57 protein-coding genes and 2 pseudogenes (2 of these 59 running past the window's edge) are annotated in these 56310 nt (G+C 70.7%); 25 read left to right on the forward strand and 34 right to left on the reverse strand.

Annotation, left to right across the window (positions count from 1 at the left end):
• The 3 genes from xseA to ACFHW1_RS02790 all read left to right on the forward strand — a co-directional run.
• Positions 1 to 743: the 3' portion of an exodeoxyribonuclease VII large subunit gene (gene xseA, locus ACFHW1_RS02780; protein WP_416552185.1), read on the forward strand. Its footprint begins 487 nt before the window's first position; only the last 743 of its 1230 coding nucleotides appear in the window; its start codon lies off the left edge, out of view; its stop codon occupies positions 741 to 743.
• A 93-nt stretch (positions 744 to 836) separates the two neighbouring features.
• Complete coding sequence (locus tag ACFHW1_RS02785; RefSeq protein WP_416552367.1) at positions 837 to 1040, forward strand: exodeoxyribonuclease VII small subunit; 204 nt, start codon at positions 837 to 839, stop codon at positions 1038 to 1040.
• A gap of 435 nt (positions 1041 to 1475) precedes the next feature.
• The gene (locus ACFHW1_RS02790; RefSeq protein WP_416568508.1) at positions 1476 to 3458 is read left to right on the forward strand and encodes a carbohydrate-binding protein; all 1983 of its coding nucleotides are present in this window, start codon (positions 1476 to 1478) and stop codon (positions 3456 to 3458) included.
• Positions 3459 to 3556: 98 nt separating this feature from the next.
• Here the strand turns inward: ACFHW1_RS02790 and ACFHW1_RS02795 are convergent, their stop codons facing one another.
• Entirely contained in the window at positions 3557 to 4252 is a 696-nt protein-coding gene (locus tag ACFHW1_RS02795; RefSeq protein WP_416568509.1) for a GntR family transcriptional regulator, read from the reverse strand.
• Positions 4253 to 4335: 83 nt separating this feature from the next.
• Positions 4336 to 4890, reverse strand: a complete 555-nt coding sequence (locus tag ACFHW1_RS02800) for a DUF4245 domain-containing protein (RefSeq protein WP_416614738.1) — start codon at positions 4888 to 4890, stop codon at positions 4336 to 4338.
• A 157-nt stretch (positions 4891 to 5047) separates the two neighbouring features.
• On the opposite strand from ACFHW1_RS02800, the gene glpX reads away from it, so the two are divergent.
• Positions 5048 to 6082 (forward strand): class II fructose-bisphosphatase, encoded by a 1035-nt coding sequence (glpX, locus tag ACFHW1_RS02805; RefSeq protein WP_416614739.1) that lies wholly within the window; start codon positions 5048 to 5050, stop codon positions 6080 to 6082.
• Positions 6083 to 6094: 12 nt separating this feature from the next.
• On the opposite strand, the gene ACFHW1_RS02810 is transcribed toward glpX, so the two are convergent.
• The 5 genes from ACFHW1_RS02810 to ACFHW1_RS02830 form a co-directional block, all read right to left on the reverse strand.
• Positions 6095 to 6733 (reverse strand): rhomboid family intramembrane serine protease, encoded by a 639-nt coding sequence (locus tag ACFHW1_RS02810; RefSeq protein ID WP_370461577.1) that lies wholly within the window; start codon positions 6731 to 6733, stop codon positions 6095 to 6097.
• Between the two features lie 154 nt (positions 6734 to 6887).
• A complete protein-coding gene (locus ACFHW1_RS02815; protein ID WP_281553339.1) occupies positions 6888 to 7568 on the reverse strand; it encodes a lytic transglycosylase domain-containing protein in 681 nt (226 codons plus the stop codon).
• A gap of 380 nt (positions 7569 to 7948) precedes the next feature.
• The gene (locus ACFHW1_RS02820) at positions 7949 to 9391 is read right to left on the reverse strand and encodes a PhoH family protein (protein WP_416552181.1); all 1443 of its coding nucleotides are present in this window, start codon (positions 9389 to 9391) and stop codon (positions 7949 to 7951) included.
• A gap of 444 nt (positions 9392 to 9835) precedes the next feature.
• Positions 9836 to 10249, reverse strand: coding sequence for a hypothetical protein (locus ACFHW1_RS02825; RefSeq protein WP_416552180.1), 414 nt, complete (start codon positions 10247 to 10249; stop codon positions 9836 to 9838).
• 22 nt (positions 10250 to 10271) lie between these two features.
• Positions 10272 to 10616 (reverse strand): hypothetical protein, encoded by a 345-nt coding sequence (locus ACFHW1_RS02830; protein WP_416552179.1) that lies wholly within the window; start codon positions 10614 to 10616, stop codon positions 10272 to 10274.
• Between the two features lie 264 nt (positions 10617 to 10880).
• Between ACFHW1_RS02830 and ACFHW1_RS02835 the strand changes: the two genes are divergently transcribed.
• The 3 genes from ACFHW1_RS02835 to otsB all read left to right on the forward strand — a co-directional run bounded on the left by ACFHW1_RS02835 (position 10881) and on the right by otsB (position 12799).
• Complete coding sequence (locus ACFHW1_RS02835) at positions 10881 to 11321, forward strand: XRE family transcriptional regulator (RefSeq protein ID WP_416614741.1); 441 nt, start codon at positions 10881 to 10883, stop codon at positions 11319 to 11321.
• A 174-nt stretch (positions 11322 to 11495) separates the two neighbouring features.
• Positions 11496 to 11870, forward strand: coding sequence for a hypothetical protein (locus ACFHW1_RS02840; RefSeq protein WP_278167102.1), 375 nt, complete (start codon positions 11496 to 11498; stop codon positions 11868 to 11870).
• Positions 11871 to 11974: 104 nt separating this feature from the next.
• Positions 11975 to 12799, forward strand: coding sequence for a trehalose-phosphatase (otsB, locus tag ACFHW1_RS02845; protein ID WP_416552178.1), 825 nt, complete (start codon positions 11975 to 11977; stop codon positions 12797 to 12799).
• Between the two features lie 35 nt (positions 12800 to 12834).
• On the opposite strand, the gene ACFHW1_RS02850 is transcribed toward otsB, so the two are convergent.
• The 4 genes from ACFHW1_RS02850 to ACFHW1_RS02865 are packed head-to-tail and all read right to left on the reverse strand — an operon-like array spanning position 12835 to position 17050.
• The gene (locus ACFHW1_RS02850) at positions 12835 to 13605 is read right to left on the reverse strand and encodes an isoprenyl transferase (RefSeq protein ID WP_416552177.1); all 771 of its coding nucleotides are present in this window, start codon (positions 13603 to 13605) and stop codon (positions 12835 to 12837) included.
• Between the two features lie 10 nt (positions 13606 to 13615).
• Positions 13616 to 14788: a geranylgeranyl reductase family protein gene (locus ACFHW1_RS02855; RefSeq protein WP_416552176.1), complete on the reverse strand. Its 1173-nt coding sequence runs from the start codon at positions 14786 to 14788 to the stop codon at positions 13616 to 13618.
• 22 nt (positions 14789 to 14810) lie between these two features.
• On the reverse strand, positions 14811 to 15182 hold the full coding sequence (locus ACFHW1_RS02860; protein WP_416552175.1) for a hypothetical protein: 372 nt from the start codon (positions 15180 to 15182) through the stop codon (positions 14811 to 14813).
• Between the two features lie 20 nt (positions 15183 to 15202).
• Positions 15203 to 17050: a phosphoenolpyruvate carboxykinase (GTP) gene (locus ACFHW1_RS02865; protein WP_416552174.1), complete on the reverse strand. Its 1848-nt coding sequence runs from the start codon at positions 17048 to 17050 to the stop codon at positions 15203 to 15205.
• A gap of 351 nt (positions 17051 to 17401) precedes the next feature.
• Here ACFHW1_RS02865 and ACFHW1_RS02870 point away from each other — a divergent pair, with 351 nt between their 5' ends.
• From ACFHW1_RS02870 to ACFHW1_RS02880, 3 genes are all read left to right on the forward strand, one after another.
• Positions 17402 to 17938: a GtrA family protein gene (locus tag ACFHW1_RS02870; protein ID WP_416552173.1), complete on the forward strand. Its 537-nt coding sequence runs from the start codon at positions 17402 to 17404 to the stop codon at positions 17936 to 17938.
• Positions 17939 to 18005: 67 nt separating this feature from the next.
• A complete protein-coding gene (locus ACFHW1_RS02875; RefSeq protein WP_416552172.1) occupies positions 18006 to 18695 on the forward strand; it encodes a GtrA family protein in 690 nt (229 codons plus the stop codon).
• Positions 18696 to 18704: 9 nt separating this feature from the next.
• Positions 18705 to 19202 carry a MaoC/PaaZ C-terminal domain-containing protein gene (locus ACFHW1_RS02880; RefSeq protein WP_278167091.1) on the forward strand — a complete coding sequence of 166 codons (498 nt, stop codon included), beginning with the start codon at positions 18705 to 18707 and terminating at the stop codon, positions 19200 to 19202.
• Positions 19203 to 19257: 55 nt separating this feature from the next.
• Here ACFHW1_RS02880 and ACFHW1_RS02885 read toward each other — a convergent pair whose 3' ends face one another.
• Together ACFHW1_RS02885 and ACFHW1_RS02890 are read right to left on the reverse strand one after the other, a co-directional pair.
• A complete protein-coding gene (locus tag ACFHW1_RS02885; protein ID WP_282233953.1) occupies positions 19258 to 19854 on the reverse strand; it encodes a PH domain-containing protein in 597 nt (198 codons plus the stop codon).
• Positions 19855 to 19949: 95 nt separating this feature from the next.
• Positions 19950 to 20852 (reverse strand): biotin--[acetyl-CoA-carboxylase] ligase, encoded by a 903-nt coding sequence (locus ACFHW1_RS02890; protein ID WP_416552171.1) that lies wholly within the window; start codon positions 20850 to 20852, stop codon positions 19950 to 19952.
• A gap of 579 nt (positions 20853 to 21431) precedes the next feature.
• Between ACFHW1_RS02890 and ACFHW1_RS02895 the strand changes: the two genes are divergently transcribed.
• Positions 21432 to 22487: a hypothetical protein gene (locus ACFHW1_RS02895; protein WP_416552170.1), complete on the forward strand. Its 1056-nt coding sequence runs from the start codon at positions 21432 to 21434 to the stop codon at positions 22485 to 22487.
• 104 nt (positions 22488 to 22591) lie between these two features.
• On the opposite strand, the gene ACFHW1_RS02900 is transcribed toward ACFHW1_RS02895, so the two are convergent.
• Entirely contained in the window at positions 22592 to 23140 is a 549-nt protein-coding gene (locus ACFHW1_RS02900) for a hypothetical protein (RefSeq protein WP_416552169.1), read from the reverse strand.
• A gap of 154 nt (positions 23141 to 23294) precedes the next feature.
• Between ACFHW1_RS02900 and ACFHW1_RS02905 the strand changes: the two genes are divergently transcribed.
• A complete protein-coding gene (locus ACFHW1_RS02905) occupies positions 23295 to 24887 on the forward strand; it encodes an acyl-CoA carboxylase subunit beta (protein ID WP_416552365.1) in 1593 nt (530 codons plus the stop codon).
• 25 nt (positions 24888 to 24912) lie between these two features.
• On the opposite strand, the gene ACFHW1_RS02910 is transcribed toward ACFHW1_RS02905, so the two are convergent.
• The 3 genes from ACFHW1_RS02910 to ACFHW1_RS02920 all read right to left on the reverse strand — a co-directional run bounded on the left by ACFHW1_RS02910 (position 24913) and on the right by ACFHW1_RS02920 (position 28187).
• Entirely contained in the window at positions 24913 to 25665 is a 753-nt protein-coding gene (locus tag ACFHW1_RS02910; protein WP_416552168.1) for a M50 family metallopeptidase, read from the reverse strand.
• A 15-nt stretch (positions 25666 to 25680) separates the two neighbouring features.
• Positions 25681 to 25926, reverse strand: coding sequence for a hypothetical protein (locus tag ACFHW1_RS02915; RefSeq protein WP_416552167.1), 246 nt, complete (start codon positions 25924 to 25926; stop codon positions 25681 to 25683).
• Positions 25927 to 25997: 71 nt separating this feature from the next.
• Positions 25998 to 28187, reverse strand: a complete 2190-nt coding sequence (locus tag ACFHW1_RS02920) for a protein kinase domain-containing protein (RefSeq protein ID WP_416552166.1) — start codon at positions 28185 to 28187, stop codon at positions 25998 to 26000.
• A 173-nt stretch (positions 28188 to 28360) separates the two neighbouring features.
• Between ACFHW1_RS02920 and ACFHW1_RS02925 the strand changes: the two genes are divergently transcribed.
• From ACFHW1_RS02925 to ACFHW1_RS02935, 3 genes are read left to right on the forward strand one after another with little or no spacing between them, the layout of a single operon-like run.
• Positions 28361 to 28582, forward strand: coding sequence for an acyl-CoA carboxylase subunit epsilon (locus ACFHW1_RS02925; RefSeq protein ID WP_416552165.1), 222 nt, complete (start codon positions 28361 to 28363; stop codon positions 28580 to 28582).
• A gap of 40 nt (positions 28583 to 28622) precedes the next feature.
• Positions 28623 to 29267: a Maf family protein gene (locus tag ACFHW1_RS02930; RefSeq protein ID WP_416552164.1), complete on the forward strand. Its 645-nt coding sequence runs from the start codon at positions 28623 to 28625 to the stop codon at positions 29265 to 29267.
• Between the two features lie 18 nt (positions 29268 to 29285).
• Positions 29286 to 29939, forward strand: coding sequence for an O-methyltransferase (locus ACFHW1_RS02935; RefSeq protein ID WP_416552163.1), 654 nt, complete (start codon positions 29286 to 29288; stop codon positions 29937 to 29939).
• Between the two features lie 100 nt (positions 29940 to 30039).
• Here ACFHW1_RS02935 and ACFHW1_RS02940 read toward each other — a convergent pair whose 3' ends face one another.
• The 3 genes from ACFHW1_RS02940 to ACFHW1_RS02950 form a co-directional block, all read right to left on the reverse strand.
• Positions 30040 to 30804, reverse strand: coding sequence for an ABC transporter permease (locus tag ACFHW1_RS02940; RefSeq protein WP_416614743.1), 765 nt, complete (start codon positions 30802 to 30804; stop codon positions 30040 to 30042).
• Between the two features lie 30 nt (positions 30805 to 30834).
• Complete coding sequence (locus ACFHW1_RS02945) at positions 30835 to 31794, reverse strand: ATP-binding cassette domain-containing protein (protein WP_416552161.1); 960 nt, start codon at positions 31792 to 31794, stop codon at positions 30835 to 30837.
• A gap of 123 nt (positions 31795 to 31917) precedes the next feature.
• Entirely contained in the window at positions 31918 to 32565 is a 648-nt protein-coding gene (locus ACFHW1_RS02950; protein WP_416552160.1) for a PadR family transcriptional regulator, read from the reverse strand.
• A 107-nt stretch (positions 32566 to 32672) separates the two neighbouring features.
• Between ACFHW1_RS02950 and ACFHW1_RS02955 the strand changes: the two genes are divergently transcribed.
• Positions 32673 to 34421 carry an acetyl/propionyl/methylcrotonyl-CoA carboxylase subunit alpha gene (locus ACFHW1_RS02955; RefSeq protein ID WP_416614745.1) on the forward strand — a complete coding sequence of 583 codons (1749 nt, stop codon included), beginning with the start codon at positions 32673 to 32675 and terminating at the stop codon, positions 34419 to 34421.
• A 39-nt stretch (positions 34422 to 34460) separates the two neighbouring features.
• The gene (locus ACFHW1_RS02960; RefSeq protein ID WP_416552158.1) at positions 34461 to 35897 is read left to right on the forward strand and encodes a GuaB1 family IMP dehydrogenase-related protein; all 1437 of its coding nucleotides are present in this window, start codon (positions 34461 to 34463) and stop codon (positions 35895 to 35897) included.
• A gap of 53 nt (positions 35898 to 35950) precedes the next feature.
• On the opposite strand, the gene ACFHW1_RS02965 is transcribed toward ACFHW1_RS02960, so the two are convergent.
• The 7 genes and pseudogenes from ACFHW1_RS02965 to ACFHW1_RS02995 form a co-directional block, all read right to left on the reverse strand.
• Positions 35951 to 36133 (reverse strand): hypothetical protein, encoded by a 183-nt coding sequence (locus ACFHW1_RS02965; protein ID WP_416552157.1) that lies wholly within the window; start codon positions 36131 to 36133, stop codon positions 35951 to 35953.
• A 101-nt stretch (positions 36134 to 36234) separates the two neighbouring features.
• Positions 36235 to 36900 carry an RNA-guided endonuclease InsQ/TnpB family protein gene (locus ACFHW1_RS02970; RefSeq protein WP_416552156.1) on the reverse strand — a complete coding sequence of 222 codons (666 nt, stop codon included), beginning with the start codon at positions 36898 to 36900 and terminating at the stop codon, positions 36235 to 36237.
• Between the two features lie 80 nt (positions 36901 to 36980).
• Positions 36981 to 37571: a DUF4276 family protein gene (locus ACFHW1_RS02975; RefSeq protein ID WP_416552155.1), complete on the reverse strand. Its 591-nt coding sequence runs from the start codon at positions 37569 to 37571 to the stop codon at positions 36981 to 36983.
• A gap of 16 nt (positions 37572 to 37587) precedes the next feature.
• Positions 37588 to 38259 (reverse strand): AAA family ATPase, encoded by a 672-nt coding sequence (locus ACFHW1_RS02980; RefSeq protein WP_416552154.1) that lies wholly within the window; start codon positions 38257 to 38259, stop codon positions 37588 to 37590.
• 169 nt (positions 38260 to 38428) lie between these two features.
• Complete coding sequence (locus ACFHW1_RS02985) at positions 38429 to 38590, reverse strand: hypothetical protein (RefSeq protein ID WP_416552378.1); 162 nt, start codon at positions 38588 to 38590, stop codon at positions 38429 to 38431.
• Between the two features lie 34 nt (positions 38591 to 38624).
• A pseudogene (locus tag ACFHW1_RS02990) lies at positions 38625 to 38771 on the reverse strand (DUF2813 domain-containing protein); the annotation flags it as partial.
• 355 nt (positions 38772 to 39126) lie between these two features.
• A complete protein-coding gene (locus tag ACFHW1_RS02995) occupies positions 39127 to 40143 on the reverse strand; it encodes an SDR family oxidoreductase (protein WP_416552153.1) in 1017 nt (338 codons plus the stop codon).
• A 637-nt stretch (positions 40144 to 40780) separates the two neighbouring features.
• Between ACFHW1_RS02995 and ACFHW1_RS03000 the strand changes: the two genes are divergently transcribed.
• The gene (locus ACFHW1_RS03000) at positions 40781 to 42541 is read left to right on the forward strand and encodes a S8 family serine peptidase (RefSeq protein WP_416552152.1); all 1761 of its coding nucleotides are present in this window, start codon (positions 40781 to 40783) and stop codon (positions 42539 to 42541) included.
• 15 nt (positions 42542 to 42556) lie between these two features.
• Here ACFHW1_RS03000 and ACFHW1_RS03005 read toward each other — a convergent pair.
• A pseudogene (locus tag ACFHW1_RS03005) lies at positions 42557 to 42952 on the reverse strand (TerC family protein); the annotation flags it as partial.
• Positions 42953 to 43077: 125 nt separating this feature from the next.
• Between ACFHW1_RS03005 and ACFHW1_RS03010 the strand changes: the two are divergent.
• Complete coding sequence (locus ACFHW1_RS03010; RefSeq protein ID WP_416552151.1) at positions 43078 to 43791, forward strand: aspartate/glutamate racemase family protein; 714 nt, start codon at positions 43078 to 43080, stop codon at positions 43789 to 43791.
• 74 nt (positions 43792 to 43865) lie between these two features.
• Here ACFHW1_RS03010 and htpG read toward each other — a convergent pair whose 3' ends face one another.
• Genes htpG through ACFHW1_RS03035 form a run of 5 tightly spaced genes read right to left on the reverse strand, consistent with a single transcriptional unit; the run spans position 43866 to position 48975 of the window.
• Complete coding sequence (htpG, locus tag ACFHW1_RS03015; RefSeq protein WP_416552364.1) at positions 43866 to 45719, reverse strand: molecular chaperone HtpG; 1854 nt, start codon at positions 45717 to 45719, stop codon at positions 43866 to 43868.
• Between the two features lie 34 nt (positions 45720 to 45753).
• Positions 45754 to 46953, reverse strand: a complete 1200-nt coding sequence (locus ACFHW1_RS03020; RefSeq protein ID WP_416552150.1) for an ABC transporter ATP-binding protein — start codon at positions 46951 to 46953, stop codon at positions 45754 to 45756.
• On the reverse strand, positions 46950 to 47780 hold the full coding sequence (locus tag ACFHW1_RS03025; protein ID WP_416552149.1) for an ABC transporter permease: 831 nt from the start codon (positions 47778 to 47780) through the stop codon (positions 46950 to 46952). Before ACFHW1_RS03025 ends, ACFHW1_RS03020 begins: the two co-directional genes overlap by 4 nt.
• Positions 47777 to 48583, reverse strand: a complete 807-nt coding sequence (gene modA, locus ACFHW1_RS03030; protein ID WP_416568518.1) for a molybdate ABC transporter substrate-binding protein — start codon at positions 48581 to 48583, stop codon at positions 47777 to 47779. Before modA ends, ACFHW1_RS03025 begins: the two co-directional genes overlap by 4 nt.
• Complete coding sequence (locus ACFHW1_RS03035; RefSeq protein ID WP_416568519.1) at positions 48583 to 48975, reverse strand: TOBE domain-containing protein; 393 nt, start codon at positions 48973 to 48975, stop codon at positions 48583 to 48585. The genes modA and ACFHW1_RS03035 overlap by 1 nt, the downstream gene beginning before the upstream one ends.
• Positions 48976 to 49126: 151 nt before the next feature.
• On the opposite strand from ACFHW1_RS03035, the gene ACFHW1_RS03040 reads away from it, so the two are divergent.
• The gene (locus ACFHW1_RS03040; RefSeq protein ID WP_416552146.1) at positions 49127 to 51019 is read left to right on the forward strand and encodes an ABC transporter ATP-binding protein; all 1893 of its coding nucleotides are present in this window, start codon (positions 49127 to 49129) and stop codon (positions 51017 to 51019) included.
• Positions 51020 to 51127: 108 nt separating this feature from the next.
• Positions 51128 to 51280 carry a hypothetical protein gene (locus tag ACFHW1_RS03045; RefSeq protein ID WP_416552145.1) on the forward strand — a complete coding sequence of 51 codons (153 nt, stop codon included), beginning with the start codon at positions 51128 to 51130 and terminating at the stop codon, positions 51278 to 51280.
• 4 nt (positions 51281 to 51284) lie between these two features.
• Here ACFHW1_RS03045 and ACFHW1_RS03050 read toward each other — a convergent pair whose 3' ends face one another.
• A complete protein-coding gene (locus tag ACFHW1_RS03050) occupies positions 51285 to 52091 on the reverse strand; it encodes an AfsR/SARP family transcriptional regulator (RefSeq protein WP_416552144.1) in 807 nt (268 codons plus the stop codon).
• Between the two features lie 337 nt (positions 52092 to 52428).
• Between ACFHW1_RS03050 and ACFHW1_RS03055 the strand changes: the two genes are divergently transcribed.
• The 4 genes in view from ACFHW1_RS03055 to ACFHW1_RS03070 are tightly spaced (at most 13 nt apart) and all read left to right on the forward strand, a layout consistent with a single transcriptional unit that may run on beyond the window.
• On the forward strand, positions 52429 to 52764 hold the full coding sequence (locus ACFHW1_RS03055; RefSeq protein ID WP_282233836.1) for a TcmI family type II polyketide cyclase: 336 nt from the start codon (positions 52429 to 52431) through the stop codon (positions 52762 to 52764).
• Positions 52761 to 54554, forward strand: coding sequence for an acetyl-CoA carboxylase carboxyltransferase subunit alpha (locus ACFHW1_RS03060; RefSeq protein ID WP_416568521.1), 1794 nt, complete (start codon positions 52761 to 52763; stop codon positions 54552 to 54554). Before ACFHW1_RS03055 ends, ACFHW1_RS03060 begins: the two co-directional genes overlap by 4 nt.
• The gene (gene accB, locus ACFHW1_RS03065; protein ID WP_416552142.1) at positions 54551 to 55051 is read left to right on the forward strand and encodes an acetyl-CoA carboxylase biotin carboxyl carrier protein; all 501 of its coding nucleotides are present in this window, start codon (positions 54551 to 54553) and stop codon (positions 55049 to 55051) included. The genes ACFHW1_RS03060 and accB overlap by 4 nt, the downstream gene beginning before the upstream one ends.
• Before the next feature lie 13 nt (positions 55052 to 55064).
• Positions 55065 to 56310, forward strand: partial view of an acetyl-CoA carboxylase biotin carboxylase subunit gene (locus ACFHW1_RS03070; RefSeq protein WP_416552363.1) — the 5' portion only. 125 nt of this gene lie beyond the right edge of the window; 1246 of the gene's 1371 nt are visible here — the first part of the coding sequence; the start codon lies at positions 55065 to 55067; its stop codon lies off the right edge, out of view.

A 56310-nucleotide genomic window follows, 5' to 3' on the forward strand; every position in this document is an offset into this window, starting at 1 on the left:
ACGTGCTGACCAACGCCCGCCGACGCTGGCCGGCGGTCGACTTCCGGGTGGTCAACGTGGCGGTGCAGGGGTCCGGCGCGGTGCCGCAGATGCTCGACGCGCTGGCGGTGCTCGACGCCGATCCGTCGATCGACGTGATCGTCATCGCCCGGGGCGGCGGCAGCGTCGAGGATCTGCTGCCGTTCTCCGACGAGGCGCTGTGCCGGGCGGTGTTCGGCTGCCGTACCCCGGTGGTCAGCGCCGTCGGTCACGAGACCGACGCGCCGCTGCTCGACTACGTGGCCGACGTACGGGCGTCCACGCCGACCGACGCGGGCAAACGGCTGGTGCCCGATCTGGCCGAGGAGCTGCGGCTGATCGCTCTGGCCCGGCACCGGCTGGACCGGGCGGTGACCGGCCTGATCGACCGGGAGACGCACCGGCTGGAGATGGTCCGGTCCCGGCCGGTGCTGGCCCGCCCGCAGGCGCTGCTGGACGGGCGGGCCGACGAGGTCGACGTGTTGCGAGACCGGGCCACCCGCTGCCTGGCGCACCGGCTGTCCGCCGGCACCGCCGAGCTGGGGCACACCCTGGCCCGGCTGCGCGCGCTGTCACCGGCCGCGACCCTCGACCGGGGGTACGCGATCGTGCAGGACGCCGTCGGCGCGGTGGTCCGCTCCCCCGACGACGTCGCCGCCGGCGATCCGCTGCGGCTGCGACTGGCCGGCGGTGAGCTGCCGGCCGTCGCCGCCAGACCCGAGTGAGTGAGGCATCAGGTGACCACGAAGAAGGCAGCTGACCGCGGCACGGCGACCGCGTCAACGAAGGTTCCGGCGACCGAGCCGGCGGGCGGGCCGCTGGCGGCGGACTCGCTGAGCTACGAGCAGGCCCGCGCCGAGCTGGCCTCGGTGGTGGAGCGACTGGAGTCCGGCGGCACCACCTTGGAGGAGTCACTGGCGCTGTGGGAGCGCGGCGAACAGTTGGCGGCCGCCTGTCAGCGCTGGCTGGACGGGGCCCGTCAGCGACTCGACGCCGCCCGCGGCGCCCGAGCCACCGGCTGAGGGTGCCCCAAGACGGCATTTAGCCACAATCCGGCTAGGATCTTGCAAGTTGATGGACGTCGACCTATCCTTCGGGGAAAGCGCTTTCCGAAGTTAGGGCAAGGTGTGCTGCAGCACACCGGCGGCGGGGACGTGAGGACGGTCCGGGTGACCTCGCGCCCTCAGCGCTGACGGCCACGCGTCCGGGGCCCGATGAGCCGCCGACTCGTCCACATCACCAAGAACACCGCACCTGGGTCGAGGCGTCCCCGCCCCGGCTGCCGCCATCGATGGCCGATGGCCGTCATCTGACGGCCGGGCAACGGTCACATCGGCGCCACCGGCGGGTTGACCACGGGCTGCGACCAGTGCCGTACCGGTTGCGCCGGACGGCACGCGTCCTCCAGCAGTCGAGACGATCCATCAGCAACTCCAAGACGAAGGCGAGACGAGACTATGAGACGACCAGTCGGACTGCGACTTCTCGCAGGACTGGCCATCACAGCCGTAGCCGGAACGGTCGGCGTGGCCCTGGCGATTCCCCAGGCCTCGGCGGCGACCGGCAGCGCCACCGGGTTCGCCACTCGTAACGGTGGGACCACCGGCGGGGCGGGCGGCCAGACGGTGCGGGTCAGCTCCGGCACCGGCATCCACTCCGCGCTGTGCAACCGTTCCAGCAGCAGCACCCCGATCATCATCGAGGTCCAGGGGACGATCAACCACGGCAACACCAGCAAGGTGTCGGGCGACAGCTGCAACACCGCCGACGACAAGATCGAGCTCAAGCAGATCAGCAACGTCTCGATCATCGGGGTGGGCAGCGGCGCGGTCTTCGACCAGCTCGGCATCCACATCCGCGAGGCGAGCAACATCATCATCCAGAACGTCACCGTCCGCAACGTGAAGAAGTCGGGCTCGCCGACCTCAAACGGTGGTGACGCCATCGGCATGGAGGCCGACGTCCGCAACGTCTGGGTCGACCACGTGACGCTGGAAGCCTCGGGCGGCGAGTCGGAGGGCTACGACGGCCTGTTCGACATGAAGAACAACACGCAGTACGTCACCCTGTCGTACAGCATCCTGCGCAACTCCGGCCGCGGTGGTCTGATCGGCTCCAGCGAGAGCGACACGTCCAACGGATACGTGACGTTCCACCACAACGTGTACGAAAACATCGACTCCCGTACTCCGCTGCTGCGTGGTGGCATCGCACACATCTACAACAACCACTACACGGACATCGAGAAGTCCGGCATCAACTCGCGAGCCGGCGGACGCGCCAAGGTGGAGAACAACTACTTCCAGGACTCGAACGACGTCCTGGGCACGTTCTACACCAGCGAGGCCGGCTACTGGCAGGTCAGCGGCAACATCTACGACAACATCGACTGGTCCAGCCGCAGCGGCGACAACCAGCCGGCCGGCCCCAACCCCACCTCGAACACGAGCGTGAGCATCCCGTACTCCTACACACTCGACGGAGCCAGCTGCGTGCCGAACATGCTCCGGCAGATCTCCGGCGCCAACAAGGGCAACCGCGTCTCGGACGGCAGCTGCTCGCCGACCTCGCCGCCGCCGTCGAACCCGCCGAGCCCCACGCCGACCGTGCCTCCGACGCCCGGCCCGGACGGACGCTACGAGGCGGAGTACTCGCCGGCCTCGTGTGACGGTGAGATCGAGTCGGAGCACTCCGGCTACTCCGGCAGCGGGTACTGCAACACGGAGAACACCTCGGGTGCGGCGTCGCAGTTCCTGGTCAGCTCCAGTGGCGGCACGACGAACCTGACTATCCGGCACGCCAACGGTGGCTCGGGCAACCGGCCGGCGAACCTGGTCGTCAACGGCTCGACCGTGCAACAAGGGGTCGCGTTCAACCCGACCGGCGGGTGGACCAGCTACTCGAACGTCTCGGTCTCCGTTGGGCTCAACAGCGGCACCAATACGATTCGGCTGGTGGCCGCCACCGGTGAGGGCCTGAGCAACATCGACTACCTGCAGGTCTCCGGTGGCACCGGCCCCAGCCCGACCCCGAGCCCGACGGCGCCGCAGCCGACCTCGACCCCGACCCAGCCCGGTGGCACCAACCTGAGCATCGGCGCCGGATCGGACGGCTCGAGCAAGGGCAGCGGCACCAGTTACGGCGACGTACGGGACGGCGACATGGGCACCTACTGGTCGCCGAGCGGCACCACCGGTCGAATCTCGATCAAGTGGGACGCTGACACCACCGTCTCCTCGGTCAACATCCGGGAGGCGTCGGGTGCCGCAGGTGCCATCGGTTCGTGGCGGCTGTACGACCACGAGACCGGTGCCACCCTCGCCTCCGGCAGCGGTGCCGGCGTGATCAACTTCTCCTCGACCACGCTGCGCAAGATCAGCTTCGAGATCACCGGCGCCTCCGGCACGCCGCAGATCGCCGAGTTCGAGACGTACGCCTGACGAGACGTACGGCTGATCGGCGGCTGGACAGCCACCGCCGCCACTGATCAACTGCACGCCCCAACGAGCCGAACACCAGATACCTTTCCGACCCCGGATCAGGTATCTGGTGTTCGGCTTGAGCCGTCGGAGCGCCGGTAGGTACGGGCACCGTGCTCGGCCAACTCCCGGTGCACCTCGGCCGGATTCCCGGCTTCAATCGCGGCCAGCAGCCGCTCGTGCCGGTGCACCCCGTCGACCGGCTGCGCCACCTCCGCCTCCCGCCGTAGGTTGATCGCCATGTACAGCTGGAGCTTCAACAGCACCGACTCGTAAACCCCGGTGAGCTGCCGGTTACCGGCCAGGGCGACCAGCTCGACGTGGAACCGCCGATGCGCCTCGGCGACTCGCAGCCGGTCACCGACCGTGGTTGCCAGCCGCATCTGGTCGACCGCAGCCCGCAGGCCACCGAGGGCGGTATCCCGGCGCACCGGCAGCACCGACTCCACCGCGTGCCGCTCCAGGAGGTCGCGCACAACGTACAGCTCCTGAACGTCGCGGTCGGACAAGGTCGCCACCCGCACGCCACGCCGGGGCACGTGCTCCACCAGGCCCTGCTCGGCGAGGAGCCGTAGCGCCTCACGCAGCGGTGCCCGGCTGATGCCCAGCCGGCGGGTCAGATGCTCCTCGACGAGTCGTTCCCCCGGGTCGGTCTTGCCGCTGAGGATCTCGCGACGCAGCCGCCGCACCGCCAACTCCACCAGGCTCAGGCTCTCCAGCTCACCATCCACCGACGATGCGGCCACGTCGCTCACCCCGTCGAGTCTGCCATCCGCAGCCCGGTAACCGGATTTCCGGCCCGGGCAACCGCCCTGGACGGGCCGGACCCGCCGACGGATCAGCGAGGGGTGAGCGCCTCGGCCATCAGCCGCAACTCCTCGGAGTCGGCCGTGCCGACCACCAGCACACTGTACTGCGGCGCCAACCACACCAGTGCGCGTTCGCCGGGCCGGGCCGCGTACCGCTGCCAGGTCGTCGCCCCGATCGCCACACCACCCTGCGGCTGCGCGGTCGCGGTCAGCTCTGCCACCAGCAGCTCCGGTGCCGGCCGTGAACTCTGCACCACCTGGACGGCGGCGCCGGCCGGGGTGACGTAGCCCAGCCGCAGCGTCGGACCGTCCGCCGCCGACACCGGCCGGAAGACCGCACTCACCGTGACCCAGTCCGGTCCGAGACCGTCCGGCGCGCGCACGGGGAACTCGCCCGCCGCACCGGCCTGCTCGTACGCCGGCCCGGGATCCACCGCCACCGGGTCGTCGGCGCCGAGGAAGACCCGGTAGAACCCGAACACCAGCAGGATCGGTACCAGCAGGACGAGCAGCGACTGGGTGATGTCCCTCGGGGTGCGTTCGGCCCGGTCGCGCGCCGGCCTCGCCGGCCCGGTCGTCTCCATCCGCCCATCCTCCCAGTCGGCCGGCGCGGACTGACGCGCGGACCGCCCACCCCGCGACTACCTGGCACCGTCGTGACGTGCCAGGATTCTCTCAGGACCGGAGCCGGCGACGCTGTGCTCCGGGATGCGCCCCGCACCGTCGCGAGGAGGAGCACCGATGACTGGAACCGGCACCCGCAGCCCGCAGAATCTCGACCGTAACCTGGCCCTGGACCTGGTCCGGGTGACCGAAGCCGCGGCGATGGCCGCCGGCCGGTGGGTGGGTCGGGGAGACAAGGAAGGCGGCGACGGCGCCGCGGTCGACGCGATGCGCAGACTGATCAACTCGATCCAGATGCGTGGCGTCGTCGTGATCGGCGAGGGCGAGAAGGACAACGCCCCGATGCTGTTCAACGGAGAACGGGTCGGTGACGGCTCCGGGCCGGAGGTCGACGTCGCGGTCGACCCCATCGACGGCACCACCCTGATGAGCAAGGGCATGCCGAACGCCCTCGCGGTGCTGGCGGTGGCGGAGCGGGGCGCCATGTTCGACCCCAGCGCGGTCTTCTACATGGAGAAGCTGGCGGTCGGCCCGGACTGCGCCGATGTCATCGACATCGAGGCCGGGGTGCGGGAGAACCTGCAGCGGATTGCCCGGGTCAAGAAGTCGAGCGTCTCCGACGTGACGGTGAGCATCCTCGACCGGCCCCGTCACACCGAGCTGGTGCAGGAGATCCGCGACGCCGGTGCCCGGATCCGGTTCCTGTCCGACGGTGACATCGCCAGCGCGATCTCGGCGGCCCGCGAGGAGTCCGACGTCGACGTGCTGATGGGCATCGGCGGCACCCCGGAGGGGATCATCGCCGCCTGCGCGCTGAAGTGCATGGGCGGCGCGATGCAGGCGAAACTCTGGCCACGCGACGACGCGGAGCGGGACAAGGCCGTCGCCGCCGGGCATGACCTGGGCCGGGTGCTGCGCACCGACGACCTGGTCACCGGCGACAACTGCTTCTTCGTCGCCACCGGGGTCACCTCGGGTGACCTGCTGCACGGGGTGCGGTACCGCTCGGGTGGGGCGTACACCCAGTCGATCGTGATGCGCTCCAAGAGCGGCACGATCCGGGTGATCGACTCGCATCACCGGTTGGAGAAGCTGGCGCTCTACTCGGCGGTCGACTTCGACGGCCAGCCGATCGCCGAACTCGACCTCTGACCCGGGGCCCGGTCAGGGCATGGTGAGCGGATCCGGATCGTACGGGTCGTAGTCGCGCCGGCGGCGGAACAGGATCGCGGCGAGCACCCCGCCGACGAACCCGAAGAGATGGCCCTGCCAGGAGATCAACGCGTCGGTCGGCAGGATGCCGACCAGCTGCCAGCCGTAGAGCAGGCCGACCAGCAGGACAACGCCGAGGTTCCACCAGGTGCGCTCGACGATGCCGCGCATCAGCACCAGACCGAGGTAGCCGAAGACGACACCGCTGGCGCCGACCACGACGGTGTTCGGCGCGCCGGTGAACCACACGCCGAGCCCGCTGACCAGGATGATCACCAGGGTGGAGTAGAGGAACCGGCGGACCCCGGCGGCCAGGACGAAGGTGCCCAGCAGGATCAACGGGACGCTGTTGCTGTAGAGGTGATCGAAGCCGTGGTGCAGGAACGGGGCGAAGAACACCCCGTCCAGCCCGTCGATGCGCCGGGGGATGATGCCGGCGGCCAGATCGAAGCCGGCGCTCAACCAGACGTCGAACGCCTCGATGACGAACAGCACCGGGACGACCGCGCACATTGCGACGAATGCCCGGCCCAGCGAGGCGTAGAAGGCCTCGGTGCCGAACCGGTTCGGGTCACCACCGGAGGTCCCCATGTACGCCATCTCCTAGTAGCTATCAGGTCCGCGCAACCGACGCCAGCCGACAGCTGGCGAAAGCCGCATGAAACACCGGCGGCGGTACGGACGATCAGGTCCGTACCGCCGCCGGTGACGAGTGCGACAGGTGCTGCCGACAGTCCGGGCCGAATCAGTACCAGCCGACGTTCTGTGACTGCTGCCACGCGCCGCACGGGGTGCCGTAACGGCCGCTGATGTACCCGAGGCCCCACTTGATCTGGGTTGCCGGGTTGGTCTGCCAGTCGGCACCGGCCGAGGCCATTTTGCTGCCCGGAAGTGCCTGGGGAATGCCGGTGGCACCGGAGGCCGCGTTGTAGGCCTTGTGGTTCCAGCCGCTCTCCTTGTTCCACAGCTTGTTCAGGCAGGCGAACTGGTCGAGACCCCACCCCTTCTCCAGGGTGAGGGCGCAGCCGATCGCCCGGTTGCCGCTGAACTCGTCGCAGGACTCCGGAATCTCGCCGGTGAAGGGCACTGTCGCCGCCGGCGGCCGGGCCGCCGCCTCCTGCTGCTTCTGCTGGGTCACCTGCTCCGCCCGCTTGGCCTTGGCCGCCTCGGCCTTGGCCGTGGCGAGGGCCTTCTCCGTGGCTTCCCGTTCGGCGGTACGGCGTTGCACCGTCATCCGCTGGTGTTCAGCCCGGCGCTGGCGCAGCAGTTCAAGCTCGACCTGCTCGGCCTCGGCGGCCAGGCGGGCGTCGCTGATGCGTTGCTGGGTCTCCCGGTCGCTCTCCAGGTAGAACCCGCCGGCGACGCCTGTCACGAGCAGGCCGACGGCGAGTGCCCGGACACCGAACCGGCTCCACAGCCGACTCACGAAGTGGTCCCTTCGTCGGGGGCAAGGGCACGGCGGGCCGGGCCGGTCGACACCGCCCGCGACCGCGTGGCCGGCCGGCTGAACGGCGGCTCGCTGCGGCCGCTGCCAGGTGCGGCGCGACCGTCACGTGCGGTGCGGCGGTGCGGCTGGTTCGGGCACGCCGTGAGCGCCCGACCGGGTGGGTCGCGCGTCGACCGGCCGCGATGGTGGTCGGCTGACGCACCACCACCGACGACCCGGATATCGGTCGTCGCCGGTGCGCGCGCTCGTCGACCACCATCGCTCACAGTGAGGCCGTTGGGAAACGCGGGACTTTGAATGTGATACTGGTCATGCCAATTTTCACCCTGAATTAGGACATAGTCCCACACCGAGCGAGGTCAGCGTGGGATGTCCTCCAACAGATCAGTAACCATTTCGGCGATGGGAGAACGCTCCGAACGGGTCAGCGTGACATGGGCGAACAGCGGATGCCCCTTCAGCGCCTCGATGACCGCGGTCACCCCGTCGTGCCGGCCCACCCGCAGGTTGTCCCGCTGCGCGACGTCGTGGGTGAGCACCACCCGGGAGCCCTGTCCGATCCGGGACAGCACGGTGAGCAAAACGTTGCGTTCCAACGACTGGGCCTCGTCCACGATCACGAAGGCGTCGTGCAGGCTACGACCCCGGATGTGGGTCAGCGGCAGCACTTCCAGCATGCCGCGGGCGAGCACCTCCTCCATCACGTTCTCGTGCACCACCGCGCCGAGGGTGTCGAAGACCGCCTGGGCCCACGGCGACATCTTCTCCGACTCGGACCCGGGCAGGTAACCGAGTTCCTGACCGCCGACGGCGTACAGCGGACGGAAGACGACGACCTTCTTGTGCCGGCGCCGTTCCATCACCGCTTCCAGCCCGGCGCACAGCGCCAGCGCCGACTTGCCGGTGCCGGCCCGACCGCCCAGCGAGACGATCCCGATCGACTCGTCGAGCAGCAGGTCCAACGCGATCCGCTGCTCGGCGGAGCGACCACGCAGCCCGAACGCCTCCCGGTCGCCGCGTACCAGCCGTACCGTCTTGTCGGCCAGCACCCGGCCGAGTGCGGCGCCCCCGGTGCCGTGCAGCACCAGACCGGTGTGACAGGGCAGTCCGGCGGCGCTGTCGAGGTCGACGGCCTCGCCCGCGTACAACTGCTTGACCTGCTCGTCGGTGGACTCCAGCTCGGCCATTCCGGTCCAGGTCGGGTCGCTGGCCTGGCCGTGCCGGTACTCGTCGGCGACCAGACCGACCGAGGCGGCCTTGACCCGCAGCGGCATGTCCTTGCTGACCAGCACCACGTCCCGGCCCTCCGCGCCCATGCTGAGCGCGACCGACAGGATCCGGGTGTCGTTGGACTCGTTGCGGAACCCCGGCGGCAGTACGTCGGTGTCGGCGTGGTTGAGCTCGACCCGCAATGTGCCGCCCGACTCGTTGGCTGGCACCGGCTGGTCCAACCGGCCGTGGCGGACCCGGAGTTCGTCCAGCATGCGCAGCGACCGCCGGGCGAACCAGCCAAGCTCCGGATGGTGCCGCTTGCCTTCCAGCTCGGAGATCACCACCAGCGGGATCACCACCTCGTGCTCGGCGAACCGGTGGAACGCCCCCGGGTCGGACAGCAGGACCGAGGTGTCCAGGACGTACGCGCGGATGGTGACTGGCGGCTCCGGTTGGACTTGGCCGGCGGACCGGTCGGCCGACTCGGACGCGGCGGCGTCCGGGGCTCGGCGGGTCCGGCTACGGCTGGACGGGACAGCGGCGGCGGTCGGGCTCTGATCGGCCCCGGGGGTGGTACGTCGACTCGTCACAGGCCTGCTCCGTCGGGCGTGCACCCGATCCGCCCGCGATCCGGCTCCACCGGGGCCCGAAGGCACGGGTCGGATGCGGAACCCGTGCGACTGCAGGTCCGGACCGTCCGGCTGGCCCGAGACGACCCCGGACCATGACTAGACGCTAGCCGCCGGATCCCGACCTCGGCTAGGCGTCTGAGCCGATCTTCGGCCCACACCGGAGGTGAGCGGGGCGAATGGCGACCCGTACCCAGGTCCGACACACCGGTCACGCGACGGACACATCCGAACCGAGCAGGCGGCCGGCCGGGATGCGCACCCCCTGCACGCATCCCGGCCGGGAGGAACTCCGGCGCGGTGACGCCGGGGTTCCCAGGCGGTGTCGCGTCCGCCTCAACACGACACCGCACTCGGGAAAGCTCATCGCTGCGGCCGGATGGCCGCGGCCGCGGCTGCGGCCGGTCAGGGATGTCGGCCGGCCAGCAGTTCCGTCGAGTGCCGGCCACCGGTCCCACCGAGGTCAGGCCGACCAAGGTCAGGCACACCGGGGCCAGGCCCACCAAGGTCAGGCTGACCGGGGCCAGGCCCGCCGACGAAGGCCGCGCCGGTGTAGGTGGTGCCCGGACGGACCGCCAGGTCGACTCCGGCGGCCACTGGACGGGTCTCCGGACGGGCTGGTTCCGGCAGCACCGACGCGATCGCAGCCCCGGTCTCCCGGCGCCGCCGGGTCCACGCCCCGCGGTCACCGTCGAAGTACCCCTGCCGGTAGCCGAACCGGTAGCCGATCCGGTAGCTGAGCTGGCCGTGCAGCCGGCCGGCGGCGTAACTGGCCGAGGCCAGCAGCAACACCAGGAAGACCGCGAAGAACGGGCTCATCCGGTCGCCCCGATCTCTGGGATCATGTCTCCTCCGACTCGAACGACGTCGGGCCGTCGGTGAGCAGCCGATCGATGTCGTCGGTCCTCACCTCTTCGACCAGTTCGACGCTGATCCGGCAACCGCCCAGCACCACCTCGGCCACCGAGGCCCGCCGGATCTCCCCTCCGGCGTCGTAGACCCGCACACTCAACTCCGGACAGCCGAGGTGTGCCCGCCACGCGTTCCACTCGGACCGGTCCCCCACGTTGAGCGACAGGTGACGACACCCCCGGGCCAGGTACAGCCGCCACGGCGCGGTCAAGCCGCTGGCGACGGCGTCCGCGACCAGGCCGAAGGCCTGGGCCCGGGTCGCGAGTTCGGTCACCGCATCGTCTCCGTCACGCGTAAGCGACAACTCCACTCAGTAAGCGTCTCAAGCACGTGACGTAGAGTAAAGCGTCACGCGCAAGTGACAGCATCGTCTTTTCGGGTGATTAGCACCACCCCACTTGGTCCTTAGACTGCACCCGTGGCACCCCTCGTGACAAGGGAAGATTTCCCGACAGAGATTCACAAAGCTCTGTCACAAACGCAGTACAGAAGGCTCCCTGCCCCCAGGAAAAGCGGCGATTCGCCGTACCGTCGGCCGGTGCCGGACAGCTCCGCCGCGCGGAAGATCGCCTTCGCCGCCTTCGTACGCAAGGCGCTCGCCGACGCGCGCGCGACCCGCGCCTGGACCGGCTCGGAGGTCTCCCGGCGCACCGGCGTGTCCCGCCAGACCATCAACCGGTGGGTACGCGGCGAGTGGTCCAGTGATCCGGAGGCCGAGCGGGTGGTCTCGTTCTGCGAGGGACTGGGGATCAGCCCGACGATCGCGTTCGGCGTACTCGGCTGGGACCGCGCCACCAGCGCCCGACCCGCACCCTCGGCGCCACCGATGGACCCGGACGTGGAGGCACTGCTCCGCCGGCTGGTCGACCCAAACGTTTCAGATGCGGAGAAATTTCACATCAGGGAGACGATCCGCTATCTCGCCTATCGACCCCCACTGCCCGGCGAACCTCGCAAAGGACCCAAGCGGGCAGGGTAGTTCTCAGATGGCGAAAGAAAGCCGATCAAGCGGCCCGATTCTGCCCCACTTGCACGCTGAGTCACGATAGCGTTCCTCTCCGTACTGCTTGGGCTCGTCATCCACGGGGGACGGGACAAGGCCGGACACAGCCCGGACACAGCCCTGCGGGACAGGAGGGAGGGTCGATACCCGATGACCCTCAAATGGTCGGCAGTCGTGATCGCGGCCGTCGCGATCACGCTTTACGGCACCACGAATATCGTGGTCGCCGTCCTGAGTAGCGGCGAGGTGCCAGCGGTGGTGAACCTGTTCGTCATCGCCTGCGCGTCCGTCGCCACGCTGGTGGCGGTCATCGCGCACCTCAACGACCGACAGCAGGGACGGCTGACCGCGCTCACCGAATTTCTCGTCGCCCGGCTCAATGAAGTCGACTCACACGTCGCAGACCGCAACTCCGGCTTCGTCGAGGGCTATTTACTCCGGCAGGGACAGCAACACGACGCGGCAGTCGTGCAATTTCCACCGCGGATGCACGGTCGGCGGCTGATGAGCGGCGGTGACGACTGACCCGCCGGGTGGTTCGCGGACCGTAGTCGCCAGCGCCGACGTCCCCGAACGTTCATCCGCCGGGAGGTCTGGCACCTGCGGCGGCAGCAGGTACGCTGACGCCCGTGCGGCCGTTCGAGGTAGGAAACCAGCGCTTGGCCCGTCCGCTGACCGCGGAGCAGGCATGGCGAGCAACCATCGATCGCGCCGACCGGTGCGTGCTGTTCTTCGACTTCGACGGCACCCTCGCTCCGGTCGGTGACGATCCCACGTCGGTGCAGCCCGCACCCAAGGTGCTGGCGGCGATCGAGTCACTCGCCGGGGTGGTGCAGCGGATAGCGATCGTGTCGGCCCGACCGGTCGACTTCCTCCGGGCCCAGTTCGCCACGATCAGCGAGGTCGACCTGTACGGGCTGTACGGGCTGGAGCACAGCCACGGATCCGGACCGACGGTCACCGAGCCGGCCGCACTGCCCTGGGTCCCGGCGATGCAAGAGCTGGCCGACCGGGCCCGCGCCGAGCTACCCGCCGGCGCACTGGTCGAGTACAAACGGCTGTCCGTCGCGCTGCACTACCGGACCGCGCCCGAGCTCGCCGGGACCGTCGAATCGTGGGGGCAGGCCCAGGCCGAACAGCTCGGCCTGCGGGTGCAGAGCGGGCGGATGGTCATCGAGATCAAGCCGCCGGTCGACCGGGACAAAGGCATGGTCATCGGCGACGCGGTCGGCACCGCCGGCTGCGCCTGGTACTTCGGTGACGACGTCTCCGACATCAAGGCGTTCGCCGCGCTCCGGGCACACGCCAGCGCCAACCCTGACTTCTTCGGCGTCTGCGTGGCGGTGGCCAACGCCGAGACCGGGCACGATGTGTCAGCGGCCGCCGACCTCACCATCGACTCGCCGGAAGCGCTCGGCGACTTCCTGACCTCCGCCGTGCACGCCCTGGACTGACGCCACCCGGTAGGGACGGCCCCGGGGGGCGGCCGTCAGGCGCCGTACCGGCGTTGCCGGTTCGCGTACGACCGCAACGCCCGCAGGAAGTCCACCCGACGGAAGTCGGGCCAGTTGACGTCGCAGAAGTAGAACTCCGAGTGCGCCGACTGCCACAGCAGGAAGCCGGAGAGCCGCTGCTCGCCGCTGGTCCGGATGACCAGGTCCGGGTCCGGCTGACCGCGGGTGTAGAGGTGCTCGGCGATGTGGTCGACGTCGAGCACCTCGGCCAGCTCCTCCAGGGTGCCGCCGGACTTGGCGTGCTCCTGCAGCAGCGAGCGGACCGCGTCGGCGATCTCCCGGCGACCACCGTAGCCCACCGCGATGTTCACCTGCGCGCCCTCGGACCGGGTCTGGGTACGCTCCTGCGCAGCCTTCAACGCGGTAGCGGTGGAACCCGGCAGCAGGTCCAGCGCACCAACGATGCGCAGCCGCCAGGGGTTGCCCTCCTCGGCCAGCTCGGTGACCAGATCCTCGATGATGCTCAGCAGCGGATCCAGCTCGCGGGCCGGCCGACGCAGGTTGTCGGTGGCCAGCAGGTACAGCGTGACGTGACCGATACCGGCCTGGTCACACCAGTTCAACAGATGTTTGATCTTTGCTGCGCCGACCCGGTGCCCGTCGTTGGGATCCACGAACCCCATCTCCCGGGCCCACCGGCGGTTACCGTCGCACATCACGCCCACGTGGCCGGGCACCGGCTTGCCCGCCAGTCTCGCCATGAGCCGTCGCTCATAGACCGAGTAGAGCAGCTCCCGCAGAGTCATCACAAGCAGACTAGCGACCGGTGCGCCGCCGCGCGGTATCGGCCGCCCGGCGGATCGTCAGTTGTGCGGCGAGCCGGCGCACCGTGACCGCGTCCAGCCGGCCGTCGCCGAGACCGAGTTCGACGATGGTGTCGAAGACGCGCCGGTCCCGCGCCGCCGCCGCGACGGCGGCGTCCACCGTCGTCGGCCGCCGGGCCAGCCAGGCGCCGACGGCGCTGTGCCGCAGGTGCCCGCCGAGGCGTCGGCGCAGCGCCTGCCGGTAGCGGCGGGCGGCGAGCGTCGGCGTACCGGCCGCCGCCGCACCGGCCAGCGCACCGGACAGCACCGCGTAGAAGATGCCCTCGCCGGTGAACGGGTTGATCAGCGACAGCGCGTCGCCAGCCAGCACCAGCCGACCCGCACCCACCGGCGGCCGCCGGGTGGACAGCGGTAGATGATGCGCCCGCAGATCGGTGACCTGCGTCAGGTCGGTGCCGGGCAGCAGCGCGCACAGCCGGTCCAGTAGTCGGGCCCGGGTCAACGGTCGGCCGCCCAGCACCTCCCCGTACCCGATGTTCGCCCGCCCGTCACCGATCGGGAAAGCCCAGGCGTACGCCGGCCAACCGGCCGCTGTGGTGACGATCCGCTGTTCGCCGGGTCTGGTGACGGCCCCGACCGACGCGTAGCCGCGAATCGCCAGGGCCAGATGTCCGTCCGGGTTGGCGCCGTGGCCCAACGCCCGGCGTACCACCGATCCCGCGCCGTCCGCGCCGACCACCGCCCGCGCCGCGATCTCGCCGTCGAGCAGCACCAGGTCGTCGCGGACCGTGACCCGCCGTACGGTGTGCCGCCGCAGCCGCGCGCCGACGGCGACCGCGGCGGCGACCAGCCGGGCGTCGAAGACGGCCCGGGGCACCGTGTACGCCGGACGGACCAGCTCGGCGGCGACCTGCCCGCCGTGCGGGGCGACCAGCCGGAGCCGGCCGACCGGGGTGAACCCGTCGACCGGGTCGGGCACGTCCAGCCCGGCCAGCACGTCGAGGGCGTGCGGTGCAATGCCGTCGCCGCACGGCTTGTCGCGGGGAAAGTCGGCCCGGTCCAGCAGCAGGACCCGGGCACCGGCCCGGCGGGCGGCGATCGCGGCGGCGGCACCGGCCGGCCCGGCACCGACCACCGCGACGTCGACGACCGACGTACCGTCCACCTGGACCTCCCGTCAGGCCGGTTCAGTGCCGGCCGCCGTCCGGCCACGCTCGGCACCGACGGTCCCCCGGGCCGGGCTCAGCACTGCCCGCCTCCCGGCCGCACTCGACGCGACCGGCCCGCCACACACCGTAGAAGACCAGCGCCACCGCCACCACCAGCGGCGCGCCGTCGCGGACCAGCCGGGCCGGGTGTCGGGTCAGCGGCGCACCGACCGTCGGGGACCGGTACAGCAGCCACACCACGGCCAGGCAGAGCCCGGCGAGCAGGGCGAACCCGACCACCCCGGGGCAGCGGCGGTACGCCGGAGCGGACCGCCACACCGACGTCGGCAGGCGGGGCACGGCCGGACGGACCGGTCCGGCGCGGCCCGCACCGGGATCGACTGCCGCCACCGGCGCAGGCTATCCAACGGTCAGTCGGCGGCGTCCAACCGGGCCCGCAGCGCGTCCAGCTCCGCCCAGAGCACCCCGGGCAGTTTGTCGCCGAACCGCTCGAACCATTCGGTGATCTGCGGCAGCTCCGCGCGCCACTGCGCCGGGTCGACGGCGAGCGCGGCGGCCACGTCGGCCGGGTCGACGTCCAGGCCGGACAGGTCGAGCGCGTCGACGGTCGGTACGTTGCCGATCGGGGTCTCCACCGCCGTGCCGGTGCCGTCCAGCCGCTCGACGATCCATTTGAGCACCCGGGAGTTCTCCCCGAAGCCGGGCCAGAGGAACCGGCCGTCGTCGTCGCGGCGGAACCAGTTGACGTAGAAGATCCGGGGCAGCTTGGCGGCGTCGCCGTCAGTGCCCTTGCCCATCTCGATCCAGTGCCGGAAGTAGTCCCCGGCGTGGTAGCCGATGAACGGCAGCATCGCCATCGGATCCCGCCGGACCACCCCGACCTTGCCGGCCGCCGCAGCGGTCGTCTCCGAGGAGAGGGTGGCGCCCAGGTAGACGCCGTGCACCCAGTCGCGTGCCTCGGTGACCAGCGGCACCGTGGTACGGCGTCGGCCGCCGAACAGGATCGCGTCGATCGGTACGCCGCGCGGGTCGTGGTACTCGTCGGCCAGGATCGGGCACTGGGTGATCGGGGTGCAGAACCGGCTGTTCGGGTGGGCGGCGTCGGTGCCCCGGTCGGGGTTCCAGTCCTCGCCCCGCCAGTCGGTCAGGTGCGCCGGTGGCTCGCCCATCCCCTCCCACCACACGTCGCGGTCGTCGGTCAGCGCGACGTTGGTGAAGATGGAGTTGCCCCGGTCTAGGGTCCGCATCGCGTTGGCGTTGGTCCGCCAGTCGGTGCCGGGAGCGACGCCGAAGAGCCCGTACTCGGGGTTGACCGCGTACAGCCGGCCGTCGTCGCCGAACCGCATCCAGGCGATGTCGTCGCCGATGGTCTCGACCTTCCAACCGGGGATGGTCGGCTCCAGCATGGCCAAATTGGTCTTGCCGCAGGCGGACGGGAACGCGCCGGCGACGTAGCGGACCCGCCCGTCCGGCGCGGTCAGCTTGAGGATCAGCATGTGCTCGGCCAGCCAGCCCTCGTCGCGGGCCATCACGCTGGCGATCCGCAGCGCGTAGCACTTCTTGCCGAGCAGCGAGTTGCCGCCGTAGCCGGATCCGTACGACCAGATTTCCCGGGTCTGCGGGAAGTGCGAGATGTACTTGGTCTCGTTGGCCGGCCACGGCACGTCTGCCTGCCCCGGCTCCAGCGGTGCGCCGACCGAGTGCAGGGCCGGCACGAACGCGGCGTCGTCGCCCATCGCGGCGAGCACCTCGGCGCCCATCCGGGTCATGATCCGCATCGAGGCGACGACGTACGCGCTGTCGGTGATCTCCACCCCGAACATCGGCTCCGGGGCGTCCAACGGGCCCATGCAGAACGGGACCACGTACATGGTCCGGCCACGCATGCACCCCCGGTACAGCTCGGTCATCACCCGCTTCATCTCGGCGGGATCCACCCAGTTGTTGGTCGGGCCGGCGTCGGCTTCCTCCGGGGAGCAGATGAAGGTACGTTCCTCGACCCGGGCCACGTCGGTCGGGTCGGTGCGGGCCCAGAACGAGTTGGGACGGCGTTCGGCGTCCAGCCGGACCAGGGTGCCGGAGTCGACGAGTTCGTCGGTGAGCCGGTGCCATTCGGCGAGCGAACCGTCGGCCCAGACGACCCGGTCCGGTGTGGTGAGGTTGGCGATCTGCCGGACCCAGTCGAGCAGGCGGGCGTGGCTGGTCGGGGCGGGGCCGGGGACGTTCGACGGTACGGACGCGGTGGCCGTTGCAGTCATGGCGATCTCCTCGTGGTCGGCGCTGACCTCGTTCCTGGAGTGCACGGCACCGGCGGATGGTCGAGCCCACCCGCCGGGATACAAGTCCGGGAGTTGGACTCAGGGTAAACCGATTGATCGTTCAGGGCAGCCGAGGAGCTTGTGAAGAAGTGCACAAGTTGTCGCCCCATGCAATCTGACGAGCTGTTTCTCGCTCTCACGCGCAGTTGTACGCAAGATCTTCCGGCACTCGACCAACCCCAACCTCAGTTACTAATCGTGTTCGCGTCTCGAGTGGCGAACACGTGGCGCGGCCGGAAACTCGGGCGGTGCCGACACCTCGGCGGGCGGGAACCCGCTACGCTCGACCACGTGCCCGTCCACGCCGCCGGCGAGCCGACCGCGCCCGCCTCCAGTCCGGGGTTGATTCGCCGGCTCCGGGACCGGTTCGGTCTGCTGGTCCGCGAGATCGGCAAGTTCGGAGTGGTCGGCGGGATCGCCTTCATCGTCGACATCACCCTGTTCAACATCGCTTCAGGCGTGCTCGGGATGGGCCCGCTCAGCGCGAAGACGCTGTCGACGGTGATCGCTGCCTCGGTGGCCTTCGTGGGCAACCGCTTCTGGACCTGGCGGCACTCGGTCAGGTCCGGGCTGGCCCGCGAGTACGGCCTCTACTTCTTCTTCAACGCCGTGGGACTGGGCATCGGCCTGGCCTGCCTGGGGATCAGTCACTACGGGCTGGGCAGCATCTGGCCGGGGGTGTTCCGGACACTGCTCGCCGACAACATCGCGGCCAACATCGTCGGCGTGGCGGTCGGCACCCTGTTCCGGTTCTGGGCCTACCGCAGGTTCGTGTTCACCGTCGCGGCACCCGCCGTGGTGGCGGCCGCCGCCAGCGACCGTGACTAGCCCCACCCGGTGCCGCCTACCCGCCAGTCAACCCGAACGGCCCGTCGACCTGCCGTATGGTGATCTAATGCGAATACTTCGCCTTCTGCCCGAGCGCTGGCAGAGGTTCATCCGCGAGGCGCTGAAGTTCGGCACCGTCGGTGGCATCAACACCGCGGTCAACTTCGCGGTGTTCAACGCTCTGGCACTGACCGTGCTCGCCGACGGTCAGTTGAAGGCGACTGTCGTCGCCGCGCTGGTGGCGACCACCAGCTCGTACTTCATGAACCGCCACTGGACCTACCGGGACCGGCCGAAGTCGGCCATCCGGCGGGAGTACGTGCTCTTCTTCCTGTTCAACCTCACCGGCCTGGCGATCGAGGTCGGGGTGCTGGGGCTGGCCAAGTACGGCTTCGGCATCAGCGGGCTGCTGGCCCTGAACATCGTCAAGATCATCGGACTGGTGCTCGGCACCATCTTCCGCTTCTGGGCGTACCGCACGTTCGTCTTCCGCCCGGCACCCGCCGCCCACCCGACCACCGAGACCGGCCCGACCACCGAGACCGTGGCCGAAACCGAACCGGCGGCGGGCGACCGGGTCCCGCAGCAGATTCAACGGAACGGACAACCGCCGGCCGGCCAGTCGATGCAGGCCCCGGACAGCCCGGCACCCCTGGCCGACCCGCTCGACGCCGAACTCGCCGCCGAGATCGACGCGAAGATCACCGCCGAACTGGACGCGAAGATCGCCGCGGCGACCCGCCCGGCCAGGCGTTGACCGACGACCGTGCGCTCCGGCACCGGTGCTGACGCCGACCTGTTCTTCGAGGACCTCGCCCCGGGCGGTTCCTTCGACCTCGGCATCACCACCGTGGACGGCGTCGAAATGGTCAGCTTCGCCGAACGCTTCGACCCGCAGTGGTACCATGTCGAGCCGGACCTCGCCCAGGCCAGCCCGTACGGCACCGTGATCGCCAGCGGATTCTTCACCGTCAGCCTGTTCATGCGGGCGTACGTGGACGCGGTGCTGTCCCGGGCCGCCGCCGACACCTCCCCCGGCCTGGAGGAGCTGCGCTGGCTGGCTCCGGTGTACGCCGGTGACCGGCTCGCCGGGAGGCTGGACGTGCTCACCAGGAAGCTGTCCGACGCCCGGCCCGGCCTGGGCACGGTCACCCTGCTGGGGTCGTTGACCCGGCTCGACACCTACGACCGGCCGGAGCGCGAGGTGCTGCGCACCCGGTTCCGTGGCTGGTTCGCGCTACGCGGCGCCGGGCCGACGACCTGACCCGGCTGGCCAGCGGGCCAGGCCGGCTCGGTAGTGCTGGCCAGCCGTCGCCCGGTCAGCGGCCGGGCGAGGCGTTGTCCGGTCGCGTCGGGGCTGCCTGGTCCGGCCCGGTGCGTGCCTCGTCGAGAATTTCCCGCAGCTCGCCGTCGCCCAGGCTGTGCAGATCGTGGTGCGCCTCGACCAGCTCGTAGAGCTGCGTCTGCACCTGACTGACCCCCGGCAGGTCGGGCAGCACGGTCTGCCCGCGTTCACCGGCCGACTCGATGGTCAACGTCCCGCAGCCGAGCAGCCGCTCGCTGAACCGCTGCGTCATGGAGTGGTCGTTGACCCGGTTCAACGGGATGTCCCGGCGCTCCCGGGAGAACACCCCGTGCTGCAGCACCACCCGCTCGTTGGTGAACACGTAGTGCGTACTGCGCCAGACCGCGAACGGCCGGACGGCGAACCAGAGCACCGCGACCAGCGCAAGCGCGAGAATCACGTACCACACGACGGTGGCTGCGGTGCTCTCCGGCAGCAGCAGGAACCCGGCCACCACGGCGGCGACCGCCAGCACCGTCACCGCCACCGGCCGGACCAGCGCCTTCCAGTGCGGGTGCAGGTGCAACACGACATGCTCGTCCGCGGTGAGCATGTCTTCGGGAAATGCCACGGCAACCTCCTAGCCCGGGCCGGGCAGGGGACCCGGCCGGCGGTCCGTACACCGGCCGCCGGGGTGACCGTAGCGGTTGACCGCCACCCGTACGGTCAACCGGGCGTACCGTTTCCCGGCGCGTCGCCGGACCGCACATGCGTCACGTCCCCGGCTGCGACCGGCAGATCGCCGCCGGCCGTACGGACCACCAGGCGACCGCCCTCGTCGACCGTGTCGACCAGCCCGGTGTGCGCCGCTCCGGACGGCAACGAGACCCGCACCTGCCGGCCCACCGTCACGCAGTGCCGCAGGTACGCCGCCCGCAGACCGGACTCGACCGGATCGCCGCCGGCGGCCCGCCACCGCCCGTACCAGCCGGCCACCCCGCGCAGCACCGCCCGCAGCAACGGGTCCCGGTCCGTCGCCGCCGCTCCGGCCAGCTGCAACGAAGTGGCCCGCAGACCGCTGCCGGGCGGCGGTAGCTCGTCAGCGCGCAACGTCACGTTGAGCCCGATGCCCAGCACCACGGCCGGGCCGGCCACCCCGTCCGGGGCCGCCTCGGCAAGGATCCCGGCGCACTTCGCCTCGTCGATCAACAGATCGTTGGGCCACTTCAGCGTGGCTGGCAACTCGGCCAGCCGGGTGATCGCCTCCGCCAGCGCGACGCCGGCCAGCAGCGGCAACCAGCCGTACCGGGACCCCGGCACCGCCGGCCACGACCGGGCCGGCCGAGCCGCCGCCGGCTGCAGCAGCACGCTGACGGCGAGGCCGGCCCGCGGCGGCGAGGTCCAGCCGCGGCCGAGCCGCCCGCGCCCGGCGTACTGCTGCTCCGCCGTGATCACCAGCCCCTCGGCGGCACCGGCTCGCGCGGCGGCGAGCACGTCCGCGTTGGTGGAGCCGGTCTGCGCCCGGACCTGCACGTCGGTCCACAGGCCGTCGGGGACGACCAGCGCGCGACGCAGCCCACGCTCGTCCAACGGCGGACGGTCCAGATCGGTGTACGGTGAGCCGGCCATCCGCCCACCCTACGGCGGCACCTGGCAGCGCACCGCGTCTGCCACAGAACCAGGCATGCTCCGGGAAGGAGCATCGCGCCGCTGATACAAGGAGTCCAGCCGCCGCCTGGGGTCGTGGCGGAGACCAACGGGATCTCCCTAATTTGTGACGGTCGATTCTTGCGTCACCGATCATTGATCGTTACCTTTTCAGCACGGGGCGTGACTCTGAAACGTTTTAGGTCTCGATGGTCACCAGAGTCACTTGGTACCTGCTCGACTGTCATGCCCCTTCGTCGACCGGATGGATCGGATGGAGAGGCGCAACAAGCGGCAGAAGATGGTCGTCCCGTGCTCGACAGGTCCCCGTCGCGGGTACGACAGCGGGCCACTGCTTGCGATCCGATGGACGCAGCTTGAAGGCACCCGTACCCTATGGGGCATGGAGAGCCGCCCGCTTGACCTACTGCTGTCGATGGCAGGAGTGGCTGGGTGAGCACCTCGGCGATCGCCGGAACCAGCTCGGCTCCACGCGGCGGGCGCCTCCGTCGGTGGCTTTCGCTTCCTGACCGTCGTCCCGTCACGGTAGCGGCAGCGGTCGTGGTCACGGCGGTGCTCGGGGCGTTCGGCGCGGCGACCGGATCCATGCTCGGGGCAGCCACCCTGACCGATCTTCCCAGCGACACCGCGATGGTCGACCTGACCAGACGTGCCAGCGGCGTCGAGGCTCCTTCTGTCGTGCTGCGGCAGACCTCGGCACGAACAGCGGACCGGGTATTCACTGCGGGGACTTTGGACGGCAGGTGGGACGCGTCGCAGGCCCGGCAGCGCTACGCCGCCGCCGGCTGGTCGGTCTCAGAGATCGAGGTCGTACACGACCAGGCAGGCGTGGCGGACCCCGCTGCCTGGACCAGCGACTACATCCCCTCCCGTTACGACCGGTTCACCGCCGAGCATCACGGACTGGTCGTCGCGATCGCCGGCATGTCCGTCGGCGGCAAGACCACGGTCGGGGTGGACGCCTGGGCCGCAGGCTCACCAGTGCTGCGCATCCTGCTGGTCGCAGGCGTGGCGCTCGGGCTGTCCGCCGGATGGCTGCTCGCGGCGGCGGTAGCGCGGCGGATCCACTCGACACACCCCGCGCACCGGATCACCGTGGCTGCGCTGTCCGCCACCACCGTCCTCGTCCTCGCGGCACCCGTCGTCGCCCTGTATGTCAGCCTCGCGCACGCGATACGTCCGCACGCTCATACCGGCGGCCCGCTCCCCAGTGTGCACCACGCGCTGTCGCCCGTCCCGTACTGGACAGCGGCACCGCCGTGGCTTCTTCCCGCCTCCAGCGCCGTCGGCGGGCTGCTCGTCATCGTCACCGTCGTGTTCGCCGCCCGGCCGCAGCCGGCCCGACTCGCCGCAGTCGGCATCCCGACTGGCGGCGTTCGCATCGACGACGACTTCGAGGTGGCGGCGAACATGGTCAAGGACTCGATCGCCGAAGCCCGAACCGATCGCCGCGCCGCCCAGCGGTTGTTGTTCCTGTCCGCCTATCCAGACTGGACACCTGATCCGCTCGACCGGATGCGCGGTCGTCTCATCGACTCGGGCGTGCCCGCCGCCTTCCTCACCACCACCCAGCCATCCGGGCCGCCGCAACCCTGACCCAGGCCCTCTCGCTGAAACGCGGGTCCGGAATCGTGGCTGCTCCGCCGCCTCCCTCCGCAGCGGAGCAGTCTTTCAGGTTGGGCCGGTGTCGCTCCGTCGCGCTACCAGTGGTCGCGCCACTGCGGCACCGGTGCCACGCCGCGGAACGGATGCCCGGTGACGGTCGTACCGACCACCGGCACTGCTACCGGCGGGTCCGACGCGAGGACGGCCGGATCCGACACGGGAACGGCCGGGTCCGAAGGAGGGACGGCCCGGTCCGACGCTCGTACGGGTTGTGCGTACGCGTCCGTAGGCCGGTCGAACCAGTCAAAATCCTCGTCAGCAGCAGCAGCCGGCGGCACAACGACGGGCGGCACGGCGGCCACCGACGGCTCTGGCAGCATGACGGCGGGTCGACCGCCCCGACGTTGACGCGGCACGGTCACGCCGACCGTGTGACGTCCACTGGGCGTCGCCCGGCGACGGAACAGCCCGGTGCGGGTGGCCCGACGTCGCCCCCGCCCGCGCCGGCGCCGATGCGGCGCGGCGTCCAGACTTCCGGCCCTGCGGCTGCCGACGGTGGCCGCCCGCGCCGGCCAGAGCGTCCGCCGCATCACCAGCAGCACCGTCAGACCGGACGCGATCAGCGCGACTCCCAACACTGTCACGTGGTGGTAACGAATCGGACAACAGGCAGGAAACGTCGTCCCGGGGTCGATCGGGCCGGGCCGGGGCCGGGGCGACGACGGCGTGCTGAGGGAAACCGCACACCGTCGGCCCCTGACCGGCGGTCGCGACGTCGATAGCATCCGCGGTGTGGGCGTGACGAGTGAGCAGTCCGGGACCGAGACCGACCTCCACAGCACCGCCGGCAAGCTGGCGGACCTGGAACGCCGGGTCGACGAGGCGGTGCATGCCGGCTCGGCCCGCGCGGTCGAGAAACAGCATGCCCGGGGTAAGAAGACCGCCCGGGAACGGATCGCGATGCTGCTCGACGAGGGTTCCTTCGTCGAGCTGGACGAGCTGGCCCGGCACCGGTCGACCAACTTCGGGTTGGAGCGCACCCGCCCGTACGGCGACGGGGTGGTGACCGGCTACGGCACCGTCGACGGCCGGCAGGTGTGCGTCTTCGCGCAGGACTTCACCGTCTTCGGCGGCTCGCTCGGCGAGGTCTTCGGCGAAAAGATCGTCAAGGTGATGGACCTGGCGATGAAGATCGGCTGCCCGGTGATCGGGATCAACGACTCCGGCGGCGCGCGCATTCAGGAGGGCGTGGTCAGCCTCGGGCTGTACGGCGACATCTTCTTCCGCAACGTCCGCGCCTCCGGCGTCATCCCGCAGATCTCTCTGGTGATGGGGCCGTGCGCGGGCGGCGCGGTGTACTCCCCGGCGGTCACCGACTTCACCATCATGGTTGACCAGACGTCGCACATGTTCATCACCGGCCCGGACGTGATCAAGACGGTCACCGGCGAGGACGTCGGCATGGAGGAACTCGGTGGCGCCCGCACCCACAACGCCACCAGCGGAAACGCCCACTACCTGGCAACCGACGAAGAAGACGCCGTCGACTACGTCAAGGCGCTGCTGGCGTACCTGCCGAGCAACAACCTGGACGAACCGCCGACGTTGCCGACCGAGTCGGAGCCGGCCGTCACCGAGATTGACCATGAGCTGGACACCATCGTCCCCGACTCGGCCAACCACCCGTACGACATGCACCGGGTGGTCGAACACGTCCTGGACGACGGCGAGTTCCTGGAGGTCCAGCCGCTGTACGCGCAGAACATCGTGGTCGGCTTCGGCCGCATCGAGGGCCAACCGGTCGGGGTGGTCGCCAACCAGCCGATGCACTTCGCCGGCTGCCTGGACATCAAGGCCTCGGAGAAGGCCGCCCGGTTCGTCCGCACCTGCGACGCGTTCAACATCCCAGTGCTCACCTTCGTCGACGTGCCCGGTTTCCTGCCCGGCACGGACCAGGAGTGGGACGGCATCATCCGGCGCGGCGCGAAGCTGATCTACGCGTACGCCGAGGCGACCGTCCCCAAGGTCACCGTCATCACCCGCAAGGCGTACGGCGGCGCGTACGACGTGATGGGGTCGAAGCATCTCGGCGCGGACCTGAACTTCGCCTGGCCGACCGCGCAGATCGCGGTGATGGGCGCGCAGGGCGCGGTGAACATCCTCTACCGCGCCGAGTTGGCCGCCGCCGACGACCCGGCGGCGGTGCGGGCGCAGCGGATCGCCGAGTACGAGGAGCGGCTGGCCAACCCGTACGTCGCCGCCGAGCGCGGCTACGTCGACTCGGTCATCGCACCGTCGCAGACCCGGGTGCAGGTGGCGCGCGGACTGCGGATGCTGCGTGGCAAGCGGGAGACCCTGCCGCCGAAGAAGCACGGCAACATCCCGCTCTGACCGGTACCCGTCGCAGCGGTACGGGTCACCCGCCCGGTGGCGTCGGCAGGTCCAGGTCGGCCAGCCACGGGCTGGCGAGCAGCAGTGCTCCGATGAACAGCGCCGCGAGGTTGATCAGGCCGAAGAATCCCACCCAGACCAGGCCGGGCACCCGGGTCAGCCAGGCGAGCTGGTCGGCGTCCGATTCCGGCGAGCGGCCCTGGGCACGCAGCCGCTGCAGCTCACCGACCGGCCGCACCCCGCCGATCAGCAGGAACCACACCCCGGTGTACGCGAACGCGGCTTGCACGTCCGGGCCGGCGAACCACGAGACGACGAAGACCACACCGCCGGTGACCAGGATGGACACGATCCCGAAGAGGTTGCGGATCATCACCAACATGGCGAGCAGCAGCGCCACGGCGATCCAGAGCAGCAGGGTGATCCGGTTGCCGCCGAGCAGCAGGGCACCGGCCAGCCCGACCAACGACGGCGCGACGTAGCCCGCCAGCAGGGTGAGGATCATGCCCAGCCCGGTCGGCCGGCCAGCGGACAGGGTCAGCCCGGAGGTGTCCGAGTGCAGCCGGATCCCCTTGAGCTTGCGGCCGGTGAGCAGGGCGATCAACGCGTGCCCGCCTTCGTGGGCGATGGTGATCGCGTTGCGGCCGATCCGCCAGGGCAGCCGGGTGAGCACCGCGGCCAGCGCGACGGCGGCGGTGATGAGCACGAGCAGTGGCGGCGGGTCGGTCTGGGCCCCGAAGAGGCGGTCCCAGATTTCTGTCAGCCCGGTGATCGACACAGCCAGCGAGCCTACTCACCGCTCGTTGCGCCCACCAGACCACCGTCCGCCGGCAGGCAGGACCCTAGCTTCGGCGCTGGCTCGCTCACTGACGGTCACGCGGTACGCGGCCACAGCGGCGATCGTCACGGCTGTGCCGCCGGACAGCACCAGCAGTACGGGTATCAGACCGACGCTGGCGACCAGCAGGGCCACGTCGGCCAGGGCCACCAGCATCCACAGTGCAACGCTCGGCTTGGCGATCCGTCGACGGTTGACCATGTCGCACCCCTCCTTCCGTCGCGCTCCGGTTGTACCCGGAAGATCGGAAGTTCATGCGGGTGAGTCGTGGCTCAGCTTCCGGCGGGCTGGAACCTGCTCGCCATCAGCTCGAAGTAGACCAGGTCCTGCTGCCAGCGTTCGGCCGTGGTCGACCAGTAGATGGAGTACGCCTTGTCCGGTGCGGTGACGAACCCCCGGTTGCGCACCTGCAGTCGGTTGCCCTGGTTGCTGGTGTAGCGGAACTCCCAGTCGGCGGCGTCGAGGAAATAGTCGACGGCCTCGATCCGTACCCGCTCGTAGTTGTTGTAGGTGCCCCGCCGCGCCTGCTCCTGGTTCTGCCAGTCGGCAACCGGATCCGGCTTCGGGTTGTCGGTCTGGTCGATGATGATCAGCCGGCCGAGCTGACCGTTCTCCCGAAACTCCACCCGGGTTCGTTCGCGGCTGACCGACCAGCCTTCCGGCACCGGCACCGAGAACCCGGTCTGGTCCTCGTGCAACCGCCAGCCGTCGGGCAACGGCGACTGTGGGTCCGACGGCTGGGGCGACTCATCGCTCTGCGGCGGCACCGCCGGCACCTCGGGCGACGTGTCGGCCGCCGGCGAGCTCGGCTCGACACTCGGTTCGGCACTCGGCGCGCCGGAGGTAGGGGCCGGGGCCGACGGCGTGGCCGAGGCGGCTGGACCGGCGGCAAGCCGTCCGTCGGGCTCGTCCTCGTCGCCGGCGGCCAGCAGCACGACGGTCACCAGCAACGCCAGTACGACGACACCGGCCGCACCGCTGATCAGCCAGGTACGCGGCAGCTCGGTCACGGACCGGACAGCCCGCGCGGCGCGGTCGAACAGCAGGGCCGGCGCGGACCAGTTTCGCGGGTCCGACGCGCTGGCGGCCGGCACCGGCTCGGGTTGTTCCTGGACCGGTGGCCGCTCGGCGGGCTCGGCGACCGTCGGCTGCTTCGTCACCGCCGGCTGCTCTGCTGCCTTGGCCGGCTCGGCGGCCGGCGACTGCCCGGCCGTCTTACCGTCCGGCGCAGTCTCCTTGCGGCCCGGCACCACCTGGGTGCGTTCTGCCTGGGGCAGCACGGTGGCTTCCGACGGCGGCTCACCGGATTTGGTCGGCAACACACTCGTCTCGGCTGCGCCCGCAGCTGCGGGCGTCGCGCCGGCGGGTTGGCCGGTCGGCGGCACCGCCCTGGTCGGGTCCGCCGAGTTGGTCGGGCGGGTGACCGGCGAGCCGTACTTGGCCGGGCCGGGTACCACCGGCAACGCGGTCGGCAACGGGGCCACCGGCGGCGACACCGGCGGCGACGGGACCGGGGTGCGTGGCGCCCCGCCGCGCGGACCGGGCACGATCCCCGACCGGGACTCGCCGGGGCGGACCTCCCGGCTGCCGTACGGGCTGGGTCGGCGTACCCCGTCGAGCAGTGAGCGACCGCGACGCGGACCGCGACCTGCGGCGCGGGTCAGCAGCCGCTCCGCCTCGTCGGCCTTCATCCGGGTGTACGGGTCCTTGCGCAGCAGCCCGGCCAGCACCGGCTTGAGTGGACCGGCCCGGCGGGCGGGCGGCGGCGGCTCGGTGGCCAGCGCGGACAGCGTCGCGATGGCGGTCTGCCGGGCGTACGGCGACTGCCCCTCGACGGCCGCGTACAGCGTCGCACCGAGCGACCACAGGTCGCCTTCCGGCCCGGCGCTGCCGGTACGGGCCCGCTCCGGGGCGATGTACGCCGGTGAGCCCAGCACCAGCCCGGTACGGGTGACGTTGGGGTCGCCCGGCACGGTGGCCAGGCCGAAGTCGGTGAGCACCACCCGGCCGTCGTGGCCGAGCAGTACGTTGCCGGGCTTGACATCCCGGTGCATCACCCCGGACAGGTGGGCGGACCGGAGCGCGCCGAGCACGCCGAGACCGATCTCCGCAGCCCGGGTCGCCGGGACCGGGCCGTTCTGGGCGAGCACGTCCTGCAGCGACCGGGACGGCACGTACTCCATCACGATCCACGGGTCGCCGTCGGTGCGCAGCACGTCGAAGACGCGTACCACGTTGATGTGGTTGAGTCGGGCAATCGCCCGCGCCTCGCGCAGCGAGCGCTCCCGCATCTCGCGGCGTTCCTGGTCGGTGAGGCCCGGTGGCGGCACCAGCTCCTTGATCGCCACATCCCGGTGCAGCACCTCGTCGCGGGCCTTCCAGACCCGGCCCATGCCGCCCTGACCGAGCGGCTCGACCAGCCGGTAACGGTCTGCAACTAGTTGCGGGGGCACAGCGGACATCCAAATGACCGTACCCGGAAGGTTTGGGTGCCACACGATCGGCACGCGGCCGGTGTGAGCCGCGCGTCATATGGTACCGGGATGGCAACCTGACGCCGACGGTAGCGCGCCAGTAATGATCACCACTCGCCGGCCGGTCGCCGGCCGGCCTGGCCGGCACGTACGCTCGGCCGATGAGTGAGGCGGAGCCGGCCTGGCGGGTCGTCCGGGGCACCCCGACCCCCGAGGAGTTGGCGGCGCTGGTGGGCGTGATCGTCTCCCGTACCCGTCCGGTTTCCGACAGTGGCGCCGATCGGCCGGCGCCGTCGCAGTGGGCCCGCAGCGCCCGACCCAAGCCGGGTTTCCCCGGCCGGCTCGGTCCGGACGCCTGGCGGGCCAGCGCCCTGCCCCACTGATCATCGGTACCGGGTGCTGCGGCCGGTAGCCTGACCACCCGTGGCTACCTCCCTGCGTCCGCGTCTGGTGCTCGCCTCGGCGAGCCCGGCCCGGCACAAACTGCTGCAGGCCGCCGGAATCACCCCGCAGGTGCTGGTGAGCGGCGTCGACGAGGAGTCGGTGACGCTGGACCGGGCCGACGAGTTGTGTCTGGAGCTGGCCCGGCGCAAAATGGCCGCCGTCGCCGATCGGCTCCGGCCGGACCTCGCCGACGACGGCACCGACCTGCTGGTCCTCGGCTGCGACTCGGTGCTCGACTTCGACGGGGAGATCCTCGGCAAGCCGGCCGACGCCGCCGACGCGACCGCGCGGTGGCGGCGGATGCGCGGGCGGTCCGGGGTGTTGTACACCGGCCACGCGCTGACCAGCCTGGCCACCGGCGGGTGGGCCGGCGCCGCCGCCGCGACCGTGGTGCACTTCGCCGAGGTCACCGACGACGAGGTCGCCGCTTACGTGGCTACCGGCGAGCCGCTGCAGGTGGCCGGATCGTTCACCATCGACGGGTTGGGCGGGCCGTTCCTGGAGCGGATCGAAGGGGACCACGGCACGGTGGTGGGGTTGTCACTGCCGGTGCTGCGCCGGCTGGTCACCGAGGTCGGCTATCGGATCACGGATCTGTGGGGCGAGCCCGACACCGGCCGGTAGTCGGACTACCGTCTGCCCATGACCACCAAGACCTTGCCGATGACCGACGCCCTGCAGGCGTACGTCATCGCCCACGGCACCCCGCCGGACGAGATCGTCAGTGACCTCATCGCCGAGACCGCCAGCGCGCTGCCGGAGAACGCGCAGATGCAGGTCGCGCCGGAGCAGGCGGCGCTGATGACCCTGCTGACCCGGCTGGTGAACGCTCGCCGGGCGGTGGAGGTCGGCACCTTCACCGGGCTGTCCGCGCTGGCCATCGCCCGTGGTCTACCGGCGGACGGGCAGTTGATCTGCCTGGACGTATCGGAGGAGTTCACCGCTGTGGCCCGGCGCTACTGGCAGCGGGCCGGGGTCGACGGCCGGATCGACCTGCGGATCGGTCCGGCGGCCGACTCGCTGCGGGCGTTGCCGGGCGAGCCCCACCTCGACCTGGCATTCATCGACGCCGACAAGATCAGCTACCCGGTCTACTGGGGTGAGCTGGTGCCCCGGATGCGGCCCGGCGGGCTGATCGTGATCGACAACGTGCTGCGGCACGGTCGGGTGCTGGCCCCGCAGAGCGAAGAGGACGAGGCGATGGTCGCCTTCAACAAGCAGGTCACCGCCGACGACCGGGTGGACGTGGTGATGCTGGCGATCGCCGACGGGCTGACCCTGGCCCGGCGCAGGTGACAGCGGGCCGGCCGGTCCGACGATAGCCTGGAGCGGCTGCCCTCTGTGCCGTTGCCGTGCGCAGAGGGCAGCCCCGTGCCCGGCTACCGAAGATCGGGGACTACCGGACGCTGCGGGCGAAGGCGCGGGCCGCCCAGGTGACCGCGAGGCTGGCCAGCGCCGAGGTGATCAGCAGACCCTGCCAGACCGCGTCGTCGCCGAGATTGCCGGCGAACAGCGCCCGGGTGCCGTCGACCGCCCAGGAGAACGGGTTCCACTGCGACACCCGCTGCAGCCACAGCGGCGCGAAGGCCAGCGGCAGCAGGATGCCGGAGAGCAGCAGCACCGGCTGGGCCACCGTGTTCATCAGCGGGGCGAGCGCGTCCTCGCTGCGGACCAGCAACGCCACGCCGTACGACACCGCCGAGGTCATCAGCGCGATCAGGGCGAGCAGCAGGTACGCCAGCAGCAGGTTACCCAGCTGCACGGTGAGCCCGAACGGGATCGCCAGCACCGTGATGATCACCGCCTGCATCAGCAGCGAGATCACGTCCCGCAGGCTGCGGCCGAGCAGCAGGGCGAGCCGGCTGACCGGGGTGACCCGGGACCGCTCGATCACCCCGGCGCGCAGCTCGGCGATCAGGCCGAAGCCCTGGAACAGACCGCCGAAGATGGCCAGCAGCACCAGCAGGCCGGGTACGAAGATTCGGTAGATCTCCGCGTCGCTACTCGCCCCCATCGGGGCCAGCGCCGGCTTGAGCAGCGGGGCGAACAGCACCAGATACATGATCGGCTGAAACACCCCGACGAAGATCCAGACGGGGTTGCGGATCAGCAGCAACGCCTGCCGCTGGAAGATCAGCCAGGTGTCGCGGGCGAATTTCATCGTACGGTCTCCGTCATCGAGGCGGCCGGCTCAGGACTCGCGCAGCGAGCGGCCGGTCTTGGTGAGGAACACGTCGTCCAGGCTGGGCCGGTGCAGCTCGATCGAGCCCAGCTCCAGGCCGGCGCCGTCCAGGGTGCGCAGGATCTGCGGGATGGCGGTGGCGCCGTCGTCGACGAAGAGCCGTACGCCGCCGTCGTCGGGGGTCTCCAGCTTGCTGACGTACGGCTGGCTGTCGAGCAGTTGCGCGGCGGCGGCCGACTCGTCCGGGCGCAGCCCGACGGTCACCACTTCGCCGGCGACCTCGCGCTTGAGCGCGGCCGGGGTGCCCTCGGTGACGATCTCGCCGTGGTCCATGATCGCTATCCGGTCGCAGAGCGCGTCCGCCTCGTCGAGGTAGTGGGTGGTGATGAAGACGGTCATGCCTTCGGCACGCAACCGGCGGATCTCGTCCCACATGTGTGCCCGGCTCTGCGGGTCCAGCCCGGTGGTCGGCTCGTCGAGGAAGACCACCTTCGGTTCGTGGATGATGCCCAGCGCGATCTCGACCCGCCGTCGCTGACCACCGGAGTAGGTCTTGCACTTGCGGTCGGCGTACTCGGTCAGCTGAAAGGCGGCGAGCGCCCGGGTGGCCCGACGTTGCGCCTCGGACTTGCCGATGCCGTACATCCGGGCGTGCATCACCAACTCCTCGCGGCCGGTGACCTCGTCCCAGGTACTGCCGCCCTGGGCGACGTAGCCGATCCGTCGGCGCACCTCGCCTGGGTCGCGCAGCAGGTCGGCGCCGGCGATGACGGCCTCCCCGCCGTCGGGCTCGATCAGCGTGGCGAGCATCCGCAGCGTGGTCGTCTTACCGGCACCGTTCGGTCCGAGGAAGCCAAAGATCTCCCCCTCCTCGACCAGCATGTCGACGCCACGGACCGCGTCAACGGTTTTGGCGCCGCGCCCCTGTCGGGAGCGGAACGACTTCCGCAGCCCCTTGGTCTCGATCATGAAGCTTTCTCCTGCTCGGCTCGCCGGGCCGGCCGGCCGCCGGCCGCTCTCCCCCGTGGGCATGCCGGGCCGCCCAGCTCCCCACGCTGCGTCTGGCACGCTAGACCCCGGCGATCGGGATAGTCAACGTTGATTATTGCTGGGTGATCTGGCCGACTCCCGGTCGGCGGCGTCCAGGTCAGCCTGCCACCCCGCCCAGGTGCCGTCAGCTGGCTCCTCCGCCGGGTGATACGACGCCCCGGACTCAATCAGCCCGGCGATCCGGTCACACCACGCGATCTCCCCGTCGACCCGGGCGACGGTCAGCTCCAGCATCCAGCCGACATACGACGGTTTCTGCCGCAACCATCCTGCGGCCAAGTCGTCACGGGCCACCGCGTTGCCGGCCCGCAGCATCGCGGCTCGACCCCGCAACGCCGCGACCGCCTCCGCGCGGGACAGCGCCGGCAGAAAGGCGAATGCGCTGAGGAACGGATCGGCCGACGGCCGACAGTCGCGCCAGTGCTGCCGCAGCAACGAGTCGAACTCGTCGACCCCGGTGGGGGTGATCTCGTAACTGGTCCGGGCCGGCCGGGCACCCACCTGGGCGGTGCCTACCTGGCGGAGCAGCCCTTCCTCGGCGAGCTTGCGCAACGCGTGATATATCGACCCCGGTGCGATGTTGGCCCAGCTGTCCGCCCGCCAACTGAGCAGCTCACGTCGCACGTCGTAGCCGTGCACCGGTTGCATCCATTTGACCAGACCGAGAATCATCATTCGGGTGGCAGACACATCCGGGAGCCTAATCGCCAGTGTGTCATCCCACACTGAGCGCCGGTTCAGTTGATCAAGCCGGCCGTTAGACTCCGGCTTGATCCGTGAGCAAAGGAGAACAGGGCGTGCGCAAAGTTCTCGTCGCAAACCGGGGCGAAATCGCGGTCCGGGTGATCCGCGCCTGCCGGGACGCCGGGCTGGACAGCGTCGCCGTGTACGCCGGCCCGGACCGCTCGGCGGTGCACGCCGGGCTGGCCGACGAGGCGTACGCCCTCGGCGGGGAGACCGCCGCCGACACGTACCTGCGGATCGACAAGCTGCTCGACGTCGCCACCCGGTCCGGCGCCGACGCCGTCCACCCCGGCTACGGGTTCCTCTCCGAGAACGCCGACTTCGCCGCCGCGGTCATCGGCGCCGGCCTGACCTGGATCGGGCCGAGCCCGCAGGCGATCCGCGACCTCGGCGACAAGGTCACCGCCCGGCACATCGCCCAGCGCGCCGGCGCGCCGCTGGTGCCCGGCACCGCCGACCCGGTCGCCAGCCCGGACGAGGTGACCGCCTTCGCCGAGCAGTACGGCCTGCCGGTCGCGATCAAGGCCGCGTTCGGCGGCGGCGGGCGCGGGCTGAAGGTTGCCCGCGAGATGGCCGAGATCGCCGACCTGTTCGAGTCGGCGACCCGTGAGGCGGTCGCCGCGTTCGGTCGCGGCGAGTGCTTCGTCGAGCGCTACCTGGACCGGCCCCGGCACGTCGAGGCGCAGGTGCTCGCCGACCAGCACGGCAACGTGATCGTGGTCGGCACCCGGGACTGCTCGCTGCAGCGCCGCCACCAGAAACTCGTCGAGGAGGCACCGGCGCCGTTCCTCACCGACGCCCAGCGCGCCGAGATCCACGCCAGCGCAAAGGCGATCTGCCGGGAGGCCGGCTACCACGGTGCCGGCACCGTCGAGTACCTGGTCGGCGTCGACGGCACCATCTCCTTCCTGGAGGTCAACACCCGGCTGCAGGTCGAACACCCGGTCACCGAGGAGACCGCCGGCATCGACCTGGTCCGCGAACAGTTCCGGATCGCCGCCGGCGAGCGGCTGCGGTTCACCGACGACCCGACGCCGCGCGGGCACTCCATCGAGTTCCGGATCAACGGCGAGGACCCGGGCCGCAACTTCCTGCCCGCGCCCGGTGTCATCACCGCGTTGCGGCTGCCCACCGGCCCCGGCGTACGGGTGGACGCCGGCGTCACCGCCGGCGACGTGGTCAGCGGCAACTTCGACTCGCTGCTGGCCAAGCTGATCGTCACCGGCGAGACCCGCGCCGAGGCGCTGGACCGCGCCCGGCGGGCACTGGACGAGATGGTTGCCGACGGGATGGCCACCGCCCTGCCGTTCCACCGCCTGGTGGTCCGCGACCCGGCCTTCACCAGCGAACCGTTCACCGTGCACACCCGGTGGATCGAAACTGAGTTCGACAACACCGTGCCGGCCTTCACCGCACCGGCGGCGGCCCCCGACGCCCCCGAACCCCGCGAGACCGTCGTGGTCGAGGTCGGCGGCAAGCGGCTGGAGGTCAGCCTGCCCGCCGGCTTCGGCAGCGGTACGCCGACCGCGCCGGTCTTGGCCCGAAAGTCGGCCCGCCGCCGGGGCGGCGCCAGCACGGCGGCGGCCAGCGGTGACGCCCTGGTGTCGCCGATGCAGGGCACCATCATCAAGATCGCGATCACCGACGGCGATCAGGTCGCCGAGGGCGACCTGATCGTGGTGCTGGAGGCGATGAAGATGGAACAGCCGATCAACGCGCCCAAGGCCGGTACGGTCAGCGGCCTGTCCGCCGAGGTCGGTGCCGTGGTCAGCGCCGGTGCCACGATCTGCTCGATCAGCTGACAGACGCATGTCGGCCCGCCGGGCGGGCATGATGGCCGGGTGCGGTTCACTTCCGACGTGCCCGGCGCGCACGAGCTCACCTACAACGACGTCTTCCTGGTGCCCAACCGCTCCGACGTGGCGTCCCGCCTCGACGTCGACCTGGCCACCACCGACGGCACCGGCACCACCGTCCCGATCGTCGCCGCCAACATGACCGCGGTGGCCGGCCGGCGGATGGCCGAGACCGTCGCCCGGCGGGGCGGCCTGGCGGTGATCCCGCAGGACATCCCGATCGAGGTGATCGCCGAGGTGGTCGCCTGGGTCAAGCGACGGCACCTGGTGCACGACACGGCGCTGACCCTGGCTCCCACCGACACCGTCGGCGACGCCATCCACCTGCTGCCCAAGCGGTCCCACGGCGCGGTGATCGTCGTCGAGGCCGGGCGTCCGGTCGGCATCGTCACCGAGTCCGACTGCGCCGGCGTCGACCGCTTCGCCCAGCTGCGCGACGTGATGTCACGCGAGCCGCTGACCGTGCCGGAGACCACCGACCCGCGTACCGGATTCGACCTGATGGCGCAGGGTCGGCGGCGGGCCGCGCCGGTGGTCGACGACGCCGGCCGGCTGATCGGGGTGCTGACCCGGGCCGGCGCGCTGCGCGCCACCCTGTACCGGCCGGCGGTCGACGCCGGCGGCCGGCTGCGGGTGGCCGCCGCCGTCGGCATCAACGGCGACGTCACCGGCAAGGCCACCGCGCTGCTCGCCGCCGGAGTGGACACCATCGTGGTGGACACCGCGCACGGCCATCAGGAACGGATGCTGGCCGCGGTCCGCGCGGTGCGCAAACTGGACCCGACAGTGCCGGTGGTGGCCGGCAACGTGGTCACCGCCACCGGGGTCGACGACCTGATCGACGCCGGTGCCGACATCGTCAAGGTCGGTGTCGGGCCGGGCGCGATGTGCACCACCCGGATGATGACCGGGGTCGGCCGTCCGCAATTTTCCGCCGTGCTGGAATGCGCGTCGGCGGCCCGCCGACGCGGGCGGCACGTCTGGGCCGACGGCGGGGTGCGCCACCCCCGCGACGTGGCGCTCGCCCTAGCCGCCGGAGCGGCCAACGTGATGATCGGGTCCTGGTTCGCCGGCACCTACGAGTCGCCCGGCGACATCTACACCGACCCGGACGGCCGACGCTACAAGGAAAGCTTCGGCATGGCGTCCGCCCGGGCGGTCAGCGCCCGCACCGCCGACGACAGCCCGTTCGAGCGGGCCCGCAAGGCGGTCTTCGAAGAAGGGATCTCGTCGGCGCGGATGTTCCTCGACCCGGCCCGACCCGGCGTCGAGGACCTGATCGACGAGATCGTCGCCGGGGTACGCAGTGCCTGCACCTACGTCGGGGCCGCGACCCTGGCCGAGTTCCACGACCGGGCGGTCGTCGGGGTGCAGAGCACCGCCGGCTACACCGAAGGCTTGCCGGTGGCCGGCAGCTGGTGAGCGAAGCCCGGTCGGTGCGCGAAGTCCAGTCGGTCGGTGCGCAAGGTCGCGGTTCAGCGCAGCCGGGTGATCGCCACCTCGACGCCCTGGCCGGTGTTCGCCGGGCCGGCGTACACCCCTTTGAGTGGTGGCACGTCGCCGTACTCCCGGCCCCGGCCGACCGCCACGTGCCGTTCGCCGAACGGGATCCCGTTGGTCGGGTCGAACGCCGTCCACCGGCCGGCCCACCACTCCACCCAGGCGTGGCTCTGCCCGACGACCCGCTCGCCGGTCGCCGCGTCCGGGCTGGGGTGCAGTTGACGTCCTCCTCTTCCTGGAGGAAGTGGATTCCGGTCTGCTACACCCCCGAAGGGGTGAACTCCCGGTGGGTTACCGCTTCTCGGCGCGGTGCCGGCACGGGTGCCGGTCTTACCTGCGCTCCACGGTCGTTGAAGTCCGCCCGTCCGGCGGCCTTGATGTTGCGTGCGGCGTTGACGTCCCGGTCGTGAACGGCCCCGCAGGGACAGAACCACGACCTGACGTCGAGCGCCATCCTGTCTTTGACCCGGCCACACACCGAGCACATCCGGGTCGACGGAAACCACCGCTCCACCCGGCCGAACCTGCGCCCGTACCGCGCGGCCTCGTACTCCAACATGGTCGTGAACCGCGCCCAGCCGGCGTCGTGCACCGACCTGGCCAGCCTTGTACGACCCAACCCGGCAACAGCGAGGTCCTCGACGTACACCGCTTGGTTGTCACGGATCAACGTCGTGGACAGCTTGTGCTGCCAGTCCCGGCGGGTATCGGCCACCCGGGAGTGCGCCCGAGCAACCCTGACGACGGCCTTCCTGCGCCGGTTCGACCCCTTCTGCTTGCGAGACAGTGCCTGCTGCAGGCGCTTCAACTCGCGGGCGGCCCGCCGCAGAAAATCGTTGACGGACTCGATGTCGGCATCATCGCCAAGATCCAGGGGCAGTTGCTCGTCAAGCTGGTGCTGGACGCTGAGCTGACCGATGAGCATCTCGACAGTCTGCTCCTGGAGGGCCGAGCAGCTCGTTCATCAGTCTGACGGCTGACCCGGCTCGCCCGTCGCAAGCGCGGTCAGCCGAGCAGCCCGGTCAGGTCGCGCCAGAGCTTGTCGAACGACGGGGAGTGCTCACGGGCCATCGCAAGGTCGAAGACGGCGGCCAGCGCCGCCTGGTCGCTCGCCGGCTTGTAGGCGCGGCCGTCGACCCGGTTGGCGCTCAGCCAGCCCTTGCAGTCCCGAGGCACCTCCGGGTCGGCCGGCCGGTGCAGCGGATTCGCCAGCCCACGCTGGCCGGCCAGCGACGGCGCTGCAGCAAGGAACCACGCCTCGAACTCCCGGTTGGCGATCACGGCGGCGGTGTTCACGTCCGACCTGCTCCGGCGTGCCCGCTCGACGAGCGCCGGGCCGAGCTTCTCGGGGCAGTCATCGTCGGCGTCGACCACCATCAGGATGCCGGCGGATGTTCCGACCTGCTCGACCAGGGTGGCGACCGCGGTCTCCACTCCCCCGGCGCGTAGGAGCGTGCCCCGAGGCACCCGATGCGAGCGCGGCGAGTCGACGTACAGCTGGGGGTCGATCTGTTGCGCCAACCGGCGCAGCAGCACCGGCATCGCAGCGACCTCACCCTGACCCTCGACCACGGTGGCGATGCGGACCAGGGTCATGCGCCTCGCTCCTTCGTCAATGTTTCGGCGCTGGATAGCCCACCTGAGCGGGCAACATTTGCCCGCTGCGGTGCAATTCGCTAAGGGTCATCAGCTCTTTGTCCACGATGGTGCGGCCAGCGGCGTCGATTTCTCCGACGTACGTTACGCCGTCCACGTTGGCGACCGCACGAACGTGTTCCAGCTTCACGTATTCGTTGTCCAGCAACTCAGAACTCTGGCTGGTGACGATCACCTGGGTGCGCTGCGCGGCATCGTCCAACGCCTCGTACATCGCCCCCACCCCGGCCGGGTGCAACGCGGTCTCCGGCTCCTCGATGCCGATCAACGGGATCCGTCCGGCGAACGCCGCCGGCTGGAACAACGCCGTCAGCACCCCGGCTGCGAGCAGCGTCCCCTCGGACAGCGACTCCCGCAGGAACACCTCCTCGCCGTCACCGGCCGTCCCGGCCCGGAAGCGAACCTGCACCGTCGAGTAGCGCCCCTCGACCCGCTCGTCGACCCCGAGCGCGTTCGGCACCAGCGCCCCGAGGTAGCTGTCCAGCCGTTCCTTACCGACAGGGTCCTCCCGACCCAGCTCACCCAGCACCGATCCGAGGAAGTGGCCGGTCGTGCCGAGCTGCCCACCGGGCAGCAGCTGTTTGCCCAACGCCCGCAACGCGGTCGAGTCCAGTTCGTAGAAGGCCATCGCCCGCAGCCTGATCTCCAGGATCGCCCTCGCGGATCACCGACGCCGGCAGCCGCAACCGCATGGTGCGGGCCGTACCCGGGTCCAGCGGCAACCGCAGCTCGCCGTCCGCAAGCCTGATCGTCGCTGCCTCACCCCGCACGAGCAGAGGCAACTCACCCAACGGGTCCTACGCGACCTCGAAGCCGTACGTCGCCGGGATCGGCGCCTGCCCGGCCTGCCGGGGCGGCAACGCCAGGTCGAGCCGTACCTCGAACGACTCCATGGTGCCGCCCGGTCCCCGGTGCAGCAGCGCGCCGAGCCCGCCCCGGTCGGCCACCGCCTGCGGCACCCGAGCCGGTCAACGGATCCGCCACAAACCGCAGTACGTCGAGGAAGTTCGACTTTCCAGACGCGTTGAATCCCAGCAGTACGGTCAGCGGCCCGAGCGCCACGTCGCAGCCGGCGATCGACCGGAAGCCCCGCACCCGCACCCGACGGACGAACGGCACTGTCGGGTCAGGCCCGTTCATCAGCGGCCCCCTTCGTCACTCCGCCGCCAGCCCAACCGTAGGAGCGTGTCGTTGCCACCCGCCCCGCGCCTGACCCTACCAGCGCGCCGTTTGGCAACGGGAGAGCAATCACCCAGGCGATCGCCTTTTGATCCCGTGAACAGACCCTGGCCACGCCCGTCTTTGAAGGTTTTGAACTGTCTGGGCATTGGCGAACAACGACACCCGTGCTCTCATTTCAGCAGACGGGGCCCGAGCGCTCTGTCCGGCCATTGTCGTTCTGCAGAATCAGCTCCGCGCTGTTTCGGCCGGCGCTACTCCACGAGAGCCATCCTGTGGAGTAGTAGTCCTCGGTCGCAGGCAGGGGCTCCTCAGCTCAGCGTCGGATCAAGCTGTTCGCCATGTCGATGACGGCTTCCTCAGCCGGCCGGGGCTGCCAGCCCAACATCCGACGAGCCTTCTCGCTCGATGCCTCGCGTACCACACCGAGCTCAGGCAACACGAAGGCGATCCGCGGGCTGAACCTGGCGGCGAGACGCACCGCCCAGTCCGGCAGTACCCGCGTCGAGACCCGGTCAGCCCGTTCACCGAGCCGGGTACGCAGCAACACCGCGATGTCCCGCATCGACATGGTGCCGGCGCTGGCCAGGAACCGCTCCCCGGCCGCCGCCGGATCGGTCATCGCCCGTACGTGCAGGTCCGCGACGTCCCGTACGTCGACCACACCGATGTGGATCCGGGCCAGGACGGGCTGGCGGCCGGTCAGCATCCGGTCGATCTGATCTGACCACAGGGACCGGTCCGGCCCGAGGGCCGGACCGAAGATTCCGACCGGGTTCACCACCGCCAGCTCCATGCCTTGGCCGTCCTTACGCACGAAGTCCCAGGCGGCGCGTTCGGCGAGCAGCTTCGACTTCGCGTACGCGGAGACCTGCCCCTGTTCCGGATCGGTCCAGTCCTGTTCGGTGAACAGCCACTTGTCTGCCGGGTGGCCGTACTTCACCGTCACGATCGACGACGTCAGCACCGTACGTTTGACCCCGGCCGTAAGTGCCGCGCCCAGCACCCGCAGCACCCCGTCGCGTGCCGGCCCGATGAGTTCGTTCTCGTCGCGGGGCTCGGCCAGCGGCACCGGAGAGGCGACGTGGAGTACGTAGTCGCATCCGGCCACCGCCTCGGCCCAGCCGTCGTCGGTAGTGAGGTCGGCCACGGCGTAGCTGAGCGCGTCACCCGGTTCCGTTCCCCCCACCTGCAGCATCGTGCGTAGGTCGGCGGCACGACCCGCCGAACGCACCGTGGTACGGACCCGGTACCCCTGCAGCAGCAGCCGTACGACACAGTGCGCCCCGACGAAGCCGGAGCCTCCTGTCACCAGCACCTGCTCGCCACTCATTGCCGACTCCCGACACCACTCGCGCTGTGAACGGGCATGGCGCCCCGCCCCGGACTGCGCCGAAGGTACCGGTGACACCTATGTCTGCGACCGGGCTGGGCCGATGTTCTCGGGCTTGCGACAGCACCGGTGGTCGCGGGATCGACGGATCACCTATCCTGCTGAGCTGCTGGTGCCCGCAGCCGGCGGCCCACCCCGCTCTCGCCGACAACCCCGGCGGCGCCGTGGCCCGGCAGTCCCGAGAGGACGCACGACTGGTAAAGATCGACCCGTGCACCGTTTGGCAACGTGAGAGCAATCACGTAGGCAGTCGCTTTTTTCGGTCCTGTGAACACTCCCTGGCCACCCCGTCTTCTTAACATAGTTCATTCAGGTTTCAAGAATACTGGGCATTGGCGGACGCCTACTCCCGTGTTCTGATTGCAGCAGACGGGGCTCGAGCGCTCTGTCCGGCAACAGCATCCGGTGATCCCGGCAGCTGACGAGCCGGGCGGTCCGTCCAATCACCGGTAGTCCATGCGTCACCGCGCCCAGGAGGCCAGTTACTCTTATGTCCAGATCGCATCGATACCGTCGCGTGGCAATCGCGACAGCCGCGACGTCCGCACTTCTGGTAGTTTTCGGTGCCACTCCAGCGATGGCACAGCCGACGACTTCTCTTGCTCCCCTGCTACCGGCCGAGAATGGCACGTCGAATGGCGGCTACATTGTCGTTCTCAAGGACCAGCCGCTAACCGGCGGCGCGGCGAACGACCCGGTGGTGGTCGCCGAGCGAGCCGGTGGCCGGGAGGTCCACCCGTACGCGACGGTGCTGCACGGCTTCTCCGCGAAGCTTGACGCCGACGCCCTTGAGGCGGTGCGCGCCAACCCGAACGTCGAGTACGTCCAGGCCGACGCGGTGATTCAGGCCGTCGAGCCAACTGTGACCGGTGGTGGCGCGACCACCCAGCCCAACCCCCCGTCATGGGGTCTGGACCGCGTTGACCAGCGGAATCTTCCGCTCGATCAGGAGTTCAGCTACGACACCGACGGCACCGGGACCACCGTGTTCGTCCTGGACAGCGGGATCCGCACCACGCACGACGATTTCGGCACCCGGGCGCAGTGGGCCTACGACGCCGTCAACGACGGCAACAGCCCGGGCGACTGCCACGGCCACGGCACGCACGTCTCCGGCACCATCGGCGGCACGACGTACGGCGTCGCCAAGGACGTGCAGATCCGCGACGTGCGGGTGCTGAACTGCAGCAACGGCGGCACCAACGCGGACCTGATCGAGGGCATGGACTGGGTGGCGACGAACGCACCGCCGCGCTCGGTGGCGAATCTCAGCCTGCAGAACTACGGCGTCGTGGTGAACACGGCCGCCCAGAACATGATCGACGCCGGGGTGCTGGCGGTGTTCGCGGCGGGCAACAACAACAGCGATGCCTGCAACAACAACCCGCGGTCGCCGGACGGCATCGTGGTGGGCGCGACCACCATCACCGACAGCCGGTGGTCCAGCTCCAACCATGGCTCCTGCATCGACGTCTTCGCTCCGGGCAACAGCATCACCTCGGCCGGCAACAGCAGCGACAGCGCCGTCGCCTCCGGCTGGTCGGGCACCTCGATGGCCGCTCCGCACGTGACCGGCTGGGTGGCCCGCTACCTGGAGTCCAACCCGAGCGCGACGATGGCCCAGGCCAAGGCGGCGCTGCTGAGCGCCGCGACCAGCAACGTGCTGACCGGCATCGGCACGGGGTCGCCGAACCTGCTGCTGTACGCGGACCCGGGCGGCACGTCGACCGACACTGTCGCGCCCACGACCCCGGGCACCCCGGTGGCGTCGGGCGTGACCTCGACCTCGGCCACGCTCACCTGGACCGCGTCGACCGACAACGTCGGGGTGGTCGGCTACGAGATCGAGCGGGCCACCGGCGGTGGCCCGTTCGCGCCGGCCGGCACCTCGACGACGAACTCGTTCGCGGCGACCGGGCTGACCCCGGGGACCAGCTACCAGTTCCGGGTACGGGCTGAGGACGCCGCCGGCAACCTGTCGCAGTTCTCGTCGGCGGTAGCCGTCAACACACCGGCAGGGGCGGGCACCTGCCAGGTCTCCTACGCGATCAACAGCAGTGGCTCCACGTTCACCAGCAACATCGCCATCACGAACACCGGCACCAGCACGATCAACGGCTGGACCCTGGCCTTCACCCTGCCCAGTGGGCACTCGTTCGGCAGCGGATGGTCCGCCACCTACGGTACGAGCGGCCAGGACGTCACAGCGACCTCGTTGACGTGGAACTCGACGCTGCTGCCGCAGGGCACGGCGAGCATCGGGTTCAACGGCAACGGTTCCGGGACCGCGGAGCCGACCGCGTTCACCCTGAATGGAACGCCCTGCACCGTCGTCTGACGACGGGCCGGACCATCACCTGACAACTGAACGGTCGGGTTGATCAGCTGGTTCAGCGGGTCGGGCACCGGAGACACCGGTGTCCGGCCCGCTGGTGCTGCGCAGGATCCAGATGATCGACACCGCGATGGTGACGACGATGACCCCGAGAGCGAGCGGGATGGGCAGTTTGCCGACCTGGGTCTCGGAGCGGATGAGCTTGACGCCGGCGAACGCGAGCAGCACGGCCAGGCCGTAGTGCAGGTGGACGAAGCGGCGCAGCAGGTCGGCCAGGCGGAAGTAGGGACTCCGGAGTCCGAGAATGGCGAAGTCGTTCGCCGTCCAGACGATGAACGTGCTGGTGCTGATGGCCAGGATCGCCGCGATCGAGTCGATGGCGAAGATCAGGTCGGTGGCCTCGACCACGATGATGCCGCCGGCACATACCACCGTCCGGAGCAACTTCCTGACCCTGATCGGCCTGACCAGCGGACCCCGCCGAATGGCTACCTGGATATCGGTTCGGCGGCGGGCAGCCCGGTGGCACGATGGGCGGCATGGTGACGATCGGCATGCTCGGCGGCATGAGCTGGGAAAGCAGCGCACACTACTACCGGCTCGCCAATGAGCTGGTCCGCGACCGGCTGGGTGGCCACCACTCGGCACGGTGCGTGCTCTACTCGGTCGACTTCGCCGACGTCGAACGACGGCAGGCGGCCGGCCAATGGGACGAGGCCGCCGACCTGCTCGCCGACGCGGCCCGGCGGGTCGAGGCGGCCGGCGCCGACCTGCTGCTGCTGTGCACCAACACCATGCACAAGGTCGCCGACCTGGTCGCCGCCGCAGTCGACATCCCGTTGCTACACATCGCTGACGTCACCGCTGACGCGGTTCGCAGCCACGGGTTGCACACGGTCGGTCTGCTCGGCACCGCGTTCACCATGGAGCAGGACTTCCTACGGGACCGGTTGGCCGGACACGGGCTGACCGTCCTGGTGCCTGACGCCGCAGACCGCGAGATGGTCCACTCGGTCATCTACGACGAGCTGTGTCTCGGGGTGGTCAGCGAGTCGTCCCGGGCCAGGTATCTGAAGGTCATCGAGCGGCTGATCGCCGCCGGCGCGCAGGGCGTGGTGCTCGGCTGCACCGAGATCGAGCTGCTGGTCCGTCAGGAGGACACCCCGCTGCTGCTCTTCCCGACCAGCCGGCTGCACGTCGCCGCCGCCGTCGAGCAGGCGATCGCCGCCGAGGCGGCGGCGATCACCGTCTGAGCCGTCGCAGGTCCGTTCGGCGGGGCGTCCCCCGGCGGGCATCGACCCGCCGGGGGACCCCGACGTCCAGCGGTTCAGACGGTACGGGCCAGTCGGTCGGCGAGCAGCTTGGCGAACCGGGCCGGGTCGTCGAGTTCACCGCCCTCGGCGAGCAGCGCGGTGCCGTACAGCAGCTCGGCGGTCTCGGCCAGCGCCGGATCGTCGGAGCGGGCTCCATACGCCTCCCGCAGCCCGGTGACCAGTGGGTGGGTCGGGTTCAGCTCCAGGATTCGCTTGATCTTCGGCCCGTCCTGGCCCATCGCCCGGTACATCCGTTCCAGCGCCGGGGTCATGTCCGCGGCGTCACCGACCAGGCAGGCCGGCGAGGTGGTCAGCCGGGTGGACAGCCGTACTTCCTTGACCTGCTCGTCGAGCGTCTTGCCGAGCCAGGACAGCAGCGCGGCGTACGTCTCCTTCTGCTGTTCCCGATCCGGGTCGGACTTGGCGGTGTCGTCGTCTCCAGCCAGGTCGACCTGGCCCTTGGCGATCGACCGCAGCTTCTTGCCATCGTAGTCGGCGACCGACTCGACCCACATCTCGTCGACCGGGTCGGTGAGCAGCAGGACCTCGTACCCCTTGGCCTTGAACGCCTCCATGTGCGGGGAGTTCTCGATCATTGTGCGGGACTCGCCGGTCATGTAGTAGATGTCCTCCTGACCGTCCTTCATCCGCTCGATGTACCCGGCCAGAGTGGTCAGCTGCTCCGGATCGTGAGTCGAGGCGAACGACGAGATGTCCAGGATCGCCCGCTGGTTCTCGTAGTCGTTGAGCAGGCCTTCCTTCACCGCCCGGCCGAGCTGGGTCCAGAACGTGCGGTACCGGTCGGCGTCGTTGTCCATCAACTCCTTCAGCGAGGAGAGCACCTTCTTCACCAGCCGGCGCCGGATCAATTGGATCTGCCGGTCCTGCTGCAGGATCTCCCGGCTGATGTTCAACGAAAGGTCCTGCGCGTCGACGACACCCTTGATGAACCGCAGGTACTCCGGGATCAGCGCCTCGCAGTCGTCCATGATGAACACGCGCTTGACGTACAGCTGCACGCCGCGCCGGGCGTCCCGCATGAACAGGTCGAACGGCGCCTGCGCCGGCACGAACAGCAACGCCTCGTACTCGAAGGTGCCTTCGGCCTTCATGTGGATGATGTCGAGCGGATCGTTCCAGTCGTGACTGACGTGCTTGTAGAACTCCTTGTACTCGTCGTCGGTGACCTCGGAACGGGGCCGCGCCCACAGCGCCTTCATCGAGTTGAGGGTGACCACCTCGCTGGTGGTCTCACCGTCGGATTCACCGGGACGCTCGGTGGTGGAGCGGATCGGCCAGGCGATGAAGTCCGAGTACCGCTTGACGATCTCCCGGATCTTCCACTCTTCGGTGTAGTCATGCAGTTGGTCGTCCTTGTCCTCGGGCTTGAGGTGCAGGGTGACCGTGGTGCCCTGGGGCGCCTCGTCGAGCGTCTCGATGGTGTAGGTGCCCTCGCCGGACGACTCCCAGCGGGTCGCCTCGGTCTCCCCGGCCCGCCGGGTGGTCAGGACGACCCGGTCGGCGACCATGAAGGTGGCGTAGAAGCCGACGCCGAACTGCCCGATCAGCTCCTGGGCGGCGGCTTCCTTGGATTCCTTCATCTTGCGCAGCAGCTCGGCGGTGCCGGACTTGGCGATGGTGCCGATCAGGCTGACCACCTCGTCCCGCGACATGCCGATGCCGTTGTCCCGCACGGTGAGGGTGCGCTGTTCGCGGTCGGCCTCGACCTCGATGTGCAGGTCCGACGTGTCGACGTCGAGATCCTTGTCGACCAGCGCCTGCAAGCGCAGTTTGTCCAACGCGTCGGAGGCGTTCGAGATCAACTCGCGTAGGAAGATGTCCTTGTTCGAGTAGATCGAATGAACCATCAGCTGCAAGAGCTGGCGCGCCTCGGCCTGGAACTCACGCGTCTCGATCCCGGTGCTCACCTGGATTCCCTCCTGGAGACGAATTGCTGTCGGAAGCCTGGCTTCCACCGAGAATCGTACGGTCCGGGTCCGCCGGATATCCGGCCACCTCGGTCGCTTTGAGGGTCGCCCACACCCGCTCGCCGCGACGCAGGTCGAGGTGCGCGGCCGCCGCCGCGGTGATGTCCGCTCCGACTGGTAACGGCCCGGCCAGCTCGACCCGCAGCCGGTCGCCGTTGCGGGCGACACTGCTGACGGTGGCCGGCCACGAGTTGCGCGGGCTGCCGTCCGGACGCCGCCGGTAGAGCGCCACCGCCGACGGCGGGAACGCCACGAACACGTCGCCGCGCTGCGGCTCGGCGGCGACCAGCCGGAAGCCGCCGGGCAGCGTGACGCTGGTCCCGTCCCCGCTGCCCCGGTAGAGGTTGAGTCCGACCAGCCGGGCCACGTAGTCGCTACGCGGGCGGGCGGTCACGGTGGCCGCGTCCCCCGACTGCACCAGCCGGCCGTCCTCGACGATCACCAGCCGGTCGGCGAGCATCATCGCGTCCAACGGGTCGTGGCTGACCAGCACGGCGACGCCGGTGTGCGCGGCGAGGTGCTGCCGCAGGTGGGCGCGGGTCTCCGCCCGGGTCCGGGCGTCGAGCGCGGCGAGCGGCTCGTCGAGCAGCAGCAGTTGCGGGCGTACGGCGAGCGCCCGGGCCAACGCGACCCGCTGCGCCTGCCCGCCGGACAGCTCACGGGGCCGGCGTCGGGCATGTCCGGTCAGCCCGACCCGGTCCAGCCAACCAGCCGCCGCGTCCCGCGCGACGCGACGCGGCACGCCGTGGCTACGCGGCCCGAACGCCACGTTGTCCAGCGCGGTCAGGTGCGGGAACAGCAGATAGTCCTGGAAGACCACGCCGATCGGCCGATGCTCCGGTGCCACCAGCACCCCCTTGTCCGGCTGGTCCAGCGTCCGGTCACCGAGGCGCAGGTAACCGGCGTGCAGCGGCTGCAGCCCGGCGAGGGCCCGCAACGCGGTGGTCTTGCCGGCTCCGTTGGGCCCGAGCAACGCGACCACCTCCCCGGCGGCGACGGTCAGCCGCAGGTCGAGGGTGAACCCGGCGCGGCGGACCACCAGATGCGCGTCGAGCGCCGCCGCCGGCCCTGGGTCGGGGACGGGATCGGGGACGGCCCGTCGCTGCGTGGTCACCGCAGGCCACCGACCCAGCGGTCCCGCAGCCCGGCGAGAATCACCACGGAGACGGTCAGCAGCAGCAGGCTCAGCACGATCGCGGCGTCGAAATCCTGCTCCAGGGCAAGGTAGACGGCGAGCGGCATGGTCTGCGTACGGCCGGGGAAGTTGCCGGCGAAGGTGATGGTGGCGCCGAACTCGCCGAGCGCCCGCGCCCAGCACAGCACCGAACCGGCGGCGATCCCGGGGGCGACGATCGGCAGGGTGACCCGGCGAAACGTGGTCCACCTGCTGGCCCCGAGGGTGGTGGCGGCCTCCTCGTATCGGGGGTCGGCACCACGCAGCGCGCCCTCAACCGCGATGATCAGGAACGGCATGGCGACGAACGCTTCGGCGAGCACGACGGCGGCGGTGGTGAACGGCAGGGTCACCCCGAATGCGCTGTCCAGCCAGCCGCCGACCAGGCCACGCCGGCCGTAGACGAGCAGCAACGCGACGCCGCCGACCACCGGCGGCAGCACCAGAGGCACGGTGACCAGGGCGCGGATCAGGCCCCGGCCGGGAAACCGGGTGCGGGCCAGCAGCCAGGCCAGCGGTACGCCGAGCAGCAGGCACAGCACGGTGGCGGCAGTGGCGGTCAGCAGCGACAGCCGCAGCGCGTCGAATACGCCGGGCGCGGTGAGCCGGGCCGGCAGCTGCGCCCACGGGGTACGCAGCAGCAGGCCGGCCAGCGGTAGCGTCAGGAAGGCCAGTCCGGCCAGGGCGGGCAGGGCGAGGAAGACCGGCAGCCGCCGGTCGGTACGGCGACGTCGCCGGCTGACGGCGGGCGGCGCGGGCGTGGTCACGGACCATGGAAGCCGGCGTCGGTCAGGACGGCCTGGCCGGCGGCGGCGCGGACGTACCCGACGAATGCCTCCCCGGCCTGCGGGTTGGTGGCAGCCGCCAGGGTGACGATCGGGTAGTCGTTGATCGCCCGGGCGGCCTCGACGAACTCGACGGCGTCGACCTCGTCGGCGGCGGCGGCCGCGTCGGTGCGGTAGACGACGGCGGCGTCCACCTCGCCGAGGCGGACCTTGGACAGGGCGGCGCGGACGTCCCGTTCGAAGGTGACCGGGACGAGGTCGCTGCCGGCGGCGTCGAGCGCGGTACGGGCGGCCGCCCCGCATGGCACCTGCTCGGCGCAGAGGGCGACCTTGACGCCGGACCTGGTGAGGTCGGCCAGCCCGGTGACGCCGGCCGGGTTGCCGTCCGGCACCGCGATGACCAGCTGGTTGCGGGCGAAGACAGCCGGTTCGCCAGCTGCCTCACCGGCGGAGACGACCGTTGCCATGGTGGCCGGGCTGGCGGCGGCGAACACGTCGGCGGGTGCCCCGGCGGTGATCTGCTGGGCGAGCTGGGAGCTGCCGGCGAAGCTGAAGGTGACGGACACATCGGGGTTGGCCGCCTCGAAGTCGGCCCCGATCCGGGTGAACGCGTCGGTGAGCGAGGCGGCGGCCAGCACGGTGAGTGTGCCGGTGACGCCGGGTACGGCGTCGCCCCGGGCACCGTCGGAATCCGATCCGGTGCCGGTGCCGGTGCCGGTGGCGCAGCTGGCGGCCAGCAACGCGGTGGCGGCCACCAGGGCGAGGGAGTTCGCGCGGCGGCGCATCAGTTGCCCCGTTCGACGACGACGTTGGTGGACTTGACGACGGCGGTGGCGGTGGTGCCGACGGTCAGGCCGAGTTCGTCGGCGGCTTCGCTGCTCATCAGCGAGACGATCCGGAACGGGCCGGCCTGGATGTCGACCTGGGCCATCACGGTGTCCCGGGTGACCGCGGTGACGATGCCGCGCATCCGGTTACGGGCCGACGACCGACCGACGCCCTCATCGGGGTCGTCGGCGAGGGCGCGGGCGAACGCCGCCAGATCGACGCCGGCGATCATCCGGTGACCGTTGCTGTCCCGGGCAGCGGCGAGTTTGCCGGCGTCCACCCAGCGCCGCACGGTGTCGACGCTCACGCCGAGCAGTTCGGCGGCGTCGCCGATCCGGTAGGTCGTCACAAGCCAGACGTTATCCTCTCGCACCTGCGATACAAAAGGTCATTTCCGCTCGCAGGTGCAAGCCACGGTTGGTACCTAAACGCAGGTCGGGCAGCGCCCCGCCACCAACCACCGGGGTCCAGCTGGCACGGCCCGTGGTCCACTTGATGGTGTGACCGTCGCGCAGACCGCCGAATCTCCCATCGCCGACCGCCGGTTGCCCCGGCTCCGCCTGCTCTGGTCGTTCGCCCGGCCGCACCGCCGCGCGCTGGGCCTCGGCCTGTTCCTCGCCCTGGTCGGCTCCGCCGCCGGCCTCACCACGCCGATGGTCACCAAATGGGTGCTGGACACCCTGACCGGGGCGGCGTCGCTGCGCGGCCCGGTGCTCGCGCTGCTCGGGCTGCTCGTCGTCGGTGTGGTGATCTGGCTGTGGCAGTGGATCCTGCTCGGCACCGTCGGCGAACGGGTGATCCTCGACGCCCGCCAGTCGATGGTGCGCCGGCTGTTCCGGGCCACCGTGCCGGCCGTCACCGCCCGGCCCACCGGCGAGTTCGTCACCCGGGTCACCTCGGACACGGTGCTGCTGCGCGAAGCCGCCTCGTCGAGCGTGATCGGCCTGATCAACGGCTCGGTACGGCTCGTCGGCACGCTGGTGCTGATGGCTGTGCTCGACCTGGTACTGCTCGGCGCCACCGTCGCCTCGGTCGCCGGGATGACCGTCCTGTTCAGCCTGTTGCTGCCGGGCATCGCCAAGGCGCGCGAACGCGCCCAGGAGCACGTCGGCAGGTTGGGCTCGGCGTTGGAGGGCACCCTGCGGGCGATCCGCACGGTCAAGGTGAGCCGGGCCGAGCAGCGCCAGTCGGAGCGGATCGTCGACGAGGCCCGCGAGTCGGCCCGGCAGAGCATCGCGGCCATCCGCCGCGAGGCCCTGGCCTGGACCGCCGCCTGGGCCGGCATCCAGTTGGCCATCATCACGATCCTCGGTCTCGGTGCCTGGCGGGTCGGCACCGGCGCGCTGCCGGTCTCCAGCCTGATCGCGTTCCTGCTGTACGCGTTCGGACTGATGGAGCCGGTCACCACGCTGAGCCGGCACCTCACCGCGCTGCAGTCCGGGATCGCGGCCGCCGGTCGGATCCGGCAGGTCGAGGCGATGCCGGCCGAGGGCGACCCGACCGCCACACCGGCGCCGGGGACAAGCCCGGAGCCGGCGGCCGGCCGGGCTGGTCGGGCAACCGCCGACACCGACCGACCGGTGCTGGAACTGCGGCAGGTCACCGCCGGCTACGGGCCCGACCTACCGGCCGCGGTACACGACATCGACCTCGCCGTGCCACGCCGTGGGCACCTGGCCATCGTCGGCCCGTCCGGCGCCGGCAAGACCACCCTCTTCTCGCTGATCCTGCGGTTCCTCGTACCGCAGCGGGGCGAGCTGCTGCTCGACGGTCGACCGTACCCGTCGCTGAGGCACGAGCAGGTCCGGAGCCGGCTGGCGTACGTCGAGCAGGACACCCCGGTGATCCCCGGCACCATCCGGGAGAACCTGCTGTTCACCCACCCGGACGCCACCGACGGGGAGATTCGCCGCGCGCTGCACGCGGTCCGGCTGACTGAGAAGATCGACTCGCTCGGCGACGGGCTGGACACCCTGCTCACTCCGTCGTCGATGTCCGGCGGACAGCGGCAGCGGATCGCACTGGCCCGGGCGATCCTGCGGCGGCCGGACGTCCTGCTGCTCGACGAGGCGACAGCCCAGGTCGATGGACTCACCGAGGCGGCCATCCACGACTGCATCCGGGAGCAGGCCGGCAACGGCGCGGTGGTCACCATCGCGCACCGGCTCTCCACCGTCATCGACGCCGACACCATCGTGGTGGTGGACAGCGGGCGGATCCGCGCGTACGGCGACCACCAGACGCTGTTGGCCACCGACGAGCTGTACCGCGATCTGGTGGAGGCGCTGCGGATCGCCCAGGCCGGCGGAGCGGCGGACGGTGACCGCGCCGGCGGGCCAGCGGACGGTGACCGCGCCGGCACCGGGGAGCTGGTGCCGAGCGACGTGGGCTGACCCGACGCCGAAACCGACCGACGACGCCGTAGGGGGGCACGGCGTACTGCTCCCGTTTGGTCCGCGCGGCCGGGGGTACCTCGTCGGCCGGAAGCGGGGGTTGCCACGATGGCGGATCGGCAGGTACGCGCGGTCAACGCGCTGCTCGACCGGCAGGGCCGCACGTTCAGCGCCGAGGCGGGTATCGCCCTGGTGGGTGAACGCGACCTGCCCCGGTTCGCCGCTGCCCTGGTCCGGGTCTCGCTCGGCGGTGACGCCTGACGGGTCAGCGGGCCGGGCGAGGGCTGACCGGGCCGGACGCCGACTCACCCGGCCGACGCCGGTCGAGTGTGCGCCGGGCCGGCGCGTCACGGATCGGGGTGAGGATGTCGCCGATCAGCGCGGCCATCGCCGGGGACGGTTCCAGCTGCAGCTCCCGCAGGGCCAGATCGCGGTACGCGTAGAAGGCGTGCAGCGCCTCGTAGGCGTTGCCCTCGGCGAGATGGATCTGCACGATCAGCCGGTGCGGGGTTTCCCGCAACGGTTCGGCACCGACCGCTTCCAGTGCGGCCTGCAGCGCCTCGTCGTGCCGACCGGCGTTCAGATGGGAGCGGGCGATGTGCTCGAGCAGGTGCAGCCGCAACTGCCGCAGCCGTTCCCGTTCCAGCAGCACCCAGTCGTCGTACCAGCCGGGCAGCAGGTCGTGCCGGGCGGCGGTGAGCACCGCGTCGGCCAGCCGCGGGTCCCCACCGTCGCGCACCCGCGCGGCGGTCCGGACCAGGTCGTCGACGTCGACCTGGACCTGCTGGTCGAGCCGGACGGTGTCGCCGGCGGTCCGCAGCGGGCAGTTCGGCTCCTGACGCAGCCGCCACAGCGCGGTACGCAGCGAGGACAGTGCGCGGTCCTCGGCGGCTTCCGGCCAGAGCAGACCGGCCAGGTGGGCACGGGTGGCGCCGGGTCGCAGCCCGATCACCGCGACGATCCGCTGCAGTCCACGGGGGATCGACACGGTCTCGTGCTGGTGGATCAAACGGAAGCCGCCGAGGAGCAGTAGTCGGAATGATGCCCCCGCGTTGCCTGCCTCTGACGTCACGGCCGAACCCCCTGCACACGTCAGTCACCGGTCGCCGCCCTTGGATCACGTCATCGCGTCACGAAGATTATCAATCACAATTACTCTCAGTCAACATACAGTCGGCTACCCGATTCACTCGACCCACCGATTCAATCCCGTCTGACCTGGGGTTTTGTCGAATCTCAACGACCGCCGATGATTCCGGTGCACATCGAGAACGATCACGCACTGTACTCATAGTCCGTCACGTCGACGTCACCGACGGGCGATGACCCGGGCGGTAGGGACAACGCGTCGGTGACGCCGACGGCGGCAAGGTTGGCCAGGACCGGGCCCGACGCCGCTGGGAGGAACCATGGATCGCTCGCTGATCATCGCCAAGGTCGTCCCCGACGCGGAGCAGCAGGTCGCGGAGATCTTCGCTGAATCGGACCTGACCGACCTGCCCCACCTGGCCGGGGTACGGCACCGGTCGCTCTACCGGCTGCACGACCTGTACGTGCATCTGATCGAGACCGACGAGACCGGACCGGACGCGGTGGCCGCCGCCCGGCGACACCCGGAGTTCGACGAGGTCAGCCGCCGACTCGCCAGCTACATCAGCCCGTACCTGGCGAGCTGGCGGTCACCTCGGGACGCGATGGCGCACCGGTTCTACCACTGGGACGCACCGACCGGGCGGCCCCGATGACCACCGTGGCGGCCCCGGGCCGCAACCGCTGGCTGCGCTGCCGCGCCTGTCACGCACTGGTCTACCGGCGACGGATGCGCCGCAACCTGGAGGTCTGCCCCGAGTGTGGACACCATCAGCGGTTGACCGCGGCGGATCGGATCGGACAGCTGGTCGACCCGGACAGCTTCACCAGGCTCGCCGACCGCGCCGCCGAGGTGGACCCGTTGAGGTTCGTCGACTCGATGCCGTACCGGCGACGGCTGGCCCAGGCGCGGGCGGCGACCGGCCTGGCGGAGGCGGTGTTGTGCGGCGCCGCCCGGATCGGCGGGCATCGGGCCGTCCTGGCGGTGATGGACTTCCGGTTCCTCGGTGGCAGCCTCGGCTGCGCCACCGGCGAGTTGATCACCCGCGCCGCCGAGGAGGCGCTCGCCGCCCGGGATCCGCTGGTGCTGGTCACCGCCTCCGGCGGGGCGCGGATGCAGGAGGGCGTCCTGGCGCTGATGCAGATGGCGACGGTCAGCTGCGCGATCGCCGAACTGCGCGCCGCCGGACTGCTCACCGTCAGCGTCGTCACCGATCCGACGTACGGCGGCGTCGCAGCCTCGTTCGCCACCAACACCGACCTGGTGATCGCCGAACGCGGCGCCCGGATGGGGTTCGCCGGCCCCCGGGTGATCCGGGAGACGATCCGCCAGGCGTTGCCCCCCGGTTTCCAGACCGCGGAGTTCCTGCTCCGGCACGGCCAGGTCGACATGGTCGTCGAACGCCACGACCTACGCCCCCGGCTGCGCGCCCTGCTCGCGCTGGCCGCGGGTGGCCGGGCCGGAGCAGGTCCGCTGGCCGCGTCCGCCGGGCGGGCCGCCCGGCCCGACGACGGGCCGGTGCCGGTGGCCGGATCGACGACGGCGGGAACGGGGCCGATTCCGCGCCCCAGGCCGACGCATCGGACCGACGCGACGCCGACCGCCTGGCAGTCGGTGCGTACCGCCCGGGACCTGGCCCGGCCGACCACTCTGGACTACCTGCGAACGGCGTTCGACGGCTTCGTCGAGTTGCACGGCGACCGGCTCGGCGCGGACTGCCCGGCGATCGTCGCCGGGCTGGCCCGGCTCGGCGACCAGCCGGTCGCCGTCATCGGGCAGCAGAAAGGCCACGACTCCCGGGAGATGCTGGCCCGCAACTTCGGCATGGCCAGCCCGGCCGGCTACCGCAAGGCGTTGCGGGTGATGGGGCTCGCCGCCCGGCTCGGACTGCCGGTGGTCACCCTGATCGACACCCCGGGCGCACATCCGGGGGTCGACGCCGAGGAACAAGGCCAGGCCGCCGCGATCGCCACCTGCCTGCGCACCCTGGCCCGACTGCCCACCCCGGTGGTCGCCGTCGTCACCGGTGAGGGCGGCAGCGGCGGAGCGCTCGCGCTGGCCGTCGCCGACCGGGTGCTGATGCTGCAGAACGCCGTCTACTCGGTGATCAGTCCCGAGGGTTGCGCCGCCATCCTGTTCCACGACCGGGCCGCCGCGCCCCGGGCCGCCGCCGCGCTCCAGCTCACCGCGCCCGACCTGGCACGCCTCGGCGTCGCCGACGGCATCGTCGGCGAACCACCGGGCGGCGCGCAGCGCGATCCGGCCAGCGCCGCCGACCGGGTACGGGCGGCGCTGACCGCCGCGCTGTCCGACCTGCTCGCCGTACCCATCACCGACCTGCTGTGTCGACGATCCCGACGGTTCCGCCGGTACGGGGCGGGCACCGTCGACGCCGACGTACCGCAGCCCGACAGCGACCCGACGATCCAGGTGAGTCCGCGATGACCAGTGCCGCCGCCAACGGAACCCCGGCCGGGTCGGAGCCGGGCGGTCAGCTACGTCGACTCGCCGAGCAGACCCGGGCGCTGGTCGGTGAACTCACCGGTCCACTGCGCCGGGTCCAGGTCCGGCACGGCGACACGGTGATCGACATCGAGTGGCACGACCGGACGACGCCGGTCCCGGCCCCACCGTCGTCCCCGGCCGACACGCCGGCGGCCGGACTGACCGCACCGCCAGCGGACCAGGCCACGCCAGCGTCCGGGCACCGGATCGGGTCACCGATCGTCGGCACGTTCTACCGGGCCGCAGAGCCCGGCGGAGCGCCATTCGTCGATGTAGGCGACTCGATCGAGCCGGGTCAGGTGATCGGGATCGTCGAGGCGATGAAGCTGATGAACGAGATCACCACCGACCGGCCAGGGGTCGTCGTGGAGATCCTGGCCGGCGACGGCGAACCGGTCGAATTCGACCAGCCGCTGATCGCCGTGGCACCGGGCTGAGGAGGCGGTGACCGTGTTCGAGAAGATTCTGATCGCCAACCGGGGAGAGATCGCGCTGCGGGTCGCCCGGGCCTGCCGGGAGCTCGGCGTACGGACCGTAGCGGTGCACTCCACCGCGGACCGCGACTCGGCGGTGGTCCGGTTCGCCGACGAGGCGGTGCAGATCGGCCCGCCGCCGAGCCGGGCCAGCTACCTCAACGCGGCGGCGATCGTCGAAGCGGCCCGGCGCACCGGTGCCCAGGCCGTCCACCCCGGATACGGCTTCCTCTCCGAGGACGTCGACTTCGCCGACATCTGCGCGGAGAACGGACTGGTCTTCATCGGCCCACCGCCGCAGGTCATGCTGGCCCTCGGGGACAAGGCCAAGGCCCGGGACGTGCTTGGGACGGCCGGCCTGCCGCTGCCGCCGGGTAGCCGGGAGCCGGTGCCCAGCAGTGCCCACGCCGCCACGGTCGCCGCCGAGATCGGCTATCCGGTGATCATCAAGGCGGCGGCTGGCGGCGGTGGGCGGGGAATGACGGTGGTCACCGACGAGGCGGATCTGACGCCGGCGTACCACCGGACCCGGCAGACCGCCCGGGCGGTCTTCGGCGACGACCGGGTCTACCTGGAACGGTTCCTCACCCAGGCCCGGCACGTCGAGGTGCAGGTGCTCTGCGACGGCCACGGCAACGGGGTGCACCTGGGCACCCGGGACTGCTCGGTGCAGCGCCGGCATCAAAAGCTCATTGAGGAGGGTCCGGCACCTACGCTGCCGGCGGCGATGCTCGACGAGATGGCCGCGGTGGCGCTGCGCGGCGCGCTCGCGGTCGGCTACGTCGGCGCCGGCACCTTCGAGTTCCTGGTCGACGAGAACGACCAGTTCCACTTCATTGAGATCAACTGCCGGATCCAGGTGGAACACCCGGTCACCGAGATGATCAGCGGGGTGGACCTGGTGCAGGAACAGATCCACATCGCCTGCGGTACGCCGCTGCGGCTGCGCCAGCCGGACATCCGGCCCCGGGGCGTCGCGGTCGAATGCCGGGTCAACGCCGAGGACCCGCAGCGCGGATTCACCCCGACACCTGGCCGGCTGGACCGCTTCGAGATCCCCGGCGGCCCGTTCACCCGGGTCGACACCCACGGCCACACCGGGTACGTCGTCGGACCGCACTACGACCCGCTGCTGGCCAAGGTCGTCGTCTGGGCACCGGACCGGGAACTGGCGCTCAACCGGATGGAGCGCGCGCTGAGCGAGTTCGACGTACGCGGCCCCG

This window comes from Micromonospora sp. LOL_014, from assembly GCF_048060245.1.
Taxonomy (GTDB): domain Bacteria; phylum Actinomycetota; class Actinomycetes; order Mycobacteriales; family Micromonosporaceae; genus Micromonospora_E.

What these genes read in the sequence shown, in the direction of transcription:
- ACFHW1_RS02790 (WP_416568508.1), top strand. Translation starts at nt 1,476, where the DNA reads ATGAGACGACCAGTCGGACTGCGACTTCTCGCAGGACTGGCCATCACA.
- ACFHW1_RS02800 (WP_416614738.1), bottom strand. Translation starts at nt 4,890, where the DNA reads ATGGAGACGACCGGGCCGGCGAGGCCGGCGCGCGACCGGGCCGAACGC.
- glpX (WP_416614739.1), top strand. Translation starts at nt 5,048, where the DNA reads ATGACTGGAACCGGCACCCGCAGCCCGCAGAATCTCGACCGTAACCTG.
- ACFHW1_RS02810 (WP_370461577.1), bottom strand. Translation starts at nt 6,733, where the DNA reads ATGGGGACCTCCGGTGGTGACCCGAACCGGTTCGGCACCGAGGCCTTC.
- ACFHW1_RS02825 (WP_416552180.1), bottom strand. Translation starts at nt 10,249, where the DNA reads ATGAGCCCGTTCTTCGCGGTCTTCCTGGTGTTGCTGCTGGCCTCGGCC.
- ACFHW1_RS02840 (WP_278167102.1), top strand. Translation starts at nt 11,496, where the DNA reads ATGACCCTCAAATGGTCGGCAGTCGTGATCGCGGCCGTCGCGATCACG.
- ACFHW1_RS02850 (WP_416552177.1), bottom strand. Translation starts at nt 13,605, where the DNA reads ATGACTCTGCGGGAGCTGCTCTACTCGGTCTATGAGCGACGGCTCATG.
- ACFHW1_RS02865 (WP_416552174.1), bottom strand. Translation starts at nt 17,050, where the DNA reads ATGACTGCAACGGCCACCGCGTCCGTACCGTCGAACGTCCCCGGCCCC.
- ACFHW1_RS02875 (WP_416552172.1), top strand. Translation starts at nt 18,006, where the DNA reads ATGCGAATACTTCGCCTTCTGCCCGAGCGCTGGCAGAGGTTCATCCGC.
- ACFHW1_RS02890 (WP_416552171.1), bottom strand. Translation starts at nt 20,852, where the DNA reads ATGGCCGGCTCACCGTACACCGATCTGGACCGTCCGCCGTTGGACGAG.
- ACFHW1_RS02915 (WP_416552167.1), bottom strand. Translation starts at nt 25,926, where the DNA reads ATGGTCAACCGTCGACGGATCGCCAAGCCGAGCGTTGCACTGTGGATG.
- ACFHW1_RS02920 (WP_416552166.1), bottom strand. Translation starts at nt 28,187, where the DNA reads ATGTCCGCTGTGCCCCCGCAACTAGTTGCAGACCGTTACCGGCTGGTC.
- ACFHW1_RS02925 (WP_416552165.1), top strand. Translation starts at nt 28,361, where the DNA reads ATGAGTGAGGCGGAGCCGGCCTGGCGGGTCGTCCGGGGCACCCCGACC.
- ACFHW1_RS02935 (WP_416552163.1), top strand. Translation starts at nt 29,286, where the DNA reads ATGACCACCAAGACCTTGCCGATGACCGACGCCCTGCAGGCGTACGTC.
- ACFHW1_RS02940 (WP_416614743.1), bottom strand. Translation starts at nt 30,804, where the DNA reads ATGAAATTCGCCCGCGACACCTGGCTGATCTTCCAGCGGCAGGCGTTG.
- ACFHW1_RS02945 (WP_416552161.1), bottom strand. Translation starts at nt 31,794, where the DNA reads ATGATCGAGACCAAGGGGCTGCGGAAGTCGTTCCGCTCCCGACAGGGG.
- ACFHW1_RS02970 (WP_416552156.1), bottom strand. Translation starts at nt 36,900, where the DNA reads ATGCTCATCGGTCAGCTCAGCGTCCAGCACCAGCTTGACGAGCAACTG.
- ACFHW1_RS02975 (WP_416552155.1), bottom strand. Translation starts at nt 37,571, where the DNA reads ATGACCCTGGTCCGCATCGCCACCGTGGTCGAGGGTCAGGGTGAGGTC.
- ACFHW1_RS02980 (WP_416552154.1), bottom strand. Translation starts at nt 38,259, where the DNA reads ATGGCCTTCTACGAACTGGACTCGACCGCGTTGCGGGCGTTGGGCAAA.
- ACFHW1_RS02995 (WP_416552153.1), bottom strand. Translation starts at nt 40,143, where the DNA reads ATGAGTGGCGAGCAGGTGCTGGTGACAGGAGGCTCCGGCTTCGTCGGG.
- ACFHW1_RS03000 (WP_416552152.1), top strand. Translation starts at nt 40,781, where the DNA reads ATGGCACAGCCGACGACTTCTCTTGCTCCCCTGCTACCGGCCGAGAAT.
- ACFHW1_RS03010 (WP_416552151.1), top strand. Translation starts at nt 43,078, where the DNA reads ATGGTGACGATCGGCATGCTCGGCGGCATGAGCTGGGAAAGCAGCGCA.
- htpG (WP_416552364.1), bottom strand. Translation starts at nt 45,719, where the DNA reads ATGGTTCATTCGATCTACTCGAACAAGGACATCTTCCTACGCGAGTTG.
- modA (WP_416568518.1), bottom strand. Translation starts at nt 48,583, where the DNA reads ATGCGCCGCCGCGCGAACTCCCTCGCCCTGGTGGCCGCCACCGCGTTG.
- ACFHW1_RS03045 (WP_416552145.1), top strand. Translation starts at nt 51,128, where the DNA reads ATGGCGGATCGGCAGGTACGCGCGGTCAACGCGCTGCTCGACCGGCAG.
- ACFHW1_RS03055 (WP_282233836.1), top strand. Translation starts at nt 52,429, where the DNA reads ATGGATCGCTCGCTGATCATCGCCAAGGTCGTCCCCGACGCGGAGCAG.
- ACFHW1_RS03060 (WP_416568521.1), top strand. Translation starts at nt 52,761, where the DNA reads ATGACCACCGTGGCGGCCCCGGGCCGCAACCGCTGGCTGCGCTGCCGC.
- accB (WP_416552142.1), top strand. Translation starts at nt 54,551, where the DNA reads ATGACCAGTGCCGCCGCCAACGGAACCCCGGCCGGGTCGGAGCCGGGC.